This window comes from Janthinobacterium sp. GW460-12-1-14-LB5 (assembly GCF_059423585.1).
Window position 1 is genome coordinate 1 of sequence record NZ_JBWKYD010000011.1, and the last position, 56,887, is coordinate 56,887.

Consider the following 56,887-nt stretch of genomic DNA (forward strand, 5'->3'; position numbering starts at 1 on the left):
AATCGGCACATTGCTTTTATTGGTGGGGCCGGGATGGGAGGGAGTAGATTAACATAGGCTGAGCTGGGTCAAGGTGGGGTGCATCGGCAAGGGGTAGCGTGGACAGCAGCGGCATCGGCCCCAGACTGTAGAGGACGTGGCATGAACAGCATGCACAAGCTGAGCGATACGCGGGTGCGGCATGACGCGCTCACGCAACAGGCGCGCCAGCGCAAGATCGATGCGTGGCTGCAGGTCGCAGCCAGTCTCAGCGAGCAGATCACCGTCGAATTGCAGACTGCCACGGAGCAGCTACAGGGCGAAGGAATGGCCGACTTGCAGCGCGTGACGGCACTGGCACAACGCCTGGCAAACAATAGCAAAGCCATGCGCGATACCCTCGGGACACTGTTTGACAGCGGTGAAAAAAGCGAGGAGCATGCAGTGACAAGCACGGAGGATTGCGCCATGGACGAGCAAGTCAACACACTGGGAAAAGACATGGCCGGCGTGAAACTGGACGTTGCTGATTTGAAGGTTGATGTGGCTGGCATCAAGGTGGATGTGGCTGGTCTGAAAACGGATGTGGCTGGCCTGAAAACGGATGTGGCTGGCCTCAAAGTGGATGTGGCAGACCTGAAAACGGATGTCGCTGGTCTCAAGGTGGATGTGGCAGACCTGAAAACGGATGTCGCCGGCCTGAAAACGGATGTCACTGTCCTCAAGACGGATGTCAGCAGCTTGAAACTGGACTTGGCGGTGGTGCGCTCCAATTACGCGACCAGGTCCGATGTGGCTGAGGCGAAGTCGACTGTCATCCTGTCTTGCGTGGGGACGATGATTGCGCTGTCGAGTGTGGCGTTTGCGGTGGCGCGGCTGGTGCACTAGCTTGAGTTCGTGGCGGCGCTGGCAATTAGAGCTTGAATGGAGGAAAAAACGCCTTGCGCTGCGCGCTTTGGGCGGTTTTTCTACCTGCGTTGATGTGTCGCAAGCTTTTTGGCGTTCCCAATAAAAAAAGCTCCCTTGCGGGAGCTTTCTTATTTATTCTGGCGGAGAGGGTGGGATTCGAACCCACGGTACGATTTAACGTACGCTTGATTTCGAGTCAAGTACATTCGACCACTCTGCCACCTCTCCGTTTACTGCGGTCTATTCGTTCAAACTGGCGTGCCTGTTTGAACGAGGCGCTATTTTAGCATGGGTGTTGTTGGGTTGGGTAGGGGTTTATTGGTGATTTGCAACTGATGACTGGCAAACCAAAACCTATCTGGGCGATTCGGAGAGCCCCGCGCAAGTATGCGCGGGGCTTCGAATCCCACGCGTACGCCCCGCAGGGGGCGTACTCCTTTCCGCCGCCACAAATAAAAAAAGCTCCCTTGCGGGAGCTTTCTCTATTTGTTCTGGCGGAGAGGGTGGGATTCGAACCCACGGTACGATTTAACGTACGCTTGATTTCGAGTCAAGTACATTCGACCACTCTGCCACCTCTCCATTTGCTGCGGTCTTTTCCCGCATTGCTGCGAGAAGGCAAGATTATAGCAGCCCGCGACAAAAAGAAAAGGACTATTTTAAGCCTTCAGATGCGTCAGGCCGCCCATGTACGGGCGCAGCACTGGCGGGATCTCGACGCTGCCGTCTGCCTGCTGGTAGTTTTCCAGCACCGCTACCAGGGTGCGGCCCACTGCCAGGCCGGAGCCGTTCAGGGTGTGCGCCAGTTCCGGCTTGCCGGCGGCGTTGCGGAAGCGCGCCTGCATGCGGCGGGCCTGGAAGGCTTCGCAGTTCGACAGGGACGAGATTTCGCGGTAGGTGTTTTGCGCCGGCAGCCACACTTCCAGGTCGAAGGTCTTGGTGGCGCCGAAACCCATGTCGCCCGTGCACAGCGACATCACGCGGTATGGCAGGCCCAGGCGTTGCAAAATCGCTTCCGCATGGCCGACCATTTCATCGAGCACCTGGTACGAGGTGTCCGGGTGCACCACTTGCACCATTTCCACCTTGTCGAACTGGTGCTGGCGGATCATGCCGCGCGTGTCGCGGCCGTAGCTGCCCGCTTCCGAACGGAAGCATGGCGTGTGGGCCGTCATTTTCAGGGGCAGTTGATCGAGCGCCAGGATTTCATCGCGCGCGATATTGGTCAGCGACACTTCCGACGTCGGGATCAGGTAGAAGGTCTCGCCCTCGCCTTCCGCGCCGCCTTTTTTCACCGAGAACAGGTCGGCTTCGAATTTCGGCAACTGGCCCGTGCCGCGCAGGGAATCGGCGTTGACCATGTACGGCGTATAGCATTCCGTGTAGCCATGCTCGTCCACATGCGTGTTGAGCATGAATTGCGCCAGTGCGCGGTGCAGGCGGGCGATGCCGCCCTTCATGACGGAGAAGCGCGAACCGGTCAGCTTGGTGGCCACTTCGAAATCGAGGCCCAGCGGGCCGCCCACGTCGACGTGATCCTTGACTTCAAAGTCAAAAGTGCGTGGCGTGCCGACCTTGCGCACTTCCACGTTGCCCGACTCGTCCGTGCCCAGGGGCGACGATTCATGCGGCAAGTTCGGCACGGCCATGATGAAATCGCTCAGCTTGGCTTGCACTACGCTCAGGGCCGCCTCATCGGCTTTCAGCTCATCGCCCAGGCCTGCCACTTGCGCCATCACGGCCGAGGTGTCTTCCCCCTTGCCTTTCAACATGCCGATTTGCTTGGACAACGCATTGCGCTTGCCCTGCAGTTCCTCGGTGCGCGTCTGGATCGCCTTGCGTTCGGCTTCGAGGGCGGTAAAACCTGCCACGTCGAGCTGGAATTTGCGCGTCGCCAGGCGTTCTGCGACGGTGGCGATGTCTTTACGGAGAAGTTGGATATCTATCATGGGTGGATGGCGGTGCCGATGTATCGAAAGCACTCATTGTACCAAGACCCAGTTCACTTCGATGAGTTTTGCGCAAGGTCAACCATCGTCATGGCAGCCTGGCCGGGCACTCGCGCCCGCTTTACATTTTCTGCATAGCTTATTGCTTAAATGAACGCGGCTTTTTCGGCAGCGGTCAGGCGACGGGCGCTGACGGTCACGACAGGCATCGTGCTATCGGCGGCCTTGGCAATCAGGGTCGACGTGGCGCTCACTTCCACCGTGTGTGCGCCTGCGGAGGCGAAGCTGGCGCCGATGGCGATGATGGCGGCGGCGACAAAGGTGATTTCCATGTTTTTCAGTGCGTTCATGATGTGACTCCCGGTTAGTTTGTGTGTTTGACTGCTGCTGGTATGGTGGTACTTTAGCCAACGGCGGCAAACAAGGCCACCGGCTTGCGACCAGCGGCGAAAAACAGGGAGCGAACGGTGAAAATGCGGGACTGAAACGCAAAGAATAGTTACAAGGCCTCATGCACCAGGCGGCCCAGGCGGCCGATGGCCTGCTCGATGCGCGGCGTCCAGGCATTGCCGCAATTGAGGCGCAGGTAATTGCCGAACTTGCCCGAGGCCGAGAACAGCTGGCCCGGCATATAGGCCACGCCGCTGGCGATGGCGTGGCCGTGCAGGGCCAGCGCATCGACTTGCGGCGGCATCTGCACCCACAGCACGAAACCGCCCTGCGGCTCGGACAGCATGCAGTCCGCCGGAAAGCCGGCCGCCACGGCGTCGGACATGCGGGCGATGCGCTGCACCAGCGTGCGTCGCATCTTGCGCAACTGCTGGTCGTAGCTGCTGCCCTCCAGAAAATCGGCCAGCACGGCCTGGAAGAAATGGCTGGTGGCGCCGCTCGACACGGTTTTCAGCAGGGCCACTTCCTGCGCGAAACGCCCGGCCAGCACGTAACCGACGCGCGACGCAGGCGTGATGGCCTTGGAAAACGAGGAACACAGCAAGACGTTGCCGCTCGTATCGTAAGCCTTCACGGGCCACGGGCGCTGCGGCGCAAAGCACAGGTCGCCATATACATCGTCTTCCACCAGCGGAATATTAAATTCCGACAGCAAGCCCGCCAAACGCTTCTTGTTGGCCTCCGGCATGACGCAACCCAAAGGATTATTCGCGTTCGGCACGAACAAACACGCTTGCACGAGGCCGGCTCGCAGGGCCAGTTCCAGCGCATCGAGCGACGGCCCCGTCTTCGGGTCGGTGGGGATTTCCAGCGCCTTCATGCCCAGGCTTTCGATCATCTGCAGCAGCACGAAATACGTGGCCGACTCGATGGCGATGGTGTCGCCCGGCCTGGCGACGGCGCGCAGGCACAGGCTGATCGCTTCCGTGCAGGAATTCGTCACGACGATCTCGTGCGGGTCCAGCTTGCCCCAATCCAGCGCGCGGCGCGTGACCTGGCGCAGGAAGTTGCTTTCGCTGACGTCGTAGCAGCTGACCTTGCTCAACAAAGCCGGTTCGCGCCGCGCCACCGCGCTGATGGTGCGCTGCATGCGCTTGATGGGCAAAATCTCGTCGGGCGGCCAGGCCGTGCCCAGCTGCACGATATCGGGCGCCTCGTTTTCCTTCAGCACGCGCATCAACAGATTGTTGATGCCGACAAAGGCCGGCTCCTTCAAGTGCTGGGCGTCGGCGCTGCAGGGCCTGCGGGGCGCGCGGTGGCGCACGAAATAGCCGGACTGGGGCCGCGCATCAACCTGCCCCCGGTCTTCCATCAGGCGCAAGGCTTGCATCACGGTACTGACGGAAATGCGCTTTTGCTGCGCCAGGTGGCGGATCGACGGCAAGCGGTCGCCAGGCGCGAACACGCGCGCGTCGATCAAGGCGCCCAGCTCGTTGGCCAGGTGCTCGTACAGATTCAAATGCGCGCTCATGTTCATCCCTTCAGTATGCGGCTGCCGCGCGCGGCACGCACAGATACAGTTGCCCGTTTTTTTGACAAGCACAGTGTACGATGAAGCGCACTGTATGCATGACAATTTCGTTTTCCTGCATCTGTCATGGTTCACCGCAAGCGCCTAAGCTGTTCCTGTCAGCACACCAACAGGAGCGATGCGATGCATACCGACCACGAATTACGCAGCGAACGGCCTTTGCGTCTGGAAAAAGCGCATGCCAGGGTCATCGAATGCCTGTCCGGCACGGCCTGGATCACGGCCTACGCCCAGTTCGAGGATTGCGTGCTGCGCAGCGGCGAACGCTACACGATCCCGAATGACGGCCTGGTGCTGGTCGAAGCCGTCGGTAGCGGACGCATCCGCGTGCATGGGACGGCCGCACCGCGCCCCGCCCTGCTGCGCTGGCTGAACCTGGCACTGCCTCACACCTTGAATATTAGGAATACATGACTCAAACACCACCACTGCGCGTCCTCGTCACGGGCGCCGCCGGCGTTATCGGCACCGTTTTCTGGAAGCGCCGGCACGGGGAATTCTCCCTGCGCCTGGCCGACCTGCACACAGGCAAGCTGGCCGAAGCGCCCTGCCCGTCCATGCAGCTCGACGTCAGCGATTACGCCGCCTGCCTGGCCGCCTGCACCGATATCGACGTGGTGCTGCACCTGGCCGGCGTGCCGCACGCCAGCGCCGATTTCGATGCGCAATTGCTGCAGCCGAACATCATCGGCACGCACAACATCTTCCGCGCGGCACAGGCGCAGGGAGTGAAAAGAGTCGTATTCGCCAGCAGCGCGCAAGCCATCGAGGGCTACCCGCTGGACGTGCAAGTGCATGAGCACATGCCGGCGCGCCCGGCCAACATGTATGGCGCCAGCAAGGCCTTCGGTGAAGGCGTGGCCTCCGCATTCGCCCACCAGCATGGCATGACGGCGATCGCCGTGCGCATCGCCAACGTGGCGCAGTTTAAGAAAGGTCAACAACACAGCGCACGCGACATCGCCGCCTTCATCAGCGAGCGCGACGTGGTGCAGTTGCTGGCCTGCTGCATCGCGGCGGACGTGCCGGCCGGCTACCACGTCGTGCATGGCGTGTCGGACAACCGCTACAAGCGGCTATCCATCGACGCGACGCGCCGGCTGGTCGGCTACGCGCCTCAGGATGACGGTTTTACATTGCTGGGACTGTAATTCAGCCCTTGCCGGCCGGTTTTCCTGCTTTCCTGTCAAGCTCGCGCAGCCACGCCAGCTTGTCGGCAATCTTGCTTTCCAGGCCGCGCGGCACGGGCTGGTACCAGCCCGGTTCGGCCATGCCGTCCGGGAAATAGGTTTCGCCAGCCGCGTAGGCATCGGGCTCGTCATGCGCATAGCGGTAGGCATGGCCATAGCCGAGTTCCTTCATCAGCTTCGTCGGCGCATTGCGCAAGTGCACGGGCACTTCCTTCGATTTATCCTTCTTGACGAAGGCCATGGCCGTATTGAAGGCGTTGTAGCCGGCATTGCTCTTTGCCGCAATCGCCAGGTAGATCACGGCCTGACCCAGGGCCAGCTCGCCTTCGGGCGAACCGAGCCGTTCATACGTTTCCGCCGCATCATTGACCATCGTCAAGGCGCGGGGGTCAGCCAGGCCGATGTCTTCCCAGGCCATGCGCACAATGCGCCGCGACAGGTAGCGCGGGTCGGCGCCGCCGTCGATCATGCGGCAAAACCAGTACAGGGCGGCGTCCGGGTTGGAACCGCGCACGGACTTGTGCAGCGCGGAAATCTGGTCATAGAAATTGTCGCCGCCCTTGTCGAAGCGGCGCGAATTTAATGTGAGCGCATTGTCGACAAAGGCCGCGTCGATGGTCGTCGTGCCCGTCGAGCTGGCGGCCGTCTCGGCCTGCTCCAGCAAGTTCAAAAAGCGGCGCGCATCGCCATCCGCATAGCCGATCAGGGTGTCGGCCGCCGCTTCGTCGAACGTCAGGTGCGTCAAGGCCGTGGACTGCGCCTTGGCCAGCAGCTGCTTCATCTCGTCTTCGTTGAGCGATTTCAATACATACACTTGCGCGCGCGACAGCAGCGCCGAGTTCACTTCGAAGCTGGGGTTTTCCGTCGTGGCGCCAATGAAGGTCACCAGGCCCGACTCGACGAAGGGCAGCAAGGCGTCCTGTTGCGATTTATTAAACCGGTGGATCTCGTCGACGAACAATAAAGTGTGCTTGCCGAACTGGTCCAGGCTGTGGCGGGCCTGGTCCATGGCTGCGCGGATATCTTTCACGCCCGCAAACACGGCTGACAGGGCGATGAATTCGCTGTCGAACGCGTTCGCCATCAGGCGCGCCAGGGTGGTCTTGCCCACGCCGGGCGGCCCCCATAAAATCATCGAATGGGCCTTGCCCGCCTCGAAGGCCAGGCGCAGCGGCTTGCCCACGCCCAGCAGATGCGTCTGGCCGATGACTTCGTTAAGGGTAGCAGGCCGCAAGGCTTCGGCCAGCGGCTGGCGCGGTGCGGTGGAAAAAAGATCCGCCATAATGAGGTACCTAGTAAGAATGCAAAAGCCCCGCATTGCTGCGAGGCCGGCTCATACGCAAGGCGCGACAGTCTTAATTATTAATGACGTCGGCGCCCTTGGGCATGACAAATTTAAAGTGATTGGCAGATAAGGCCGGGTTTTTCTGGAAATTCTTGAACGCCAGCACCGAGGTCTGCCCGAACGAATCGCGCAACTCCATCGCTTCCGGCACGCCGTTGCGCAAGCCGATGGTGATTTCGTCAAACGTCGTGTCCTTGGCCTTCGGCGTGGCTTTCAGCCATTCCAGGCCATCGCGCGTGCCTGCTTCGGCCAACGTAAAATTCTTTTCCAGGTCGTTGCTGCCGAACAAGATGGCGGCCGGCGAGGAACCGAGCGCGTCGCCCAGTTTCTTGACCGTCACCTGGCTCAAGTCCTTGTCGTAGATATACAGCTTGTCGCCATCGGCCTGCAGCAACTGCTCGTACGGTTTCAGATAGGTCCAGATGAACTTGCCGGGACGGGCAAACTCGAACGTGCCACTGGCTGGCGTGGAAACTTTGGCCTTGCCGCTGGCGTCCGCCTTCTTGACCTGGCGCTGCACGAACTCGCCCTTGGCCGACTTGGTGCCGGCCGCAAAGCTCTTGAACTGCTCGAGGGCACTGGCCGAGGCGCTGGCCGCGAACAGCAGGCTGCAGGCAACGCTGGCCGCGCCGATGATCATTTTTGCTGCGAAAGTATTGCTTTTCATTTATTACCCTTGTTCGGCACTGGCCGCCGGCACCAGGATTTCCCGGTTGCCATTGGATTGCATGGTTGACACTACCCCGCTCTGCTCCATCTGCTCGAGCAGGCGGGCGGCGCGGTTGTAGCCGATGCGCAAATGACGCTGCACCAGCGAAATCGAGGCGCGGCGGTTTTTCAGCACCACCGCCACCGCCTGGTCGTACAGGGCATCGGCCTCGCCGCCGCCCTCGCCCGGCGCGCCGCCTTCGGCGCCATCGCCTTCCAGGGTGCCGCCTTCGAGGATGCCCTCGATGTAATTCGGTTCGCCCTGCAGCTTCAGATGGCTGACGACGCGGTGAACTTCTTCATCCGACACAAACGCGCCGTGCACGCGCATCGGCAAGCCGGTGCCGGGCGGCATGTACAGCATGTCGCCCATGCCCAGCAGGGTTTCCGCGCCCATCTGGTCGAGAATGGTGCGCGAGTCGATCTTTGACGACACCTGGAAGGCGATACGCGTCGGGATGTTGGCTTTAATCAAGCCCGTGATCACGTCTACAGATGGGCGCTGCGTGGCCAGAATCAAGTGCAGACCGGCGGCGCGGGCCTTTTGCGCGATACGCGCGATCAATTCCTCGACTTTTTTACCCACCACCATCATCAGATCAGCCAGCTCGTCAATGATAATGACGATGGTCGGCAGTTTTTCCAGCGGCTCGGGCGAGTCCGGTGTCAGGCTGAACGGATTCGGGATATGTTCTTCGCGCTTTTTCGCGTCGGCAATCTTCGCGTTGTAGCCGGCCAGGTTACGCACGCCCATCTTGCTCATCAGCTTGTAGCGGCGTTCCATCTCGTTCACGGCCCAGTTCAGCGCGTGACCCGCCTGGCGCATGTCGGTGACGACGGGCGCCAGCAAGTGCGGGATGCCTTCGTAGACGGACATTTCCAGCATCTTCGGATCGATCAGGATCAATCGCACGTCGAGCGGGTCGGACTTGTACAGCAGCGACAAAATCGTCGCATTGATGCCCACGGATTTACCGGAACCGGTGGTGCCGGCCACCAGCAAGTGGGGCATCTTGGCCAGGTCGGCCACGACGGGCTTGCCGGCGATATCCTTGCCCAGCGCAATCGTCAGGCTGGACACGCCATCGTTGTAGACCTTGGAGCCGAGGATTTCCGTCAGGCGCACGATCTGGCGCTTGGTATTCGGCAATTCCAGGGCCATATAGTTCTTGCCGGGAATGGTTTCCACGACGCGGATCGAGGTGAGCGACAGCGAACGGGCCAGGTCGCGCGCCAGGCCCACGATCTGGCTGCCCTTCACGCCCGTGGCCGGCTCGATTTCATAGCGCGTCACGACAGGGCCGGGGTAAGCGGCCACTACCTTGGCATCCACGCCAAAGTCCGACAATTTCTTTTCGATCAGGCGGCTCGTAAACTCCAGGGTTTCCACGGACACCGTTTCCACCACGGGCGGCGCTTCATCGAGCAAGGACAGCGGCGGCAGCTTGCCATCGCCCAAGTTCTCGAACAAGTGCGCCTGGCGCTCCTTTTCCACGCGCTCGGATTTCACCACGGTCACGACTTGCGGCTCGATCTTGACGGGCGGCGCGGCCACGTGCTTTTCCACGTGCTTGGCCCGTTCGATGACCACCACTTCGTCGCGGCGCACGGCAGCCACTTCACCCTGGCGGCGGTCTTCGCGGTCCTGGTAGCGCAGCACGAACCAATTAAACGCGTCTTCGATAGCGCCGCCGATGCGTTCTGCCACTTGCAACCAAGAAACGTGGAAGAACAGGCTGAAACCGAGGCCGAACAGCAGCAACAGTAATAAAGTAGCGCCCGTGAAGCCGAAAGCCACGTGGGCCGAATGCCCCACCAGCTGGCCCAGCACGCCGCCGGGGTCGCGCGGCAGCTGCACGTGCAGGCTTTTCGCCATGCGCAGGTATTCGAGGCCCATGCTGCCGATCAGCATGATGGAAAAGCCGACGATGCGGATCAGCATCTCGACATGGTGCTCGCGCTCCACGTCCTCTTCTTCCAGCAGGAAGCGCTTACTCAGGCGGCGATAGCCATTCCACACGGTGCGCAGCAGCCAGACGCACCACCACCAGGCGGAAAAACCGAAGATATACAGCAGCAGATCGGAAAAGGTCGCACCGAGCTTGCCGCCCAGGTTGGCCACCTTGTCGACGGACGTGGCATGCGACCAGCCCGGGTCGAGCTTGTTGAAGCTGGCCAGTATCAGCACGAAATACAGGGCAAACGCGGCCAGCGCGAACCAGCGCGCCTCGGACAGCAGCCGTACCAGCCGGTTGGGCAAGGGCCGGCGTTCGACCGGTTTTCGGGTGTAGCTATTTTGATTGGCCTGGGCTGGTTTAGTCATTCTGGGAAGCGCTGCAAGGTGAAAAATGTTTCTGAAAGGGAATTTCCCATAATAAGGAAGTATTCTAAGCCATATATGCCCCGGACGGCCCCACGATTCGTCGCTACAGGCGGCTTGGTCTATAATCGAGGATTGCTTGCGCAAGCGCAATACGGCCTTGTTCTTCGCGCGTATGCCCCCAATTCGGATAGACCCCACTCATAGAGAAGCTTCCCATGACCACTACCAAACACGCCCGCGTTTTGATCCTCGGCTCCGGCCCAGCCGGCTACAGCGCCGCCGTCTACGCCGCCCGCGCCAACCTGAACCCGATGCTGGTCACCGGCGTGGAACAAGGCGGCCAGCTGATGACCACCACCGACGTGGAAAACTGGCCCGGCGACCCCATGGGCGTGCAAGGCCCGGACCTGATGCAGCGCTTGCTGCAGCACGCCGAGCGTTTCAATACGGAAATCGTGTTTGACCACATCCACACCACCTTCCTCAATGAAAAGCCGATCCGCCTGAAGGGCGACAGCCACGAATACACGTGCGACACGCTGATCATCGCCACGGGCGCATCCGCACAGTACCTGGGCTTGCCGTCGGAAGCGGAATTCATGGGCAAGGGCGTGTCCGCCTGCGCCACCTGCGATGGCTTCTTCTACCGCAACCAGGAAGTGGCAGTCGTCGGCGGCGGCAATACGGCCGTCGAAGAAGCGCTGTACCTGTCGAACATCGCCAATAAAGTCACGCTGATCCACCGCCGCGACAAGTTCCGCGCGGAAGCGATCCTGATCGACCGCCTGAATGCCAAGGTTGCCGAAGGCAAGATCGTGTTGAAATATAACCACACTCTGGACGAAGTGACGGGCAACGAAGGCGGCGTGACGGGCCTGAACATCAAGTCGACCATCGACGGCAAGGTCGAAGCATTGAGCGTACACGGCGTCTTCATCGCCATCGGCCACAAGCCGAACACGGGCATCTTCGAAGGCCAACTGGACATGCACAACGGCTACATCAAGACGAAAACCGGCCTGGAAGGCATGGCCACCGCCACCAGCGCACCGGGCGTGTTTGCCGCCGGCGACGTGCAAGACCATATCTACCGCCAGGCCATCACCAGCGCCGGCACGGGTTGCATGGCAGCACTGGACGCCCAGCGCTACCTGGAAGGCCAGGAGTAAGCGTCGCATGGCGTCGATGAAAGACTTTGCCGACCTGAAAGCGGTCAGCAAGCAGCTCAAGGAGCAGGCGGACGCGCGCGCGCAAGCTGAAGCGGAGCGCGCCAAGCAGGTCAAGGTGCAGGCCGTGGAAAGCAATCTGTTCAAGGCCAGCATCGGCGGCGTCAAGCGCCTGCCCGAGTCGGACCGCTACGTGCCCAGCCTGCCCAAGGCGGGCACGGCCAGCGTCCAGCAGCCGGCGCGCAAATTGTCTCCGGAAGAGGACGATGCGGCCGTGCTGCGCGAGTCGCTGTCGGACTTGTTCGAAGTCGACCATTATCTGGAAAACGATCCGGCCCTGAACTACGCCCGCCCCGGCGTGGGGCCGGACGTGGTCAAGAAGATGCGCAAGGGCCACTGGCCCATCCAGGATGAGCTGGACTTGCACGGCTTGCGCCGGGACGACGCGCGCGACGGCATCGGCGCCTTTCTGAACCAGGCGACGCGGCGCAAGCTGCGCTGCGTGCGCGTTATCCACGGCAAGGGTTTCGGCTCGAAAGGCCAGGAACCGGTGTTGAAATCGATGGTGCACAGCTGGCTCGTACAAAAGGATGAAGTCGTCGCCTTTTGCCAGGCGCGCCGCTCGGAAGGGGGCGATGGCGCCCTCGTCGTGCTGCTCTCGGCAGCGCTGCAGCCCATCCGCTAGCCCTAGCAGCAAGAAATTACAATTCAGTAACAAGTTACACCCCGCACACGGCCCCGTTTGTCACCATTCGGGGCCGTGTCATGTTAACCTGTGACAATTATTTCCTGCTTAGCGTCTCGTGCACGCGCTCCACCCATGATGCCACCCCAACTGCCGCCTGGCTCGCTGATCAAGATCATTGAGGTCATCGCCATCCTGGTGGGCGCGTTTTCCGGCTTCATCGAAGCGCGCCGCAAGCGCATGGACCTGGTCGGCGTATTCGTCGTGGCCTTCATCACGGCATTCGGCGGGGGGACGTTACGCGACATCCTGCTCGACAAGCGCCCTTTGTTCTGGGTTTCGCACCAGGAATACGCGATCCTGATCTTCGTACTGGCCCTGACGGCCGCGCCCCTGATCCAGCATTTGCGCCAGATCGTCTCGGAACGCCTGATCGTCATCGCCGACGCCATCGGCCTGGGCATGTTCGCCATCGCCGGCGTGGCCGAAGCCATGCGCGCCGGCATGCCGATCTTTATTGCCTCGATGATGGGGGTGATTACGGGGATTTTCGGCGGCGTGATGCGCGACATCGTCTGCAACGAAGTGCCGATGGTGTTTCGTGACGGAAAACCCTACGCCATCTGCGCGTTTTTCGGCTGCTGGGCTTATTTATTGCAGATGCACTTCGGCGCCGAGCACGACTTCGCGCTGTGGACCAGCGCCAGCGGCATCACGATATTGCGCCTGATCTGCTGGAAATTCGACATGCGCCTGGGACGCTGAAGGTCAGCAGCCCAGGCTGAAACACTTACACTGCGTCAGGACCGGTCTCGCCGGTGCGGATGCGGATGACTTGCTCCACGTCGCGCACGAAGATCTTGCCGTCGCCGATCTTGCCCGTGCGGGCTGCCTTGATGATGGCGTCGACCACCAGTTCCGACACGCTGTCGTCCACTACCACTTCGACTTTGACTTTTGGCAAGAAGTCGACCACGTACTCGGCGCCACGGTACAGCTCGGTATGACCCTTCTGGCGGCCAAAGCCCTTCACTTCCGTCACGGTCAAGCCCGTCACGTTCACATCGGCCAGGGCCTCGCGTACTTCGTCGAGCTTGAATGGTTTGATGATGGCGGTAATCTGTTTCATGGCTTTCTCCTTATTGATAATCGTCAGTTCTTCATTAGCTGGCTTAACGGGACCCCGCAAAACCGTAGCGAGCAAGTTCAATACCGGGTTGAGTAGCGGAGCCGTACTTGAGTACGGTGAGCAACGGATGCCCGGTAGTGAGCTGCGCAGTAGGTTTGGCGGGGTTCCCCACGTTATTCGTAAAACTTCGACGTAATGGGATAGCGCCAGTCGCGGCCAAAGCCACGGTGCGTGACGCGGATGCCCACCGGCGACTGGCGACGCTTGTATTCATTGATCTTGATCAGGCGCGTGATTTTCGCCACGTCGGCCGGCGGGTAGCCAGCCTCGATAATGTCGGCGATCGGCCGGTTTTCTTCCATGTACATCTGCATGATGCCGTCGAGTATTTCATACGGCGGCAAGGAATCCTGGTCCAGCTGGTCGGCGCGCAGCTCGGCCGATGGCCCGCGCGTCAAAATACGCTCGGGAATCACGCTTGAGATGCTGTTGCGGTATGCACACAGACGGTACACGAGCGTCTTGGCGATATCCTTGATCACGGCAAAGCCGCCCGCCATGTCGCCGTACAGGGTGCAATAGCCGACGGCCATCTCGCTCTTGTTGCCCGTCGTCAACACAATGCTGCCATGCTTGTTCGACAAGGCCATCAGCAAAGTGCCGCGGATGCGCGCCTGGATATTCTCTTCCGTCGCGTCTTCCGCCAGTCCCGCGAACTCCTCGGCCAGGGTGGCGCGGAAGGCGTCGAAAGTTTGCTTGATCGGAATTTCATCGTAGCGCACATCGAGGCGTTTTACCATGTCGCGCGAGTCGATCCACGAGATATCGGCCGTAAATTGCGACGGCATCATGACGGCGCGCACCTTGTCGGCGCCCAGCGCATCGACGGCGATGGCCAGGGTCAGCGCGGAATCGACGCCGCCCGACATGCCGATCAGCACGCCCGGGAAACCGTTCTTGACTATATAGTCACGCACGCCCAGCACCAGCGCCTGGTACACCTGCGCCTCGGTGGTCAGCGGCGTGGCCAGCGGCTGCGGCACGGGCGTGGCGCCGTCGAACTCGACGAGCTGCAAGTCTTCCTCGAAATGGCGCAGCTGGGCGCAGATCGTGCCGGCCGCATCCATGACAAACGAGTCGCCGTCGAAAATCAGCTCATCCTGGCCGCCGACCAGGTTGGCGTACACGAGGGCCATGCCTTGCGCGCTGACGTTCTTGCGCATGGTTTCATAGCGCAAATGCTGCTTATTCATGTGATAAGGCGAGCCGTTCGGCACCAGCAGCACTTGCGCGCCGGCCGCGCGGGCGCGCATCGGCGCGTGCTCGAACCACGTGTCTTCGCAGATATTGATGCCGAAGCGCACGCCCTTCACGCCAAACACGAAAGCCTGGTCCGACGACGTAAAGTAGCGTTTTTCATCGAACACGGTGGTATTCGGCAAGTCGTGCTTGCGGTAGGTGCCCAGCACTTCGCCATTGACCAGCACGGAAGCGGCATTGTGGCGCACGCCCTTCTCGTCCTGCAGGGGCAAGCCCACCACCACGTGCATATCCTTGAACTGGGCCAGGTCGCGGGCCAGCGCCGCAAACGCTTCCTGCGTTTTTGCGTAGAATGCATTGCGCAGCAACAGGTCCTCGGGTGGATAGCCAACCAGCGACAGTTCCGGCGTGAGCACGATATCGGCGCCCGCCTCGAACGCGCGGCGGGAAAGGTCGAAGATCTTGGCACGGTTGCCGGCCAGATCGCCGACCGTACTATTCATTTGAGCAATTGCGACTTTGACTGTCATGATGATGATGGATATTTTTCGTTCTATTAAACAAGACAGGGGCGCGCAGGCCGACGGTGGCGCCCCGAGAGTGATGAATGCACACTACAACAATGAATTATCGCACGGCTATCGTCACTACCCTGGCTGAAATTGGCGAAGCGGCCTGGTCAGAACTGCTGGCGCGCCAGGCGGACGCCAAGGCGGAGGCCACCCCCTTCCTCTCCTATGCCTTTTTGCATGCGCTGCACGAGTCCGGCTGCGCCAGCGCGGACACGGGCTGGCAACCGAATTACCTGGCGCTGTGGCAAGGAGACACGCTGGCCGCCGCCCTGCCCCTGTACCTCAAAACGCACTCGTACGGCGAATACGTGTTCGACTGGGCCTGGGCCGATGCCTATCAGCAACATGGCCTCGAATACTACCCGAAACTGCTGTCCGCTATCCCCTTTACGCCCGTCAGCGGCACGCGCCTGCTGGCCCGCGATGGCGAAGCGCGCGCCGCCCTGCTGGCCTTCCTGCAGGCCCAGCAGCAGGCCAGCGAGGTGTCGTCCTGCCATATCCTGTTCCCGCCGGAAAGCGAGGCGCGCCAGTTGGCCGAGGCCGGCTACCTGCTGCGCAGCGGCGTGCAGTTTCACTGGCTCAATCCCGGCTACGCGGATTTCGAGCAATTTCTTGCCACCCTGGAGCACAAGAAGCGCAAGAATATCCGCGCCGAGCGGCGCAAGGTGCGGGAAGCGGGCGTGACCATGCGCCAGGTGCGCGGCATGGACGCCACGGACGCGGACTGGAAACTGTTCCACCGCTGCTACAGCAATACCTATGCGGAACACCGCTCCTCGCCCTATCTGTCGCTGGACTTCTTCCGGCGCATAGGCGCGGCCATGCCGCAGAATATTTTATTGGTGATCGCCGAGCGCGAAGGCCGGGCCATTGCCGCCTCGCTGGTGATCCACACGGCCGACACACTGTATGGCCGCTACTGGGGCGCGCTCGAGCACGTACCGTGCCTGCATTTCGAGACGGCGTATTACCAGCCGCTGGAATTTTGCATCGCCAACGGCATCGCCACCTTCGAGGGCGGCGCCCAGGGCGAGCACAAGATGGCGCGCGGCTTCCTGCCGCAAAAGACCTGGTCCGCCCACTGGCTGGCGCACCCGGCCTTTGCCGACGCCGTGCAGCGCTTCCTCGAACGGGAACGGGGCGGCATCGATGCCTATCTCGATGAATTGAACGAGCACAGCCCGTTTCGCGCATAAAAAAACGCTCCCGGCCATCGCTGGCGGGGAGCGTTTTTTAACGGGTGACGTTAGGCTTTTGCAGCATCTGCCTTGTAGGCGGCGACGCCGCCCAGGATTTCTTCCTTGGCCACTTCAGGGCCATACCAGCCGTCGATCTTGACCCATTTGCCTTTTTCCAGATCTTTGTAGTGCTCGAAGAAATGCTGGATCTGGCGCAAGCGCAGTTCGTTCAGATCTTCCGGCTTTTGCCAGTGGCTGTAGATCGACAGGACCTTGTCGACTGGCACGGCCAGCACTTTTGCGTCTTCGCCCGACTCGTCGGTCATTTTCAGCACGCCGATAGGACGGCAGCGCACGACCACGCCCGGGATCAGCGGGAACGGGGTGATGACCAGCACGTCGACCGGGTCGCCATCCGGCGACAGGGTGTTCGGCACGTAGCCGTAGTTGCACGGGTAATGCATGGCGGTACCCATGAAGCGATCGACGAAGATCGCGCCGCTTTCCTTGTCGACTTCGTACTTGATCGGATCGGCATTCATCGGGATTTCGATGACGACGTTGAAATCGTTCGGCAGGTCGCGGCCGGAAGAGACGTTATTCAAACTCATGGGGTTCCTCATTAGCGGATGGTGTTTTAACCGCGCAATTATAGCGAAGTACAGGCAGCTTGTGCGATGCAGCAGCGGCCCGCCGGCGTTTTGCGCGTCCTGCCAGCAACAGTGGCATGCATGGCCCGCTGGCCCCCGCAGCCTGCCAGCGAAAGAATAAACAGGCGGCCCAAAATAATAAGTAAAAACACGTAAGTAATACTACGCTCACGCCTGAATTAATATCTGGAATATCTGCGTATTTTCATTTCAATATCACCATGCGGCAAACATGGTTATTATAATCGGCATTGCATTTATTGCAGCAACTTATAACAACAATTTCATTATCATGCATCCGGCGATGCCTGCACATAATGACGCGGGCGTTTCAACATGCTTCGCCAAACGCCCATCCAGCCCCGCAATCTGCTCTTCCAGCATAATATTTGCTCTTATTTGAAGAGTTTATCTGATTCAAATGGCGACCCCGCCAAAAAATGGCACTACCGGAAGACAATCATCAATTCTGATAAACTGTCACATTCTGGTGATTCCAAACTTTGTATATTCTGCAATCGACGCCTTCCCTGAATTCAATATGGCGCATCACGCGCCACCGATAAATCCTTGCAAAAAGGAATATGATGATTCCCTCTTTCCGGCCCGGTCCTTTATTAAAGGTCACTGGCGTTATTTTCATTCTGTTCGGCCTCGCCCTGCTGGGCGGCGGCATCTGGCTGGCCACGCTCGGCGGCTCTTGGTACTACTTGCTGGCCGGCATAGGCATGCTGATCGCAGGCGCGCTCGTCTTCCAAGGCAAGCGCAGTGCGCAACCATTCATGGCGCTGCTGCTGCTCGCCACTCTGATCTGGTCCGTGATCGAAGTGAAATTTGACTGGTGGCAATTGCTGCCGCGCCTCGACATCTGGTTTGCCGCCGCCGTCTGGCTGCTGCTGCCCTTCGTCAGCCGCCGCCTGGCGCCACCCGCCGCGGCGAAACAGCCGCAATTGGGAAGGACAGCCCTGTCCGCCGCCGTGGCGCTGACCGTCATCGCCGGCGTCATCGCCCTGTTCCAGGACTACCATGACCTGCATGGCGACGTGCCGGCCGACAGCATGGCCGCCACGGCCAACGGCGATTTCGCGCCCGGCGTCGAGCACAATGACTGGTCCGCGTATGGCCGCTCCGGCTATGGCGACCGCTACGCGCCGGCCGCGCAGATCACGCCGGCCAATATTTCCGGCCTGAAAGAAGCCTGGACTTACCACACGGGCGACTTCAAGGGTCCGAACGACCCGGGCGAGATCGCCAATGAAGTGACGCCGCTGAAGGTCAATGACATGCTGTATTTGTGCACGCCGCACAATATCGTCATCGCCCTGAACCCGGACACGGGCAAGGAAATCTGGCGCCACGATCCGAAGATCGACCGCGACGCGGCCAGCTACCAGCACATGATCTGCCGCGGCGTCGCCTACTGGGACGTCAACGCGGGGCGCGCCAAAAACAATCCGGCACCCGAAGCGGCCGGCATGGAATGCCCGCGCCGCATCCTGGCGCCGACCATGGACGGCACCATGATCGCCGTCAATGCCGATACGGGCGAATCGTGCAAGAGCTTTGGCAACAACGGCGTCGTCAACCTGTATAAAAACATGGCCATGATCAAACGCGGTTTCCTGATGCCAACTTCCCCGCCAGCCGTGGCGCAAAACGTGGCCGTGATCGCCGCCAGCGTGACGGACAACCATTCGACGGAAGAGCCGTCGGGCGTGATCCGCGGCTACGATCCCGTCACGGGCAAGCTGATGTGGAACTGGGACCCGGCCACGCCGGAAGATACGGCGCCTTTCCCTGAAGGCAAGAACTACACCAACAACTCGCCCAACTCGTGGGGCGTGGCCAGCATCGATGAAAAGCTGGGCATGGTCTACATTCCAATGGGCAATGAAACTCCCGATACCTGGGGCGGCAACCGCAACAAGAATGGCGAGAAATTCAACAGCGCCATCGTCGCGCTGGACCTGGCGACGGGGAAAGTGCGCTGGGTCTACCAGACCGTGCACCACGATATCTGGGACATGGACATCGGCGGCCAGCCGAGCCTGGTCGACATCGACACGCCTAAGGGTAAAGTGCCGTCCGTTGTCGCCACAACCAAGCGGGGCGACATCTACGTGATCGACCGCCGCGACGGCAGCCTGGTCGTGCCGGCGCCGGAAAAACCCGTGCCAACGAGCAATCCTGCCGCCGGCGACACCCTGTCGCCCACGCAGCCATTCTCGGCCCTGACCTTCTTGCCTGAACGCAATATCAGCGAAGCGGACATGTGGGGCACGACGCCGTTCGACCAGCTCGCTTGCCGCATCATCTTCAAGGAACGCCGCTATGAAGGCCCGTTCACGCCGCAAACGGCCGGCAAGGGCGCCGTCATCTCGCCGGGCCCGCTCGGCATCTTCGAATGGGGCGGCGCGGCCATCGACCCCGTGCGTCAGTTGCTGATCGTCAACCCTGACTACATGGGCTTCCTGGAAAAACTCGTGCCGCGCGCGGAAACGACGGCCAAGGGCGGCACGGGCGGTGAAATGGGCTTGCAGCCGCAGACGGGCGTCCCGTTCGCCGTGGAAATCAAGGCCTTTTTGTCGCCGCTGGGCTTCCCGTGCCAGGCACCGCCGTGGGGCTATGTGGCCGCCGTCGACCTGCGCACTATGAAGAAAGTGTGGATGCACAAGAACGGCACCACGCGCGACAGCGGTCCCGTGCCGATTCCCTTGCCACTGGGCGTGCCCAGCCTGGGCGGCATGGTCACCACGGGTGGCGGCGTGACCTTCCTCAGCAGCACGCTCGACTACTACATCCGCGGCTACGACGTCAGCAACGGTAAAGTCATCTGGAAAGCCCGTTTGCCAGCCGGCGGCCAGGCTACGCCGATGAGCTATGTGTCGAACAAGTCGGGGCGCCAGTTCGTCGTCGTCATGGCAGGCGGCCACGGTTCGCTGGGCACCAAGATGAGCGACACCCTGGTGGCGTATGCCTTGCCGGAAGGCACTGCGGTACCGAAGAAGTAATTAGCAACGCACTCCGCCCTGGAGTGCGCGCATAAAAAAAGCCGTTCAGTCTGCACTGAACGGCTTTTTTACGTCTGGAGAAACAGATTACAGGATGGTGGCCAGCGCGCATTGACGGTAATGCGCGGCGGCCTGTTCCGTCTGCTGCAAGGCATCGTGCATCTGCGCCAGCTTCAGATGGGCGTCGCGCACCATCTGCGGCTCGTTCGCGTCCGACAAAGCCTGCTCCAGGTGGCGCTGGGCCTTGCCCCACAGTTTTTGCTTGAGGCACAGGGTGCCCAGGGTCAGCGCCAGTTCCGCGTCCAGCGGGCGCTGTTTCATCCATTGCTCGCAATGCTCGATCTGCAGCAGCAGGGCCGGCGTGCCGGCGGGCGCCGCCGCTTCGCGGTAGGCGCGCACGACGCGCTCGTCCCAGTCGGCGGCCAGCGACTCTTCGCACACGAGGCGCGCTTCGTCGTGCAAGCCGCGCGCATTCAGGGCCGTGGCGGCGCGGCAGGCGATATACGGCTTGACGCGGTCGGCGCTCGGCACGCTGGACCACACGCGCATCAGCGATTCGGCGTCATGCGATGGGTCGGACAGCAAATGGTCGTAGGCCAGCTCGCGCAGGCGCGACGACAGGGCCGGATGCAGGGCGCGGTGCTTGTCGAGCGAACGCACGAGGCGCAGCACTTCCGGCCAGTTCTTCGCCTGCTGCTCGGCCTTCAGCGACCATTGCAGCGCGTGGATATGGCGCGTGCCGCTGGCGTTGAGTTCGCGCACGGCGGCCAGGGCCGCTTCCGGCTGGTGGTCGTCGACCAGCAATTCCGTCACCGTCATCAAACGGGCCGTTTTCAGGCTGGCATCGCCTTCGACGCGGGACAGCCAGCTGTCGCGGCGCTCGGACTGGCGCATGCGGTGCGCGGCGCGCGCGCCGATCAGCGCGGCCAGACCGGCGTTTTCTTCCAGCTCGGCGGCGCGCAGGGCAGCTTTTTCCGCATGGCCGAAACGGCCTTCGAACAGGGCCTTCAAGGCTTCGCGCAAGCCCTTGTTGCCATCGCGCTCACGCTTGCGCTGGCGGTAGGCCGCCACTTGCGCCGGCATGCGCACGGTGGCGCGCACGGCGCGCACCAGCAGGTACAGCAGCACGAACAGCACGACCTGCAGCAGCAGGAAGAAGTTCAGCGACAAGTCGATGCGGTACGGCGGATAGAACAGCACCACGTTGCCGGGGTTGAAACGGGCCGTCACGGCGATACCGATCGCCGCGGCCATCAGGGCGAGTAACCAGAGAAATAGACGCATGGGCTCAGGACTTCGCTTTGTAGTTGCGCACAGCCGTCAGGCTGTCGGACAAGGTTGGCATTTCGATGGCCAGATTGCTGCCCTGCACCTGGCGCAACAGGGCTTGCGCCGTCTGCGTGCCCTTGGCGCGGGTGTCGAAATACTTGGCCAGCGCATCCTGCGCGGCGATCAAGTCGTTGCGGAACGCCGTTTCATTGCGCGACAACAAGGCCATGCGGGCATTCAGCAAGCGCAGCTTGACGTTTTCCCGCAAGAAATACGATTGCGTCGGCGACAGCATCAGCGCTTCCGGCGTATCGACGCGGCGGATGCGGATCAACTGGCGCACATCGGCCCACATGTCGCCGCTCCAGCTATTCCAGCCGTCGCGCACGGTTTGCAGCAGCGGTTCCGGCGCCGGCGGTCCCACCAGCTTGCCGCCGGCATCGCGCACGGCCTTGGCCTTGGCCTTGCCTGGTTTTTCCGGCGCGGCCGGCGAGGCCGGCGTTTCGTCGGACAGCATCGGCAGCGAGTCGATCTGGGCGATCACGGCGTCGAGGCGCAGGGCCACGCCCGTCGAATCGACACTGGGCAGGGCCTTGAGTTTTTCCATGTCGCGCCCGATGGCGCGGCGGATGGTGATGAATTGCGGCTTGTCGGAACGCGACAGGCTGCGGTCCGCGTTTTGCAGGGCGATCAGCGCACCGGGCACGTTGCCGGCCAGCTGCAGCTGCTGGCTGGCCGTCGACAGCACTTGCTCGATTTCCGTCAGCGCCCACTCGTCGCGGTTCTTCGACAAGTCGTTGTACAGTTGTTCCAGCGCAAGCTGCTGGCTCTGGGTTTCGCTCTGGCGGTTTTCCAGTGCGCCCACCTTGATTTGCAGCTCTTTCGTGCCTTCTTGCACGTTGCGCGCCAGCACGCCCGTTTCGGCATTGCTGACATCGCCCTTTTGCAGGCGCTTGGCCACCTCTTCGCGCAGGTTGCGGATCTGCTTGCTGGTCGACCAGCTTTGCGCCGCCAGCAGCACGGCCAGCACGATGACGGCGATGCTCATGGGCTTTTGCAGCTGCTCCAGCAGGGTCGGCGCGCGGCCGGCAGGTTGGTCGGCCGCCTGCGGCGCCGTCTTCACGGCGCTGCCAGGCGTTGCATTCGGTTCGGAGAGTGTAGGCATTTCGTTCATGGTCGTGATTGTAACGCGGCGAGCACGCCTGCGTCGCCTGAACCTGTCAGGGTGACGCGGGCAAAACCCAGGGCCGCCGCCGTTTGTGCAATGCGGGCGTGCGGCACGATCAGATGCTGCTGTTGCATTTTCACAACAGCCGTCTTTTCATCGCCCATTTCGCCCAGCAGCGCCAGCAAACCGCGCAGCGCTTCCGAGCTGGTGATGATCCAGTCATTATTATGCTGCAACAGATTTTCCAGGGTCGCCCGCAAGGCCGGCGTCAGCCTGGGCACCTGGCGGCGGTAGGCTGTGACGAACTCGACTTCGGCGCCGGCCGCGCGCAAGCCGTCGGCCAGGTAATCGCGCCCGCCATCGCCGCGCACGATCAGCACGCGCTTGCCGCGCAGGGCCGGCAAGTCCAGCGCCAGCAACAAGTGTTCGGAATCGCTGCGCGCCGCGTCGAGCGGACTGGTGATACTGGCGTTGGCATCCGTGACGCCGTGCGCCGCCAAGGCCATCTTGCTGCCCTCGCCCACCACGGCCAGCGGCACGCCTGGCGGCCAGGCGGGCAAGTGCGCAAAGACGCAGTCGATGGCGTTGGGCGAGACGAAGGCCACCAGGTCGTAAGCGGCCAGGCGCGCCAGCACGGCTTGCAGCTGCGCGCATTCCTGTTCACCGTCCAGCGCATGGATTTCCAGCAGCGGCAGCAGGGTCACGGGCCAGCCCAGCGCCGCGATCCTGGCGGCCAGCGGCCCCGCTTGCGCCGCGGGCCGCGTGATCACCACGCTGTCAGGCATGCGGCGCCAGGCCTTCATGGTTGTCGGGGGTAACGGCGCATGAGGCAAGGATGCCGGCGGCGTCCTGGCCGCGCAGCAGTTCGGCCACCTGTTCGCCCAGCAGTTCCGGCGCGCCGGCAGGGCCACTGACGTCGGCGCTGGCCATGCGCGCGCCGTCCGGCGTGGCGACCATGGCGCGCAAGCGCATCTGTTCGCCATCGACGGTGGCAAACGCGGCCAGCGGAATCTGGCAGCTGCCGCCGAAGATCTTCGAGACCTTGCGCTCGGCCGTGACGGCTTGCGCCGTATCAATATGGTTCAGCGGCGCCAGCAGGCGCACCAGGTCGGCGCCGTCCGCGCGGCCGCTGCGGATCTCGATGGCCATGGCGCCCTGGCCTGCGGCCGGCAAGCTGTCTTCCGGCGCCAGCACGGCGCGGATGCGCGATGCCAGGCCCAGGCGTTTCAAGCCGGCGGCGGCCAGGATGATGGCGGCGTAGTCGCCACGGTCGAGCTTGCCCAAGCGCGTGTCGAGGTTGCCGCGCAGGGGCAGGATCGTCAGGTGCGGATAGCGCGCGGCGATCAGCGACTGGCGGCGCAGGCTGCTGGTGCCGACGACGGCGCCGTGCGGCAGCTCGGCCAGGCTGGCGTAATCGTTGGACACGAACGCGTCGCGCGGGTCTTCACGTTCGAGGATGGCGGCCAGGCTGTAGCCCTCTGGCAACTCCATCGGCACGTCTTTCAGCGAATGCACGGCCAGGTCGGCGCGGCCCTCTTCCATCGCCACTTCCAACTCCTTGACGAACAGGCCCTTGCCGCCTACCTTGGACAGGGCGCGGTCCAGAATCTGGTCGCCGCGTGTGGTCATGCCGAGAATTTCAACGCTACACTGCGGATACAGGGCGGCCAGGCGCGCACGCACGTGTTCAGCTTGCCACATGGCAAGACGGCTCTCACGCGTGGCGATCACCAGGCGGGAAGGAATATTTTGGGTCAATTCAGATGCTTTCAAAACAAGTTCTTTCGCTGTGGCTGTCATTGTCGTTGCCAATTCGCCCGTCCGATATCAATTTGTATCGGAATGGCGCCCGGCGTCGCTATAATCGTTATCCCTTAGCCTAGAAGGCCAAGTCAGGCTAGCGTCCATGTTGAAGACCACAAATTTTATCATGCGCCCCCTCCCCTCTGCGGCCAAACGCCCGGTGCGATCCACATTCCCTTGCTTTTACACTTACTTTGGTTCTTTATTATGCTCAATGACGCAGTAGCACCAGAAATAGTCCCGGCGGCCGGCTCCGACAAGGATGCGCCGCTGAAAGAAGATATCCGCCTGCTGGGCCGCCTGCTGGGCGACGTGCTGCGCGAACAGGAAGGCGATGCCGTCTTCCATGTGGTGGAAACCATACGCCAGACGTCCGTGCGCTTCCGCCGCGAAGCGGACGCGGGCGCCGCGCTGGAACTCGACGCCATGCTCAAGGAACTGAGCCGCGAACAGACGATTTCCGTCGTGCGCGCCTTTTCCTACTTTTCGCACCTGGCCAACATTGCGGAAGACCAGCACCACATCCGCCGCCGCCGCGCCCATTTGCTAGCCGGTTCGCCGGCGCAAAAGGGCAGCGTCAGCTTCGCGCTGAGAAAACTGCGCCTGGCCGGCGTGCCCCGCAAGACCGTCGACACCTTCTTCCAGGACGCCCTGATCGCCCCCGTGCTGACGGCCCACCCGACGGAAGTGCAGCGCAAGAGCATCCTCGACGCCGAGCACGACATCGCCCGCCTGCTGGCCGAGCGCGACCTGCCGCAGACGCCGAAAGAGCGGCAAGCCAATATGCAGCTGCTGCGCTCGCGCGTGGCCACCCTGTGGCAGACGCGCATGCTGCGCTACTCGAAGCTGACAGTGGCCGACGAAATCGAAAACGCCCTGTCCTACTACCGCATCACCTTCCTGCGCGAACTGCCGGGCCTGTATGACGACATCGAGGACGATATCGCCGCCGAATACCCGAACGGCGACGGCACGATCGAACCGATCAATGCCGCCTACGTGCAGATGGGCAGCTGGATCGGCGGCGACCGCGACGGCAATCCGAACGTCAACGCGGGCACCATGCAGCATGCGCTGGCGCGCCACGCCACCACCATCCTCGATTTTTACCTCGACGAAGTGCACGCGCTGGGCGCGGAATTGTCCGTCTCGACCCTGATGGTGGGCGTCAGCGCGGAACTGCAGGCGCTGGCCGACCAGTCGCCGGATGCCTCGCCGCACCGCAGCGACGAACCGTACCGCCGCGCCCTGATCGGCATCTATGCGCGCCTGGCCGCCACGGCCCGCGCGCTGGGCGCCACCAACATCCTGCGCAAGGAAGTGGGCGCGGCCGCCCCCTATCCGGACGCGGCCGCCTTTGTGGCCGACCTGCGCACCATCATCGCCTCGCTCGAAGCGCACCACGGCGCGGCCCTCGTGCGCCCGCGCCTGGCCACCCTGGCGCGGGCGGCCGACATCTTCGGCTTCCACCTGGCGTCGCTCGACATGCGCCAGACGTCCGACGTGCACGAACGCGTGCTGGCCGACCTGTTCGCGCAAAGCGGCGTGGCCGCCGACTACGCGGCCCTGTCCGAGGAAGACAAGCAGGCGCTGCTGCTGAACGAACTGGCGCAGCCGCGCCTGCTGTACTCGCCCTACATCAGCTACGCCACGGAAACGGATTCCGAACTGGCGATCCTGCGCGCGGCGCGCGACATCCGCCAGCGCTACGGCGCGCGGGCCATCCGCAACTACATCATTTCGCACACGGAAACCGTGTCCGACTTGCTGGAGGTGTTGCTGCTGCAAAAGGAAACGGGCTTGCTGCGCACCGACTGGAAGGCGGGAGGCGAAGGCGACAGCAGCTGCGAGCTGATGGTCATCCCCCTGTTCGAGACGATCCCCGACCTGCAGCGCGCAGCTGGCATCATGAGCCAGCTCATGGCCTTGCCATTGGTCAAACAATTGATCGCCAAGCAGGGACAGTTGCAGGAAGTCATGCTTGGCTATTCCGATTCGAACAAGGATGGCGGCTTCCTCACCTCGAACTGGGAACTGTACAAGGCGGAACTGGCGCTGGTGGCCGACTTCCGGAAGGCCGGCGTCAAGCTGCGCCTGTTCCACGGCCGCGGCGGCACCGTGGGCCGTGGCGGCGGACCCAGCTACGAAGCCATCCTGGCCCAGCCGCCGGGCACCGTCAACGGCCAGATCCGCCTGACGGAACAGGGCGAAATCATCGCCTCGAAGTTTTCCAACGCGGAAATCGGCCGGCGCAACCTGGAATTGCTGGTGGCCGCCACCCTGGAAGCGAGCCTGGCGCCGCAGGAAGCCAATCCGGCCCGCAACGGCCAGCTGGCGCAATTCGAAGCCGTGATGGCGCAGCTGTCGGACCGCGCCTATCACGCCTACCGCCACCTCGTGTATGAAACGCCGGGCTTTACGGAATATTTCTTTTCAGCAACACCGATCGCGGAAATCGCCGAGCTGAACCTCGGCTCGCGTCCCGCCTCGCGCAAGGCCAACCAGCGCATCGAAGACTTGCGCGCCATTCCCTGGGGCTTTTCCTGGGGCCAGTGCCGCTTGCTGCTGCCCGGCTGGTTCGGCTTCGGCAGCGCCATCGACGCCTGGATCAACGAGGCCGACGGCGCCGCGAAAGATGCAAAAATCGCCACCCTGCGCGCCATGTACGCAGAATGGCCCTTCTTTGCCACCCTGCTGTCGAACATGGACATGGTGCTGGCCAAGACGGACCTGGCGATCGCTTCGCGCTATGCGGAACTGGTGGCGGACCAGGACTTGCGCGAACGCATCTACAAGCGCATCACGGACGAGCATGGCACCACCCTGCGCTGCCTGGAGCTGATCACCGGCAACACCGAGCGCCTGGCGGGCAATCCGCTGCTGGCCCGCTCGATCCAGAACCGCTTCGCCTACCTCGATCCGCTGAACCACTTGCAAGTGGAATTGATCAAGCGCAACCGCGCCCTGTCGGCGGAAAGCCGCATCGATGAAAGGGTGCACCGCGGCATCCAGTTGTCGATCAACGGCGTGGCCGCCGGCCTGCGCAACACGGGCTGATCGCGCCGCATCGCCATCGGCACACAGGGGCCGGCGCCGCAAGGGCCGGCCCTTTTGCTTGCCTGATGGAAAAATATTCTCAATAAAGCAACATTTGGTATTACACTAGCGTCGGATACTTTTCCACTCCGGCGCCAGGCGCACGGCAGCGGCCAACCATGACGCCAGGGGCGCGGATGAGCAAATGGTCGATTGAAACCTTGAGTACGGCATGCGCCGCCCTCATCCTGATCATGCTGGGCTGGCTGGCGGGCGCAGCCTGGCAGGAACTCGACTTCTGGGAACATCTCTGGCTGTCGCTGCTGCTGGCGGTATCCGCCGGCACGGCCATGTGGCTGATGCGCAAGCTGCGCGCCCATCTCGCCAGCACGCGCCTGCAGCTCGACGCCAGTGCCATGCGCTACCGCGACCTGAGCGAGGCGGCGCAGGATGGCATGTGGCAAACGGATGCAAAAGGCACGATATTGCATGTCAACCAGCACCTGTGCGACATGCTGGGCATCCCGGCGGAAAAGCTGCTGGGCCACAAGATGCGCGACTTCTATGACGAAGCGACCTTGCTGCGCCTGTGCCCGCTGATGCGCGCGCAGGAACACAGCTGCATGGGTGAACTGCAGTACTGGCACAGCGACGGCTCGGAACGCTGGGCGATGATCACCGGCCGCTGCCTGTACGACCAGCAGGGCAAGCTGACTGGCGCGCTCGTGCTGGCCAGCGATATCACGGAACACAAGCGGGCCGAACACGCGCTGAGCGTCGCCCATGCGGAGCTGGAAAGCCGCGTGGCCCTGCGCACGGCCCAGTTGCTCGATGTCAATCTCCAGCTGTCCGCCGAAATCGCCATGCGCGCGCAAACGGAAGCGGCCCTGGCGCGCAGCGAAGAGCGGCTGCAGGACATCATTTCCATGATGCCCCTGTCGCTGTTCCTGAAAGATGCCGATTCGCACATGCTGCTGATGAACCAGGCCTGCGAGCAGCAATGGGGCGTACGGTTCCAGGATATCGCCGAGGGACGCGACGTGCAGCACTTTCCCCCGGACCAGACGCAGGGATTCCACGCGGCGGACCAGGAAGCGTTTGCCAGCCGCCAGGTGGTGATCCGCGAAGAATTGGTATGGAATGCGCAGCTGCAGGAAAACCGCCTGCTGCAGACGCATAAAAAACCCATCTTCGACGCGCAAGGCCAGCCGCAGATGATCATCGCCATGGGCATCGACATCACGGAAAGCAAGCGCAACGAGGAGAACCTGCAGCGTACCCTGGCCCAGCTGCGCGAACTGACCGACCACCAGCAGACCATCAAGGAAGAGGAAAGGCGCCGCATCGCGCTCGACATCCACGACGACCTGGGGCAGAACCTGATGGTGCTGCGCATCGATGTCTCGCTGCTGCATGCGCGCACGGCCGGCAGCCATCCGCGCCTGCACAGCCATGCGCAACGCGTGCTCGACACTATCGACGCCACCATCCGCTCCGTGCGCACCATCATCAACGACTTGCACCCCAGCACCCTGGAGCTGGGACTCGGTCCGGCGGCCGAATGGCTGATACGCCAGATGCAGAGCCGCGGCGCCATCCGCTACCAGCTCTCGCTCGACAGCGAGGCGCCCGACCTGGGCCTGGACCAGCGCCAGACGTCGGCCATCTTCCGCGTGCTGCAGGAGTCGTTGTCGAACATCGTGCGCCATGCCCAGGCCAGCGAAGTGGAAGTGGCGCTGGCACAGGAGCAGGATGCCATCGTCGTGCGCATCAGCGACAACGGCATCGGCATGCAGCCGGGCGACGACGGCAAGCGGGCCGCCTTCGGCCTGAAAAGCATCCGCGAGCGCGTGCATGCGCTGGGCGGCGAGCTGCGCATCGACAGCCAGTCGGGCCAGGGCACGGCCCTGGCGATCCGTCTGCCACAGGCACGCCCCAGCCACACCGAGGACAGGAAAGCCGAAAAGCTACCAAAAACAGTAGCAAATTAGGCATGCATTGACGACACACGAACGTATCGTAGGGTTTTTCTTTGAGGAAACTATCATGCCGCCACGGTTCTCCTGCTTTCCCGCCAATCCGCTGCCGCGCCTGGCGCTGCTGCTGTTGCTGTCCATAACGCCCCTTGCCGGCGCCAGCATCCATGCCGAACATGGCTTCGGCGAGAAAGGCGGCGACGGCAGCATCGCGTCCGACCTGAACCCGGCGGGCTTGGTCGCCGGCATCATCACGGAAGAGGAAGGCCGGCGCCGTGCCGTGGTCTACCAACATGGCCGCATCCGTGAACTGGGCACGCTCGGCGGCAATGAGGGTTTCACCAAGGCCATCAATGCCCACGGCGTGGTGGTCGGCTCCGCGCAGACGGCCAGCGGTACCTGGCACGCATTCCGCTACGAGGAAACGCTCGGCATGCGCGACCTGGGCACCCTGGGCGGCAACAGCAGCTATGCCACCGCCATCACGCGCGACGGCCGTGTGGCCGGCTATGCCGATACGAGCGGCGGCGACTTCCATGCGTTCGTCACGCAGGCCGACCACAGCCTGCAAGACCTGGGCACGCTGGGCGGCGCCAGCAGCTATGCCAGCGGCCTGAATGTGCATGGCGTGGTGGTGGGCACGGCACAGCGCAGCGACGGCTACCGCCGCGCGTTCGTCTACCGCCCCGGCGAGGGCATGCGGGAAATCGGCACGCTGCCAGGCGGACGCATCAGTTCCGCCACCGCCATCAATGATGCGGGCCTGGTCGTGGGCGCGTCGGAAACGGAAAAACGCCGCTGGCATGCGTTCGCCTGGGATGGCAAGCGCATGCTCGACCTGGGCGCCATGATAGGCCAGGGCGACAGCTACGCTACCGCCGTCAATGCGGCCGGCCACATCGTTGGCAGCGTCGAGATCAATGGCTATGAGCCGATGACCTTTGTCTACAAGGAAGGCGTGATGACGGTGCGCCGCCGCGATGACGGCTTGTACCTGACCAACAAGATCACGGATGCCGGCCTGGTGGTGGGCGCCATCTACACCGGCCATAAATTCCAGGCTTTTGCCGTCTCGTCGCGCGCGGCGCCGCCACCACAGCGCGGCAATCCGCTGGACTGGCTGCTGATCACCTTCGTCATCGGCGCCAGCGGCGTGGTGCTGTACAAGCTGCAGCGCAACTACCGCACGGGCGTGCCGGGGCATCGCACGCGTTTGCTGTAAGACAGCGACAGACGTAAAAAAAGAGGCTTGCGCCTCTTTTCTATTACCTGCTGCTTAGTTTTGCGTCAGGAAAGTCTTCAATTTATCCGAACGCGAAGGCTGGCGCAGCTTGCTCATGGCTTTCGCTTCGATCTGGCGGATGCGCTCGCGCGTCACGTCGAACTGCTTGCCCACTTCTTCCAGGGTGTGGTCGTTCGACATTTCCACGCCGTAACGCATGCGCAGCACTTTCGCTTCGCGCGGCGTCAGGGAATCGAGCACTTCCTTGATCACGTTGCGCATCGAGGCGTGCAGCGCGGCGTCCAGCGGCGCCAACGTCGTGTTGTCTTCGATGAAGTCGCCCAGTTGCGAATCGCCATCTTCGCCCATCGGCGTTTCCATGGAAATCGGCTCTTTTGCGATCTTCATGATCTCGCGCACCTTGTTTTCCGGCATTTCCATCTTGACGGCCAAAGTCGCCAGGTCCGGCTCGCTGCCCGTTTCCTGCATGATCTGGCGCGAGATGCGGTTCATCTTGTTGATCGTTTCAATCATGTGCACCGGCACGCGGATGGTGCGCGCCATGTCGGCGATCGAACGCGTGATGGCCTGGCGGATCCACCAGGTGGCGTAGGTCGAGAACTTGTAGCCGCGGCGGTATTCGAATTTATCGACGGCCTTCAGCAAGCCGATGTTGCCTTCCTGGATCAGGTCGAGGAATTGCAAGCCGCGGTTGATGTATTTCTTGGCGATCGAAATGACCAGGCGCAAGTTGGCGACCGTCATTTCGCGTTTCGCGTGGCGCGCGCGCTTTTCGCCGGCCGCCATCTGCTTGTTGATCTTGCGCAAGTCCGCCAGCGGCAGGGCCACGCGCGCTTGCAGGTCGATCATCTTCTTTTGCAGTTCCTTGACGGCAGGCACGTTGCGGCTGAGGATGGCGCTGTACGGATACTTGCAATCGACTTCACGGTCGACCCATTCCAGGTCGCATTCATTGCCCGGGAACACCTTGATGAAGTGGGCGCGCGGCATGCCGCATTTGTTCACGCACAGTTCCAGCACGGCGCGCTCGATGTGGCGCACCTCTTCCATCTGGCCGCGCAGGGTGTCGCACAGCTTTTCCACGACCTTGGCCGTGAAGCGGATGCCCAGCAATTCCTGCGAAATGGCTTCCTGCGCCTTGATGTAGGCTTTCGAGTTGTAGCCCTCGGGCGCCTTGCGCATCTTGTCGTACTGCGTGGAAATGACGTTGAATTTCTCCAACGCATTCTTTTTCAGCTGGGCCAATTGTTCGCTGGAGAAACCGGCCGCGCCGCCATTGGCGTCGCCGTCTTCTTCCTCGGCTTCCTCTTCCTCTTCGTCCTCGTCGCTGGCAGCGGCGGGCGCGGCGGCAGCGGCAGGCGCCGGGGCATTGCTTTCGTTCAAGTCGACAAAGCCGTCGACCACTTCATCGACCTTGATTTCATCGCGCGCGATCTTTTGCGACAGCGCAACGATTTCGCCGATGGTGGTGGGGCAGGCGGAAATCGCCTGGATCATGTCCTTCAGGCCGCCTTCGATGCGCTTGGCGATCTCGATCTCGCCTTCGCGCGTCAGCAGCGCCACGGCGCCCATTTCACGCATGTACATGCGCACGGGGTCGGTGGTGCGGCCGAAGTCGGAGTCGACCGTCGACAGGGCGGTGGCGGCAGCCGCTTCCACTTCATCGTCGCTGGTGACGGTGGCGACGTTGTCGGTCAGCAACAGGCTTTCCGCGTCAGGGGCGCGCTCGTAGACGGCGATGCCCATGTCGTTGAAGGTGGCGATGATGCCTTCGATGGCTTCCGGATCGATGATGTTTTCCGGCAATTGGTCATTGATCTCGGCATAGGTGAGGAAACCGCGTTCCTTGCCCATGTTGATCAAGCCCGTGATCTGCTTGCGGCGGCGTTCCAGGTCCGCTGCCGACGCTTCCGGATCGCCCAGCGCATCGGCCAGGCCGCCCTTGGCCTTGCGGTCGCGCGCTTTCGACACGGCCTTCAGTTCGGCCCGCTCGACGGCGTTGAGTGCTGCCACTTCATCGTTTTCCGGCGTGAATTCGCTTGGTTTACGGCCACGGCGGCCTGGCACCTTGACGGTTGGCAAGAAGTAATTCGAGGTATCGATGGCGGCCAGGGCATCGGCGTCCGTGGTCTTGCTGACCACTTGCGCGCCGGTGATGATGGTCACGGGCGCCGCTTCAGGCTTGGCGCGCACGACTTTCGAACGGGCTGCTGTCACCACTTTGTTCGTGGCGGCGCTTTCGCTGACCTTGCGCGGCGCGGCCGGGGCCTTGGCGCCAGGGGCGATCTTTACGCTCGGCGTCTTGACCGGTGCAGCGTCGGCCGCTTCCGCGACTTCGGCAACGGCGTCGACAGCCGCCACGGGCGCTTCGACAACCGGCTCGGCCGGCGGCACGGCGGCCAGGCGCGAGCGGCTTTTCTTCACCACGGTGACGACGGTGGGCGCCGTGGTGACGGTGGCTTCCGGATTCGCTTGCGCATTATCGATGAAGTAAGATAAAGTCGTTTTTGGTACGGCAAGCGGCGCCGCGGCTGGGCGTGGCGCCTTGGCAGACAACGTTAAAGTTTTTGGCGTATTCTTCATGAGATATCTCTTAATGCGAGACCAGATGGTGTCGGCGCGAAGTGAATGATTCCACCTAAGCCTGCGAAACCGGACTCGATGGAGCGTATTGTTGCGGCTGCCGTGTTAACGGCAGCGGCGCCTGTCTATCGGGACGTTCAAAGCCCGCGCATCCAGCGGCGGCGGGGCCGAAGCCGGGTCAGATAAATAAGCGATGTACATTGCGGAATGAAAAAAAGCCCGTACCAGAACGGGCTTGAATCTATTGTTGTTCAGTGAAGACACAGCGGAGAGCAAGATTATGCACGAAGGCCAGTTATCTGGATAATTGATAAGCAAAATATCTGATATCAAAAATATTAATAATGATGGCCCTGCACCGCACTGCTCCTATCCCCTGCACACCTGAGCCAGACCGTCGAATACGGGGTCCAGTCATCAGCGCAAGCCGACATTATACACATTTCCCGCATTTCGCGCTGCGTCCGCTGTAGCACGGACCCGCCTATCTGTGCGCAAGTTGCCAAAAAAGACAATGCACTTGCCTGTGGCGCGTGCTATGCTCCCCTTTTATAGCCCAACCAATGATGTCGATGACCAGCTCCACGCCAGACCAGCAAGCCACCACTCCTGACACGCCAGTCGATGCAGCCCCAGCGGCCGCAGCGGCGACCACGCCGGCGCCTGCCGGCCTGACCGCGCGCGCCCTGCTGAAGCAGTTCCAGGAGCAATTCCCGCCATTCCGCGATTGCCTGCCCTTGTCCATCGGCATCGACAAGCAGATCCTGGCGCGCTTGCCGGACCTGGACCGCAAGCTGATGCGCACGGCGCTGGGCATCCACACGGGTTCGCTGCGCTACCTGCGCGTGATGGAAAAAGCCAAGGTACGCTACGACCTCGACGGCACGGCCGGCGCGGAAGTGACGCAAACCCACCGCGACCACGCCACGCAAGTGTTGCAGCAGCGCTTCAAGAAGGAAGCCGAGCGCAAAAAAGCCGAGCGCGACGCGGCCGCCGCCGAAGAAGCGAACCGCTTGCGCCTGGAAAAACTGAATCAGCTGACCGCGAAATTCTCGCGCAAAGGCTGATCCAGCTTCATGGACACAGCTGCCGCACCGCCACTGCCCCCCTATCAAGGCATCGCACTCGACCACGTCAAGCTGGTACGCACCAGCGACGATGCGCAAGCGGCCATGGCCGCCCTGCTGGCAGCGGATGCCATCGGCTTCGATACGGAATCGAAGCCGACGTTCGTCAAGGGCGAGTCTTCCACGGGACCGCATCTGATCCAGCTGGCCACCGACGACATCGCCTACCTGTTCCAGGTGGGCGCCACGCCGCCCCTGGCCGAACTCAAAGCCATCCTTGAATCGACCACCACCCTGAAGGTGGGCTTCGGCCTGTCCGACGACGTCAAGCGCCTGCGAAACAAGCTGGGTATTGCTCCAGCGCAAGTGCTCGACCTGTCCGTCGCCCTGCGCGGCGGCCAGCGCAACGACCTGGGCGCGAAGACGGCTGTGGCCAAGTTCTTCGGCCTGCACCTGCAGAAATCGAAAAAGATCTCCACCACCAACTGGGCCACCTCGCGCCTGACGGAAAAGCAGATCCTGTACGCGGCCGACGATGCGCAAGTGGCCCTGCGCGTGTACCGCCGCTGGATCGCCGACGGCGGCAAGGTGGCGCCGCAAAAAGCCCCGCGGGCCAGCACGCCGCCTGTCCCGCCGCCGGTCGCCGCCTGAGCCGGTGCGCCTTCCCGCAGCATGAGCAAGAGCAAGTCCATCGGTACCACGCCCGACGCGATCGCCGCCGCCGAACAGGCGCTGGGGCGAGCGCTGCCCGCTTCCTACGTGCAATGGTTATTGGTGAACAATGGCCGCGCGCTGGGCGCCTTGAGCGTATTTCCCGTCTACGACACGGCCAATGCGCGCAAGACGTGGGAATCGATCGATCGCCATTACCGCACAGACTGGCAAGAGTGGCTGCAGAATGTGGATGGCGGCGCTGCCGCCGCCCTGCTGCCCTTTGCCCAGTTCGGCACGGGCGACTACTATTGTTTTGATTATGCGCAAACGGGACCGGCCGGTGAACCGGTGGTCGTGCTGTGGTCGCACGAAACAGGCGCCACCACGGCGGTGGCGCCCGACTTTGCGTCATTCCTGATACTGCCCGGCCGCCCGGGCTGAACCCGGCGGCCGAGTCAACCTTATTTGACGAGGCGCAAGGTCAGGGGATAACGGTAAGTGATGCCATTGCTGGCCTTGACGGCCGCGACGATCGAGCACACCAGGTTGGCCAGCGCCACGATCCAGAACAGGAACAGGCCGATCAGCACGAACGACAGGATGAAGCAGGCGAAGTACCAGATGATCAGGGTGATCTGGAAATTCAGCGCTTCGCGGGCGTTCTCGGCCGAAAATTTATCCGCATCATCCTTCTTGATCAAATAAATGATCAGCGGCGCTACCCAGCTGGTGAACAGGCCGCCAACATGGGACAGAATGGCCATCGTCGTATCTGGCGTACGACCCACTTCCGGCTGCGTGTTATCCATTATCATTCCCATCATTAGTTATAGATACATCAATATAACAGTAATATTTCTTTTTGAAATGAAACACTTGCTGCCGCAAGGGACTTTTTTTATGTACCGCTATGCGGCCGCCAGCGCCAGCCGCCCCAGGGTGGCGATGGCCTCTTCCAGTTGCGGGCTCCACGGGTGTCCGTAATTAAGGCGGATGCAGTGGCGAAACGCGCGCGTGGCGGAAAAGATGGGGCCGGGCGCGATGCTGATGCCGGCCGCCAGCGCGCTGCGGTGCAAGGCCAGCGCATCGATACCGGCAGGCATTTCCACCCAGACGAAATAGCCGCCCTGCGGCCGCGTCACCCGCGTCCCAGGCGGAAAATGCACGGCGATGGCTTGCAGCATGGTGTTTTGCTGCGCCGCCAGGGTCAGCCGCAGCTGGCGCAAATGGCGGTCATAGCCGCCGTGCGCCAGGTAATCGGCCAGCGCCATCTGCAGCGGTATCGGCGCCGACAGGCTGGTCGTCAGTTTCAAACGCTCCACCTGGCGCGCGTAGCGGCCCGCCACGGCCCAGCCCAGGCGAAAACCGGGCGCCAGCGTCTTCGAGAACGAGCTGCAATGCATGACGAGACCGGCGCTGTCGTAACTTTTCGTCAGGCCGGGGCGCTGTTTGCCAAAGTACAGCTCGCCATATACATCGTCCTCGATCAGCGGCACGCCATGGCGCGCCAGCAACTCCACCAGCGCGCGCTTCTTTTCCGGCGGCATCAGGCTGCCCAGCGGGTTCTGGAAGTTCGTCATCAGCCAGCACGCCTTGGGCCGGTGGCGCAGCAGCAATTCCTCAAGTGCCGCCAGATCGACGCCGTCGCGGGGGCTGGTGGCAATTTCCACCGCCTTGAGTTCCAGCCGCTCCAGCGCCTGCAGGCAGGCATAAAAGCTGGGCGACTCGATCAGCACCGTGTCGCCGGGCCGCGTGACGGCCTGCAGGCACAGGTTCAGCGCTTCCAGTGCGCCATTCGTGATGACGATGTCGTCGCTGGAAACGAGCACCCCGTCGAGCTGGTAGCGCAAGGCGATCTGGCGGCGCAGTTCGGCATTGCCCAGCGATAAATCCGTGACCGTGCTCCACGGGTCGAGGCGGCGCATGCTGGCCGACACGGCCCGCGCCAGCTTTTCCATCGGGAACAGATGCGGGCTGGGAAACGCCGAGCCGAAAGGCACGATATCGCGCGCGCCGACGGCGCCCAGCACTTCGAACACGAGGTCGCTGACATCGACCGTGGTGCTGGCGTCGAGCGGACGGGAACTGTCCGGCTCGGGGGCCAGCGCGGCGCGCTGCGGCGCCACGTAGTAGCCGGAGCGGGGCCGCGAGACGATCATGCCGCGCGCTTCGAGTAAATAATAGGCCTGGAACACCGTCGACGGGCTCACGCCCCTGCGCGCATGCTGCTGGCGCACGGAAGGCAACTTATCACCAGGCAACAACAGCTGCGTGCTGATCATGGCGGCGACTTCTTCCGCCAATTCCTCATATCGTTTCAAGCCTGCTCCTCAAACTGATCCGTAGTTTTATTGCACAACTGATCCTGTCACAGTGACAGCACCCGTTATATGCTAGGGTAACAACATCCGGGCAGCAACACCGGCACGCCATCCCGACCGACGAGACAGCTTATTTCCCATGCCATTTCCCATGCCATTTTCCATGCGACTTTCCATGCTACTGCATTTCCCCCTCGTGCCGGTGCTGACCCTGGCCGTCGCACTGCCCGGCATGGCGCTGGCCGCGCCCGCCGCCATTTCCGCGGGCCACGACAGCCTGGAACAGCGCATCAAGGCGTGCACGGCCTGTCATGCGCCCAAGGAACGCCACGACGCCTTCTTTCCCCGCATCGCGGGCAAGCCGGCCGGCTACCTGTACAACCAGCTGCTGAACTTTCGCGAGGGACGGCGCCAGTATCCGATGATGAACTATATGGTGGAACACTTGCCTGACGATTACCTGCGCGAAATTGCCGACTATTTTGCGGTACAACACCCTGCCCCGCCGCCGGCCCAGCCCAGCAGCGCCGGCACGACGGCCCTAGCGCGGGGCAAGCAGCTGGTGCTGCATGGCGATGCCGGCAAAAAAATTCCCGCCTGTATCGCCTGCCACGGCCAGCAGCTGGCCGGCGTGGCGCCCGCCATCCCCGGCTTGCTGGGCTTGCCGCGCGACTATATCAATGCCCAGCTGGGCGCCTGGAAGAACGGCATCCGCCGCGCCCACGCGCCCGACTGCATGGCGCAGGTGGCGCAGCGCCTGTCGGACGCGGACGTGGGCGCCGTCTCGGCCTGGCTGGGCACGCAGGTGGCCAGCGCCGATGCGCGCCCCGCCAGCGGCATTGCCGTGCCCTTGCCCCTGCATTGCGGCGGCGTGCCGGGTTCCAGCGCGCAGGTGGCGCCATGAAAAAATGGATGATCGCCGCCGCCATCGCGGCCCTCGGCGTGGCCGGCGCCAGATTCCTGCTGTGGCCGGCGGACGACATGGGACCGCCCGCCGCCGCCAGCACCCTAAGCCAGCAACAGCTGGTCGCGCGCGGCGCCTACCTGGCCAAGGCGGGCGACTGCATGGCTTGCCACACGACGCGCGGCGGCGTGCCCTACGCGGGAGGACGGGCCTTGCAAACGCCGTTCGGCAAGGTGCTTTCGCCCAACATCACGGCCGACAAGGAAACGGGCATCGGCAGCTGGACGGCCGACGATTTCTGGCGCGCCATCCATAACGGCAAGTCGAAAGACGGCCGCTTGCTGTATCCCGCCTTTCCGTACACCAATTACACCAAGGTGCAGCGCGAGGACAGCGATGCCCTGTATGCGTATTTCCAGAGCGTGCCGCCGCACAAACAGACGAACGCGCCGCACGCGCTGCGCTTTCCCTACAACCAGCAGATTGTGCTGGCCGCCTGGCGCGCCCTGTATTTCAAGCCGGGCGTGTACCAGCCGCTCACGGAAAAAAGCATGGAATGGAACCGCGGCGCCTACCTGGTGCAGGGCCTGGGCCACTGCAGCGCCTGCCATAGCAGCCGCACCACCCTGGGCGGCAGCGACGACGGCCTGTCGGGCGGCCTGATCCCCGTGCTGGGCTGGTATGCGCCCTCGCTGACGTCGGACGCGGAAGCGGGCCTGGGCGACTGGGACACGGCGCATATCGTGGAATTGCTGCAAACGGGCGTCTCGCCGCGCGCCACCGTCTTCGGCCCCATGGCCGAAGTGGTGCGGCAAAGCCTGCAGCACATGGGCACCGCCGACGTGCAGGCGATGGCCGTCTACCTGAAAAGCTTGCCCGGCCCCGCGCAAGCGGCGAAAAAGGTGCCGCGCGACACGTCGGAGCAAGCCCGGCAGCAACTGGCGCTGGGCGCGAAACTGTATGAGGCGCAATGCGCGAGCTGCCACCAGGCCGACGGCAAGGGCGTGCCGCCCGGCTACCCGCCCTTGGCCGGCAACCGCGCACTGACGACGGAGTCGGCCGTGAACGCCATCCGCCTCGTGCTCAACGGCGGCTTCGCGCCCGGCACCACCGGCAACCCGCGCCCCTACGGCATGCCGCCGTTCGGACCCGTCATGGATGACGCCGAAGTGGCCGCCGTGGTGACGTATCTGCGCGCGTCGTGGGGCAATGATGCGCCGGCGGTAAGCGCTTTAGAGGTGAATAAATACCGCAGCGTGCCGCTGGAGTAGCGCGCCTGAAAAACGTCCATGGCGGCGTTGCATCTCCTTGCCGTACTATTCGTACTGTCTGCGTCGATGCGCCTTGCCCTGAACGTTTTGCAGACACGCATATGAAGTAAAAAACCGGCTCGCGCCGGTTTTCAAGTCAGACAGCAGTTCTCAGCGGAACTTGCTCTTGTGCCCAGTCTTGAGGTCCAGCGCATAGCGCACGCCGTTGTCCGTCAGCATGACTTCATCGGGCGGTTCCTCGCCGGCCAGGGCGCCGTCGATCAGGGGCAAGCCTTCGCCCTTGCGCATCAGGTCGTCGCAGCGCTCGTACACATTGGCGCAACCGGTGGACGCCATCAGCGATTGCACGATGGCCACTTTCCACGCGTCGACGCCGCCGGCGTTGAATTCGCAGATCAAATAGCCTTGCACGCCGCCGAACAGCTGCACCACCAGGCCCGGCAAGCCCTCGTCTTCGCCCTTGATCAGGGTCAACAGCTGGTTTTCGCCCGCCTTCTTGATGGCCGGCAGTTTTTTCTCGATGGCGGCCTTCACGCGGCGCTTGATCAGCGCGTGGTCGACCGGTTCGTCTTCCTTGAAGCTCCAGATGCGCGCGCGGATCTGCGACTTCGAATTGTAGGCGGCGCGGGCGATGAATTGCTTCGACGAACTCTGCACGATGGCCGTCGAGCCGGGCTTCATTTTTTCCTGCGGCTTGCCTTCGACTTTTTCAATCGCGGACGCGTAAATCCACGATTGGCCCAGCAAGCTCTTTTCCTTGCCCTGTTTGATGGTGATGATCAGCATGTAATTCCAGTAGTGTGAGCGGCGCGTGCCGCTCGTCGTATGTCCAATACCCGCATGATACCTCATGCCATCCTGTCGCATCCTCCTGCATTCCATGCCGCTGCCGGTGCAGTCTGTCGCAGCGCGGTACGCAGGCGCGGCCGGCTGGCATACCATGCACTTATACCAATTCAACACAGGGAGCAAGAATGACACAGCCACTTTTCCACCGCCGCCATGCCACCGCCCTGCTGCTGGCCGCCTGCGCGCTGGCCATCCCGGCCGCGCCGGCGCTGGCGTCGCCGCTCGACTGGATTTCCGGCAACAGCATCCAGGGCAGCGGCAAGCTGCAAAAGCAGACGCGCGAAGTAGGCAATTTCCATGCCGTGGCGCTGAACGTGCCGGGCACGGTCGAATTGCGCATTGGCAACACGGACAGCGTCACCATCGAGGCTGACGACAATATCCTGCCGCTGATCGACACGGCGGTGGAAAACGGCACCCTGCGCATCCGCCCCGCCAAGCGCAACGCCAACTTCCGCCAGAGCAGCCTGACCATCGTCATCCAGGCGCGCCAGGTGGAACGCATCAGCGTGGGCGGCTCGGGCAACATCACGGCAACGGGCTTGCGCGCGGAAAAGCTGCGCTTCGACGTGGGCGGCTCCGGCTCCATCGATGCGCGCGAGCTCGACAGCCGCCAGGTTTCCATCGCCATCGGCGGCAGCGGCAACTTCAAGGCCAGCGGCAAGACGGAGCAGCTGACGGCCTCGATCGGCGGCTCGGGCAATATCCAGGCGGGCCGCCTGGCCGCGCGCGAAGTGCAGGTGAGCATCGGCGGCTCGGGCGAGGCGCAAGTGTGGGCCAAGGATGACTTGACCATCAGCATCGGCGGCTCGGGCGAAGTGAGCTACTACGGCGATCCGCGCATCAGCCGCAGCATGCAGCGCTCAAGCAGCATCAAGCGCCTGGGTGCTGCGCCGAATTAAGCCGTCAGGCCGGCCAGCACGGCGGCCAGCTCGCGCGTGGCCGCCTCGCCCAGCGGCTGCAGCGGCGCACGCGGCGTACCCACATCAAAGCCCCGCAGCGCCAGCCCCGCCTTGACGGTGGGCGGCAAGCCCCCTTTCATCAGGCATTGCAGCAATGGCAGTTGCTGGAAGAACAATTCGCGCGCCCGCGCCAGGTCGCCAGCCTGCACGGCCGCATACAGGGCCAGCGGCAAGCCCGCATGCAGGTTGGGCGCGGCCGTGCACCAGCCGCGGGCGCCGGCCGCCAGCGCGGCGAAGGCCAGGGTGTTGCTGCCGTTGTAGAACGGCAACTCTCCCCCGCTCAGCTGCGCCAGCCGGTGCATGCGCTGGATGTCGCCCGTGCTTTCCTTGACCATCGTCACATTCGGCACCTCGCGCCAGATGCGCACGATCAGCTCGGGCGACATATCGATGCCGCTGGTGGCCGGATTGTTGTACAGCATGACCGGGATGCCCACGGCAGCGCCGATGCGCGCCACGTGGCGCACGATCTCTTCCTCGCTCAGTTTCCAGTACGACACGGGCAAGACCATCACCGCGTCGGCGCCCTGCTTTTCCGCAAAGCGGGCGCGGCGCATGGCGCCCGCCGTGGTCAGGTCGGAAATGCCCACCACCGTGGGCACGCGCCTGGCGACGGCGGCCAGCGACGTGGCGGCGACGGCATCCCACTCCGCGTCCTGCAGGTAGGCGCTCTCGCCCGTGCTGCCCAGCGGGGCGATGCTGTGCACGCCGTCGGCAATCAGGCGCTCGATCAGTTGTTGCAGGCGCGGCAGGTTGACGTCGCCGCCATCGGCCGTGAACGGGGTGACAGGATAGGCAATGATGCCGTGAAATAAGGTTTGCATGATGTCGTGTTCTCCGGTGAGTGTCGTTATGCCAGGCAATCGGCGTGCTGGCGCAGGGCGCGCCGCGCGTAATAGGCGAAGGTCACCGTGTCGCGCCGGGCCGTGGAAATCCAGTCGTGCGCCTCGCGCGCCAGGGCCGGCGGCAAGGGCAGGATGGTGCCCGCCGCCATGGCCAGCAGTTGCAGGCGGGCTGCCCGTTCCATCAGCAAGGCCAGCATGCACGCCTCTTCCACCGTGCGGCCCACCACCAGCTGGCCGTGATGGGCCAGCAGGATGGCGCGCTTGTCGCCCAGGGCGCCGGCGATGATCTCGCCCTCTTCATTTCCTACCGGCACGCCCGGCCACGAGGGCAGGAAGGCGCAATCGTCGAACAGGGGGCAGGTATCCATGTGCGACACCTGCAGCGGCTGTTCCAGCATCGACAGCGCCGCCACGTGCGTGGGATGCGTGTGGATGATGCAGGCCACGTCCGGGCGCTGGCGGTAGATCCAGCTGTGAAAGCGGTTGGCCGGGTTGGGAATGCCCTCGCCGTGCACCACGCGCAGGTCATGGTCGACCTCGATCAGATTGCTGGCCGTGATTTCGTCGAAGCCCAGGCCCAGCTGTTGCGTGTAGAACGTGCCGTCCTGGCCGCCACGGCAGCTGATCTGCCCTGCCAGGCCGGAATCATGCCCGCCATCGAACAGGATGCGGCAGGACAGCGCCAGGGTTTGCCGCGCCGACCACGGGCTGTTCGGCGTGACGCTGGCCAGGCGCCGCTCGGCGATGGCCACCAGTTCGTCTTTCGACAAGGCCAGGCTGGCGCCCGGGGCGGCGACTTCATATGGAGTATTTTGCTGCATCGTTGATCCTTCACTCATGCTGACTACGCTTCCCGGCATGCACGGCAGCAGCCGTGCAACCCAATCCAAGGAAACTGAGTGTATTTTAGGACACTTTGTGTCATGAGGTACAATAGTTTTTTTAAATCGACCGATGCAACCATGGCTATGCGTCTGAAACTGCTGAGAAAACACAAGGGCTGGACCCTGGAACAGCTGGCGGAAAAAAGCGGCTTGACGAAGAGTTACCTGTCCAAGGTGGAGCGGGGCCTGAGCGTGCCCTCGATCGCCGTGGCGCTGAAACTGTCGCACGCGATGCAGGTGGACGTGGAGCAGCTGTTCAGCGACAGCCACCGGCAGGCGGCCGTGACCATCACGCGCGCCGGCGATCCGGGCAGCGCGGGCGCGACGCCGCCGCTGCCGCATTTCGCCAGCATCGCCGCCGGCGTGGCACCGAAGAAAATGCTGCCCTTCATGGTGTATCCGGCGCCCGATTTCGCCGCCTCCGCCTTCAAGGAACATGCGGGCGAGGAATTCCTGTTCGTGCACCAGGGCACGATTGAAATCGAATTCCCGCAGGAAACCGTGCAATTGCACACGGGCGACTCCGTGTATTTCAACGCCCTGATTCCGCACCGCACGCGCAGCATCGGCGCGCAGCAGGCGCAGCTGCTGGTGATCGTCAGCAACGACGAAGACGCGGCCCCGTAAAGCGGCGGCACAATGCAAAAAGCCCGGAGCGATCCGGGCTTTTTGCGTTTCAGACAGTCAACTTCAGCGTGCCGGCTTCACCGGTTCGCGGTCGATCAGCACCGTGTTGACGCTGTCGGTCAGCCAGATCTGGCCATCCTGAATCGTGCATTGCAGCTGCATGCTGCGTTGCGCCAGCTTGCTCATCTCTTGCGCCGCGTCAGACGGCAGGTTGATCACGGTCAGGTTCTTCGCCCGTTCCAGCTTGTTCGCGATCTGCTTCCACCAGATGTGGCTGGTTGCGCCATAGCTGTAGACGATCACCTGCTCCGAACGCCCGCACGCCTTCAGGATGCGTTTTTCGTCGGGCTGGCCCACTTCGATCCACAGCTCGATGGCGCCCGTCAAGTCCTTCTGCCACAGGTCGGGTTCTTCCGTGTCGAACAGGCCCTTGGTAAAGGTCAGCGCCTCGTTGGCGTGGATGGCGAACGCCAGCAGGCGCACCATCATGCGCTCGTCCGTTTCGGACGGGTGGCGCGCCAGGGTCAGCGCGTGATCCTGGTAGTAATTGCGGTCCATGTCGGCGATCTGCAGATCGGCTTTGAAAATTGTTGCTTTGAGGGCCATCGTGTTTCTGTCTCGGTAAAGTGAATTGTGAAGTCGGTATCAGCGGAAAACCACCGTCTTGTCGCCATTTTTCAGGATACGGTGCTCGACGAACCATTTCACGGCGCGCGCCAGCACCACGCACTCGACGTCGCGGCCGATGGCCGTCAGGGTTTCCGCATCCATCGCATGGTCGACGCGCTCGACGTCCTGCTCGATGATCGGGCCTTCGTCCAGGTCGCCCGTGACGAAATGGGCCGTCGCGCCGATCAGCTTGACGCCGCGGTGATGCGCCTGCGCATACGGCTTGGCGCCCTTGAAGCTGGGCAGGAAGGAATGGTGGATATTGATGGCGCGGCCGTCGAGCGCCTGGCACAGGCCCGGCGACAGGATCTGCATGTAGCGCGCCAGCACCACGAGGTCGATCTTGTGCGTGTCCATCAGGTCGAGGATCTTCGCTTCCTGCGCCAGCTTGGCCGCTTCCGGCGCGCCGGCCGCCAGCGGCAGGTGGTGGAAGGGAATATTGTAGCTGGCCGCCAGCTGGTAGAACTCCATGTGGTTCGAGACGATGGCGGGAATTTCCACGTTCAGCAAGCCGCTCTTGTAGCGGAACAGCAAATCGTTGAGGCAATGGCCGATCTTCGACACCATCAGCATCACGCGCGGCTTGACGCGCGCATCGTGCAGCTGGCCGTGGAAGGGGCCGTTGACCTGCATGGCTTGCGACAGGGCGGCGAAGTCGCTGCGCAACTGGGCGTCGCTGACGGCGCCGTCTTCCAGCGCGAAATGCACGCGCATGAAGAACAGCTGGGATTCCTGGTCGCCGAACTGGGCGGAATCGAGGATGTTGCAGCCGCGTTCGGCCAGGAAGCCGGAGACGCGGTGCACGATGCCGCGCTGGTCCAGGCAGGACAGGGTCAGGATGTATTCGGGATGCGTCATGGTCGCGGAAATAGGTAAAAAAGTAAGGCGATGCTCGGCTCAGCCACGCGCGCCGGCCATCGGCTGCGCTGCCGCGAGCCGGCTATTGTCGCACGGCCGGGCCTGTAAACCTGCATTTTCCACACAAGCGGCATGGCGGCGGCGCCGGCAAACCGATTGACGTTCATTTGATCTGGCACAAAGTCATCGCGTTTTTCTGGCGGCCAGCGGCCATTCTCGCGCCAAACCCCCATCTGCCATGGAACCTGGCACGCCATCCGGCGTCTATCCCTTTGCTTGTTTCACCATACGTCGCATCCGGTGCACCGGGTGTTTTCCGAATCAGCTTTTCATTGAGGTAGAACATGTTCACAAACAGTCTTTCCCCCAGTCTCAGCCCCGCCCTGAAGTCCCACCTGGAGGCCCAGTGCAATTTCGCCACGGAACTATCGCGCAAGCTGTTCGATACGGCGCAGCAACTGAGCGAACTCCATCTGCGGCTGGCGCAAGATCTGCTGCAGGAATGGAGCAACGCCAGCCAGCAGCTGCTGTCCGCGCGCGACACGGGCGAATTCATGTCGCTGGCGGCCGCGCAGCTGCAGCCCGGCAGCAACAAGCTGCAGCAGTACCAGCATCAGCTCGGCAACCTCATGGCCAACGCCAATGTCGAGATGAACCGCACGGCGGAAAACCACCTGCCCGAAGCGAGCCGCACGGCCGTGGCCTTCGCTGACGAAGTGGTGCGCAAGACGGCGGAAGAAACGGAAAAAGCCACGCAGCGCCAGCGTGAAATGATCGAAAAAATGCATGCCGCGGGCCGCAGCGACGGTGTGGCCCGCAGCCGCGATACCAGCCGGCAATCCGATCAGGCACATTGAACACCACCACTCGACAGCAAGGAGAGCGACATGGCTAGCAATCAAGGTAATGAACAGGGCAAAGGCGCTGGCAGCAGCCAGAAAGCCGGCGAAGCGGGCAGCACCAAAGGCACGAGCAAGCGCGGCTTCGCCGCCATGAACGAGGAGCAGCAGCGCGAAATCGCCAGCAAGGGCGGCCAGGCAGCCCATCAAAAGGGCACGGCGCATGAATTCGACTCGGAAGAGGCACGCCGGGCCGGGCAGAAAGGGGGTGAAGCCGTCAGCCGCAACCGCGAACACATGGCGGAAATCGGCCGCAAGGGCGGTGAAAGCCGGCAATCGGCCCAGCGCGCCAATGAAAGCCGCAGCAGCACGGCGGCACGCAGCGGCAGCACCGAGCAGCAATCGAAGACTGGCCGGCAGGGCAACAAGGACGAGGACGACAAGGGTTGACGGCTGGGCTGCCACCCGGCTTGACGACGGCACGGGGCGGCTGCAGCGGCCCCGTGCCGGGGCAGCCGCAGCACGCGGGGCGCGGCGGTATGGTACATTCTCGCCTTACCGACACCTCCGCGCCCCGCCCGCCCCCGCATGCAGCCATCCCTGAAATACCTGAGCGCCTATTCCGAACAAACGCAAACGCAAGTGCAGCAACTGATCGCGCAGGACAAGCTGGGAGAAGTGTTGTTAAAACGCTACCCGAACGCGCATGACGTGCGCAATGACAAGGCTTTATACCAGTACGTGCAGGATTTGAAGAATGAATTCCTGCGCAATGCCGAGCCCATCAACAAGGTGGCGTTCGACAGCAAGATCCATGTGATCCAGCATGCGCTGGGCTTGCATACCTCGATTTCGCGCGTGCAGGGTGGCAAACTCAAGGCCAAGCATGAAATCCGCGTGGCCACCATGTTCAAGGAAGTGCCGCTGGAATTCCTGCGCATGATCGCCGTGCACGAACTGGCACACGTGAAGGAAAAGCAACACGACAAGGCTTTCTACAAGCTGTGCACGTATATGGAACCGCAATACCACCAGTACGAATTCGACGTGCGGCTGTACCTGACCCAGCTCGACCTGTCGGGCCAGCGCCTGTGGTCGTGACGGCCAGTGCCGGACAGCATGACAAAGCCGCCAAATGGCGGCTTTTTTTTACGCGCGGACCGGCAAAGCCGGCGCCTTGGTCAGGCTCAGGCCGCGTTCTTGCGGCGGCGCAAAAAGGCCAGCAGGCCCAGTCCACCCAGCAACATGCCATACGTGGCAGGTTCCGGCACGGCGCTCACGCTGGCGGCGATGTTATCGACCTGGAAGGTGTGGAAGGCACCTTCCTTCCACGATGCCGACAGCAGGTTGTTGAAGCCAGTGAACGTGTAATCGCTGAACGTGTGGCTGCCATCGAGGCTGAAGGTCTGGGTCACCGTGCCGCCGCCCACCTGGTGGCCGACGAACGTGACATCGTAGGAGCCTGGCAAGCTCACGAAGTCAGCCAGGCTGATCGAGCTGAGCGAAAACGCCGCGCCATCGGTACGGCTCAAGGTTGTCGTCGTCAGCACCGTGGCGCCAAGGCCGGCCGAGCCCGCATAGGCGAAGTTGCTTTGATGGGCAGAACTCAACAGGCCCAGGAAGCTGCTGTCGAAATCGTAGCCCCCTTCGGAATAGGAGTTGAAGACGGAACCGAAGATGCCGGGCTGCTCCAGCGCATCGAAGCCGATGGTGGTGCTTTGTGCGTGGGCACCGCCAGCGGCGAGGATGGCGGCGACGGCGGTCGCGCGCAAGAAGGTCATTGGTTTCAAAATAGCATCCTTTCAAGATGATGAAGTGGCGAGATTGTGGCAACTTGCAATTCCTGGGCGTCGTCGCGGGAGCGCGGGAAGCGCTGCACCGGGCGTCCGACGACCTGTCTTTTGAACAACGCCAGTAGACCACATTCATATATAAAAAGCATCTTCATTTTCAAAAAAAACATGCATACAAAGAAACATTCTGGACATATTTTTATTAATTGAATTGTTGAGCTTGATCAATTTTTCCGTGTAGAAATAAAAAAAGCCATGCACTTTTCAGGGCATGGCCGTATCGCATCGCACCGACAATACTAGGGCGCGCACTCCTTCAGGCGCTGCACCAGCGCTGCGGGATCGGCATCGGCGTTCAGGAAAGCGGCGTGCTGCGGACGGATGAAACCCTGCTCCTTGCCGTTTTGCACGAAGGCGATCAAGCCATCATAAAAACGGTCGACATTGAGCAAGCCGATGGGCTTGGCGTGCAAGCCCAGCTGGGCCCAGGTCAGCATCTCGAACAGCTCTTCCAGGGTGCCGTAGCCGCCGGGCATGGCGATGAAGGCATCGGACAGGCTGGCCATCATCGCCTTGCGCTCGTGCATGTCCTTCACAATGAACTGGCGCGTCAAGCCCATGTGGCCCACTTCGCGCTCGACCAGCTGGGTCGGGATCACGCCCGTCACCTCGCCGCCCAGGCGCAGCACTTCGTCGGCGATCACGCCCATCAGGCCCACCTTGCCGCCGCCGTACACGAGCGAGATATTTTCCGCCACCAGCACGCGCGCCAGTTCGCGCGCCGCCACCGCATAGTCGGGCGAGACGCCCGCGTTGGCGCCGCAATACACACATAAAGCCTTGATCACAGTAATCCCTACCCTTTCAATTCATCGATCGCCGCCTCGACCTCGAGGCGCTCCTTGGCGTCCAGTGCCACGCACTGGGCCGCCTTTTCATACAGGGCCAGCGCTTCCGCCAGCTTTTTCTTTCCATCGAGCATATTCAACGCGCGCGCATATTCGCTGTGCGCCAGCGCCGAATACGGCGTCAGGGCCAGCGCCGTCTTGAAGTGCTGGTAGCCGTCTTCCTTGTTGGCGCCGTAGGTCAGGCTGCCGATCATGGCGCCGACCTTGTCGATAATTTCCGTATGATAAATCCCAAACGCGATATGCGCTTCCGCATGCATGGGCGCCACCGTCATCGTGCGGTCCAGGCTGTTGCGCACGCGCGCGCCCATGCCTTGCGCCAGGGCCTTGACGACGGAGGTGCCCAGCGCATAGCGGCCCAGGCTGTAGGCATGCCAGTAGTAGCCGGCCGGATTGTCCGGCTGCTCGCTCTGCTGGCGCTCGCAGCGCTCGGCCACTTCTTCGTACATGTCGAGTTTCTGGCTGTCGTCCACTTCCAGGTGCGTGGCATAGATGCAGGTCGCCTTGTGCGCCACCGCATAGCCGGGCACGCCGATGGCCAGGCCCAGCTTCACGGCGCGCTCGAAGTCGCCCGCATGGAAGGCCAGCCAGGCTTGCACCAGCGCCGGGTGCGTGGGAAACGGTTCCACATCGCCCGCATGCAGGCGCGCCCAGGCCGCTTCCAGGGTCTGCGGCGTGTAGACATATGCCTCGTCCGGATAGGGAAATTGTTTCCAAGCCATCGATCTCTCCTGTAAATGACGACGCGGCGCCAGCAGCCGCGTCAGTCGTTCTTGAGTTTGGTCACATACTCTTCCGACAGTTTGCGAAACAGCAAATGCGTTTCATTGCGCAAATACGGCCCGATCAGGGACAGCACCTGGTAGCAGCCGCGCGCCAGCGCATCGGACATCGATTGCTGCTCGCTGTACTTGCGCGGGTTGCGCACATACTCGTACGACAGCCAGTAGGTGGCAACGACCACCATATTCGTCGCCATGGCAGCCACTTCCATGTCCGACGCTTCGAGCGACTGTTCGCTGCGCAAGTCTTCGCACAGCTGCGTGGCCACCTTGATCTTGTGCGCCAGGATCAATTTGAAGTGCAATTCCAGCTTGCGGTTGCGCGAGAGCAAATCATTGAGGTCGCGGTAAAAAAAACGGTAGCGCCAGATCAGTTCGAACATCAGGTGCAGATACAGCCAGACATCCTCGATATTCGAGCGGCGCCCGTCAGGCACGGTCAGGATGCGTTCGATTTCCGCCTCGAACTGGACGAAGATCGAATTGACGATGTCGTCCTTGTTACGGAAGTGGTAATACAGGTTTCCCGGCGAAATGTTCATCTCTTCCGCGATCACGGTCGTCGTGATATTCGGCTCACCAAACTCGTTGAACAGGCGCAGCGACAACTCCAGGATGCGTTCGCGGGTACGGCGTGGTGCTTTTTGTAGCATGGCGGGCAATCTCTCTGTGTTCTGCCTCAAGCATACCACCTAAGATAGCCGTAATGAAACACTGCGCCCCACGGCGCCAGCGAAAACCGCAGGCAAAAAAAAGCCTGCGCGAGCAGGCTGGAGGGATGTTGCGCCAGCTCAGGCGGCCGGTACTTTTTTCTTCGCCGCCGGCCTGGCGGCGGGCTTGCCCACTGGCTTGCTTATTGGCTTGCTTATTGGCTTGGCTGCGGCGCGCGGCGCGGCCTTGGCTGCCGGCCTGGCCGGGGCCTTGACGACGGCCGCCTTCGGTGCCGCTTTCGGTGCCGCCTTCACGGCAGGCTTGGCCCCGGCCTTCGGCCTGGCCGCCGGCGCGGGCTTGGCGGACAGTGCCTCCACCTGCGTGCTCAAGGCATCGATCCTGGCGTGCAGCGCGGCGATGTCGTGCTGCATGGGCACGCCGATGGTGGCCAGGGCGCGCGCCACGCGCTCTTCGAACACTTGCTCCAGCTTGTCCCAGGAGCCGCTGGCCTGCTTGCCCACGCCATCGGCCAGCTTGCCGACGCTGTCGCTGACATCGGCCACCTTGTCTTCGGCACGCTTCTGGAATTCCGTGCCTTCCTTCACCAGCCTGGAAAACACGCGCCCGCCCTCTTCCTGCGCCTTGGCGAAGGCGCCCAGGCCCGCTTGCCAGATCTGCTGCGCGGACGAGCGCACGGCGTTCGCCAATTCCTTGTCTTCCGCCAGGTCCTTCAATTTCTTCACCATCGCCAGCTCCCGTCATGTGAAAGGCCATGCCACTCCATGGATGCTTTTTATTCTAGAGAGCAAAACTAGAGACGGGAGTCTAATTCGATAGCGAGCTGCGCCCCAAGGTGCGCCAGCGCACGCGGCAGCCGGTCGCTTGCACGCGGCCAGCGCCTATGCCGCCGCCTTCACCTGGCCATGCAGCAGCTTGTGCAGGCGGAAGCCTTCGCGGATATTCTCGCGCAGCACGGCGCCCTTCCACGGCTTGGTATAGAAGCGGTCGACGGCGCCGCGGTTGATGGCCGCCATGATGGGCGTCAGGTCGGCAAAGGCCGACAGCATGATGCGGAAGGTGTCGGGGCACAGGTGCTTGACCCGCTCCATGAACTCGGTGCCGCTCATGAGCGGCATGCACTGGTCGCACAGGATCACCTGCACCTTGTGGCGCGCCAGGATGTCGAAGCCTTCGGCGGCCGTCTGCGCCGTGAGGATGCGGTAGCCGTCCTGCGCCAGGAAATCGCTGAGCACGTCGAGCATGAAGACATCGTCGTCGACGATCAGCAAGGTTTGCTGCTCTTCGCTATCGGTATCCTGCGGCGCCTGCAGCAACTTGCCACCCATCAACATCTGCTCGAATTCCTCGTGCGGCACGGGGCGGCTGAAATAATAGCCCTGCATCTCGTCACAGCCGTGGCGCCGCAGATAGGCCAGTTGCGCATCGTTTTCCACGCCTTCGGCGATCACTTCCAGCTTCATGCTGTGCGCCATGCTGATGATGGCCAGCACGATGGCCGCGTCGTCCGGATTGCTGGTCACTTCGCGCACGAAGGCGATGTCGATCTTCAGCTTGTCGATGGGGAAACGTTTCAGGTAGGCCAGGCTGGAATAGCCGGTGCCGAAATCGTCAATGGAAATCTGGATGCCCAACGCCTTGAGATTGCGCAATACGGAGATGGTTTCCTCGGCATTCGACATCAGCGAGCTTTCCGTCAGCTCCAGCTCCAGCAGCTCGGGCGCGATGTCGTACTTGCGGATCGCCTTGAGCACCTCCTCTTCCAGGCCGCCGACGAAAAACTGGATGCCCGACACGTTGACGGACAGGTGCACGGGCCCGATGCTGCTGGCGCCCCACTCGCTGATCTTCCTGCAGGCTTCGTCGAGCACCCAGTTACCGACGCGCACGATGAGGCCCGTTTCTTCCAGCAGGGGGATGAACAGGGCCGGCGAGACCATGCCGTGGCCGGGACGGCGCCAGCGTATCAGGGCTTCGGCGCCGCTGATGCGCCCCGAAATGATATTCACCTTGGGCTGGAAGAACAGCACGAATTCCTCGTTGTCGATGGCGCGCCGCAGGGCATTTTCCATGTCCAGCCGCGCCATCGATTGCGCGTTCATTTCCGCCGTGAAGAAGCGGAAGGCGTCGCGGCCCGCTTCCTTGGCGCGGTACATGGCCGTGTCGGCATATTGAATCAGGGTGTCGGCATCGACGCCATCTTCGGGGAACACGGAAATGCCGATGCTGACCGTCACCGTCACCTCGTGGCCCTGCAGGTCGAAGGGCTTGCGCATCGCCTCGCGGATCTTGTCGACCACGCCCACGGCATGCTGGGCGCCTTCGGGCAGCACCAGGATGGTGGCGAATTCATCGCCGCCAAAGCGGCCGATGGTATCGCGCACGCGCAGGCAATCGACGAGGCGGCTGGAAAACTGGCGCAGCAGGTCGTCGCCGATGGTGTGGCCCAGGGTATCGTTCACATTCTTGAAGCGGTCGATGTCCATGAACAGCACGGCCACGGCCCACTGGTGCTCGGCTGCCTGGGCCAGCGAATGGGTCAGCGAGGCGAAGAACTGGCTGCGGTTCGGCAAGCCCGTCAAGGTATCGAAATGGGCCAGCTTCATCAGGCGCTGCTCGGCATCCTTGCGCTCGGTGATGTCGCGCGCCACGGCCACCAGAATCCAGCTCTGCCCCGAGCGCAGGGTGCGCCGCTGCACTTCCACCGACAGCGGCGAGCCATCCTTGCGCTGCAGCTGCAATTCCGTCATCGGGCCGCCCTGGTCGCCGGCCAGCAGCTTGTTGTATAGCTCTTCCAGCTGGGCTTCGCCCTCGTGCGCGCGGCCCGGCCCCACGCGCAGGAAGTCCTCGCGTTCGAAACCGAGCATGCGGCAAGCCGTCTGGTTGACGTCGACGAAGCACATGCCGGCGCGGTCGACGAGGAAAATCGCGTCGGCCGTGGCGTCCATCGCCAGGCGGAAGCGGCGCAAGTCTTCATCGAGGCGGATGCGCGCCGCCATGTCCAGGGTCAGCTGCTCGTGGTGGCGCTTGATTTCGTCGTACAGCAGCAGGTTGTCGTAGGCGACGGCGATCTGCGCCGCCACCGTGGCGGCGACCCGCTCGTCGACTTCGGAAAACTCGTTCGCGCCCAGCTTGTCGACCAAGTACAGCCAGCCGTGGCTGCGCTCGCGCGAGGCGATGGCCACGCCCAGGAAGGAGTGCACGGGCGGGTGCGTGTCGGGCAGGCCCAGCGCGCCCGGGTCGCCCTTCAAGCCATTGACGCGGTAAGGCTGGCGCTGTTCCAGCAAGCGGTTCAGGATGCCCGTGCGCGGCGCGCTGGCGATGCGCTCGAGGTTTTTTTCGGCACCGCACGAGGAAAAATAGCTGAGCTTGTCGGCGCCCTCTTCCAGCACGCCGATGCAGGCGTACCTGGAGACGCAGATATTCTGCGCCACCTTGCAGCCCGCCTCGATCAGGGCGCGCGGATCGCGTTCGGTGCCCAGCTCGATGCCGAGTTCGATCAGGGCCGTCAGGCGCAGGCTCACCGCCTGCAGGCTCGACAGCGAGCGCGACAGGCGCTCCGTCATGACGCCCAGGTCTTCGGGAAGGGCGGCGTGGCCCTCGCGCTGGCTGGCCAGCTGCGAAATCTGCTGGCTGCTGGACTCGAGCTCGTCGAGATAGCCGCTGACCTGGTGCTCGATGCCGGCCAGCTTGCCCGTGGCGGGAAGCACCGCGCCGCCGCCCGCGCCCGGCGCCGCCGGCATCAAGCCCAGCGCCTCGTTGACGGTGCGCACGATGACTTCCGGGTCGGACGGCTTGGGCAGCACCCAGCGCACGCCGCACGCCTGCGCCAGCAGGATCGCTTCCTGCTCGCGGTAGGTGGCCGTATAAAAGATGATGGGCACGTCGGTCAGCGCGGGATCGGCATGCACGCGCGTGACGAATTCGTAGCCGTCCATGTTCGGCATGAGGATATCGGAAATGATCAGGTCCGGCCGCTCGGTGCGCAGTATTTCCAGCGCATCGGCGCCATTGGCCGCCTCCAGCAGGCGGTGGCCGCCGTAACCGAGCAATGCGGTCAGGAACTCGCGGTTCAGCACATGATCATCGACGATCAGGATGGTGGCTATGTCGTTTTTAACTGGCGTCGACGGCGCCCCGGGTAAAAAAGATTCCAGCTCCGCGACGAACAGGTCGGGCTCGATCGGCTTGCCGATATAGCCATTGAAGCCCGCTTCGAGCAGGCGCTCGCGGTCGCCCACCATGGCCAGCGCCGTCACGGCCAGGGCCGGGATCTTGCGCAGCAGCGGGTCTTTCTTCAGCTCCGCCACCACGCCATAGCCATCGAGCTTGGGCAAATGCACGTCGCAAATGATCAGGTCGGGCAATTCGCTGCGCGCCATGCGCACGCCCTCTTCACCGTCATAGGCGGCCAGCGGCGTGTACCCGAAGGCACGCAGCAAATACACCATCAATTCCATATTGGTGGCGTTATCTTCGATAATCAGGATACGTGCGGACAATTAGCGCCCCCAATAAAAACAGCATGGACTCATTTTCTGCCTGCGTTGATCTTTCCGCATGCGCGGGCTACATAACAATCCTACAACATCTTGCCATACATCCAGAAAAATATCTGGCCGCCGGATGCCTGCGGAAGGTCGGAAGCGGCCTCAAGAACGAATTTCCACCGACCGTCTTCCGACGTTAGCTTAATACACTACGCCAGTGGAAAACAGCATTATCTGCCCCTTGCGTTGTTAAACACGGGCAACAGCAGAGTCAAAAGAGACAGTCTTGCCATGCAGATAAAACACAACACGATTCAGGCGAAATGGGGGGCCGAAGGGGGCCGGGCGACTTCGTTCTTGATAGTGATTTCTGCCAGCACCAGGCGCAGCACGCGCGCGTCGCTGGCCAGCGCCACGTGGCCGATGCCGCCAAAGGCCAGATTGCGCGCGCAGGGCAAGTGGGCGGAAGTTTGCGGCGCGACAATATTATCGTGGTGCGAATACATCGACGTGATCAGGGCGCGCAGTTCCGGCGTCTCGCTGGCGGCCAGCTGCGCCAGCCAGCCGCTCGGTGCGCCACCGATACGGCTCATCTGCCGCGCATTCTTCCCCGCCGCCAGATTGGCCAGCGCCGTGCCGTGGTGCGGCGTGCCGATGGTGATGATGCGCGCCACGCGGGCCGCGCCGTAATGGCGCAGCCAGGCACGCGCCACCAGGCCGCCCATGCTGTGGGCGACAAGAATCACGCGGTCGCTGCCCGTGCGGGCGCACAGCGCCGCGATGGCTTGCTCGACCTGCGGCACGAAGTCCTCGATGTCGGCGCCTATCGGTTCCAGGTCGACGCCGTCGTGCGCGATGCCCGCCTGCGCCAGCTGGCGGCTCAGCTGCGCCCAGTAGCCGCGGTTGCACACATAGCCGTGCACCAGCAGCACGGGCAGACCCTGGCCGGTGACGGTGTCGGCCACGTGCAGGCGCGGATACAGCATGCCCCACGACGACGTCCACAGGGTGGCGCGCAATTCGCCCAGGAACAGGCGCGCGGCGCCCCCGGCACCCAGCTGGTGTTCCGCCGGCACGGGGCTGCCCAGGCGCCGGCTGTCCCAGAAATTGCGCGCCACGACGAGCGCGCGCACGGCCAGCAGCATGGCAGCTCCCAGCAGCAGGGCCGCGACGGGCGAGGCGACGCCCCAGGCCTGCATGGCCAGGTACGCCACGCCCAGCACGGCCAGCACCTGCAGCAGCATCAGCCATTTGAGGATGCGCGCGATCATGCGGAAGCTGGGGCGGGCACGGGTGCCGGCTTGCCCGTCAGCTCCCGCGCCAGGCCGCTGGCCAGGCGCGCGGCCAGCGCATACAAGGTCAGTTGCGGATTGGCGCCTATCGAGGTGGGCAACAGCGAGCCGTCGTGCACGGACAGGTTGCGCACGCCGTGGTAGCGGCCGTCGGCGCCCGTCACGCCCAGGCGCGCATCGTCCGACATGGCGCAGCCGCCCATCACGTGGGCCGAGACCACCCTGGTCAGCAGCGCCTTCATCGGCAAATCGCCGATGGCCTGTTTCGCCTGCGCCCAGCTCGTGTAGTGGCTGGCCAGCTCATGCACGGGATATACGCTCCGCGCGCCGGCCGCGAACTGGATTTCCGCCATCGACAGCAGCGCGCGCCGCGCGCCATCCCAGATGAAGGGCGTGAGCGGGTAGTCGAGCACGGGCGCGCCGAAGCTGTCGATGGACACGCTGCCGCCCGCCGCCTCATGGTGAAAGCCGTCGCGCAGCAGCGCCAGCAAGGCGTGCGCATGGGGAAAGTCGCGCATGGTGCGCGCATGTTCATCGCCGAAGCCGCCCATGGTGGTGGCCATCAGCAGCGGGTGCAAAGGCGGCGCTTCGAGCTTGTAGCCGATGGGACCGTCGATGGGCGCCGTGTGCAGGAAATGGTCGGAATAAATCGTCTGCGGCGCCCCCGCATAGGCGTCGACGCGTTGCGGGAACAGGCCCGCCGACACCACGGTCGGATGCAGGAAAGTGCGCCGGCCCAGCAAGCCGTGCGGGTCGGGCGCCTGCGAGCGCAGCAGCAGCGCCGGCGAGTTGATGGCGCCGCCGGCCAGCACAAAATGTTTCGCGCGCAGCGTCAGGCGCACGCCCGTCGGCGTCTGACCGGCAGCGTCCAGCGCCGTCACCTGCAGGCTGTCGATGCGCTCGCCCTTGAAGATGAAACGCTCGGCGCGCGCATGCACGAGCAAACCCGCGCCCAGCGCCAGCGCCGACGGAATCGTCGTCACCAGCATCGACTGCTTGGCGTTCGTCGGGCAGCCCATGCCGCAGTAGCCGAGGTTCCAGCAGCCGTTCACGTTGCGCCGGATGGCGGCCGTGGGGATGCCCAGCGCCG

At 62.9% G+C, this 56,887-nt stretch carries 50 protein-coding genes and 2 tRNA genes (1 of these 52 cut by a window edge); 21 read left to right on the forward strand and 31 right to left on the reverse strand.

Going from position 1 to position 56,887, the window contains the following annotated elements; all coding sequences use genetic code 11:
* Positions 1–141 precede the first annotated feature (141 nt).
* A complete protein-coding gene (locus tag AC07X6_RS12870; RefSeq protein WP_494791222.1) occupies positions 142–867 on the forward strand; it encodes a hypothetical protein in 726 nt (241 codons plus the stop codon).
* 159 nt (positions 868–1,026) lie between these two features.
* Here the strand turns inward: AC07X6_RS12870 and AC07X6_RS12875 are convergent.
* The 5 genes from AC07X6_RS12875 to AC07X6_RS12895 form a co-directional block, all read right to left on the reverse strand.
* Positions 1,027–1,116: transfer RNA gene (locus AC07X6_RS12875), tRNA-Ser, on the reverse strand.
* Between the two features lie 264 nt (positions 1,117–1,380).
* Positions 1,381–1,470 (reverse strand) — tRNA-Ser (locus AC07X6_RS12880).
* Between the two features lie 77 nt (positions 1,471–1,547).
* The gene (gene serS, locus AC07X6_RS12885; protein WP_230541676.1) at positions 1,548–2,837 is read right to left on the reverse strand and encodes a serine--tRNA ligase; all 1,290 of its coding nucleotides are present in this window, start codon (positions 2,835–2,837) and stop codon (positions 1,548–1,550) included.
* A 146-nt stretch (positions 2,838–2,983) separates the two neighbouring features.
* Positions 2,984–3,187 carry a hypothetical protein gene (locus AC07X6_RS12890; protein ID WP_494791223.1) on the reverse strand — a complete coding sequence of 68 codons (204 nt, stop codon included), beginning with the start codon at positions 3,185–3,187 and terminating at the stop codon, positions 2,984–2,986.
* Between the two features lie 149 nt (positions 3,188–3,336).
* Positions 3,337–4,758: an aminotransferase-like domain-containing protein gene (locus AC07X6_RS12895; RefSeq protein WP_494791224.1), complete on the reverse strand. Its 1,422-nt coding sequence runs from the start codon at positions 4,756–4,758 to the stop codon at positions 3,337–3,339.
* Positions 4,759–4,941: 183 nt separating this feature from the next.
* Between AC07X6_RS12895 and AC07X6_RS12900 the strand changes: the two genes are divergently transcribed.
* Entirely contained in the window at positions 4,942–5,232 is a 291-nt protein-coding gene (locus AC07X6_RS12900) for a DUF2917 domain-containing protein (protein ID WP_230541679.1), read from the forward strand.
* Positions 5,229–5,969: an NAD-dependent epimerase/dehydratase family protein gene (locus AC07X6_RS12905; protein WP_494791225.1), complete on the forward strand. Its 741-nt coding sequence runs from the start codon at positions 5,229–5,231 to the stop codon at positions 5,967–5,969. Before AC07X6_RS12900 ends, AC07X6_RS12905 begins: the two co-directional genes overlap by 4 nt.
* A 1-nt stretch (position 5,970) precedes the next feature.
* On the opposite strand, the gene AC07X6_RS12910 is transcribed toward AC07X6_RS12905, so the two are convergent.
* From AC07X6_RS12910 to AC07X6_RS12920, 3 genes are all read right to left on the reverse strand, one after another.
* A complete protein-coding gene (locus AC07X6_RS12910) occupies positions 5,971–7,290 on the reverse strand; it encodes a replication-associated recombination protein A (protein WP_070225008.1) in 1,320 nt (439 codons plus the stop codon).
* 73 nt (positions 7,291–7,363) lie between these two features.
* Positions 7,364–8,020, reverse strand: coding sequence for an outer membrane lipoprotein chaperone LolA (lolA, locus tag AC07X6_RS12915; protein WP_494791226.1), 657 nt, complete (start codon positions 8,018–8,020; stop codon positions 7,364–7,366).
* 3 nt (positions 8,021–8,023) lie between these two features.
* Positions 8,024–10,384 carry a DNA translocase FtsK gene (locus AC07X6_RS12920; RefSeq protein WP_494791227.1) on the reverse strand — a complete coding sequence of 787 codons (2,361 nt, stop codon included), beginning with the start codon at positions 10,382–10,384 and terminating at the stop codon, positions 8,024–8,026.
* A gap of 215 nt (positions 10,385–10,599) precedes the next feature.
* Between AC07X6_RS12920 and trxB the strand changes: the two genes are divergently transcribed.
* The 3 genes from trxB to AC07X6_RS12935 all read left to right on the forward strand — a co-directional run bounded on the left by trxB (position 10,600) and on the right by AC07X6_RS12935 (position 13,000).
* Positions 10,600–11,553 carry a thioredoxin-disulfide reductase gene (gene trxB, locus AC07X6_RS12925; RefSeq protein ID WP_034758671.1) on the forward strand — a complete coding sequence of 318 codons (954 nt, stop codon included), beginning with the start codon at positions 10,600–10,602 and terminating at the stop codon, positions 11,551–11,553.
* A gap of 7 nt (positions 11,554–11,560) precedes the next feature.
* The gene (locus AC07X6_RS12930) at positions 11,561–12,235 is read left to right on the forward strand and encodes a Smr/MutS family protein (protein WP_230541683.1); all 675 of its coding nucleotides are present in this window, start codon (positions 11,561–11,563) and stop codon (positions 12,233–12,235) included.
* Between the two features lie 135 nt (positions 12,236–12,370).
* Positions 12,371–13,000, forward strand: a complete 630-nt coding sequence (locus tag AC07X6_RS12935; RefSeq protein ID WP_034786156.1) for a trimeric intracellular cation channel family protein — start codon at positions 12,371–12,373, stop codon at positions 12,998–13,000.
* A gap of 25 nt (positions 13,001–13,025) precedes the next feature.
* Here AC07X6_RS12935 and AC07X6_RS12940 read toward each other — a convergent pair whose 3' ends face one another.
* Both AC07X6_RS12940 and AC07X6_RS12945 read right to left on the reverse strand, forming a co-directional pair.
* Entirely contained in the window at positions 13,026–13,364 is a 339-nt protein-coding gene (locus AC07X6_RS12940) for a P-II family nitrogen regulator (RefSeq protein WP_034758685.1), read from the reverse strand.
* A gap of 173 nt (positions 13,365–13,537) precedes the next feature.
* Positions 13,538–15,154 carry an NAD+ synthase gene (locus AC07X6_RS12945; protein WP_494791228.1) on the reverse strand — a complete coding sequence of 539 codons (1,617 nt, stop codon included), beginning with the start codon at positions 15,152–15,154 and terminating at the stop codon, positions 13,538–13,540.
* Positions 15,155–15,246: 92 nt separating this feature from the next.
* Here AC07X6_RS12945 and AC07X6_RS12950 point away from each other — a divergent pair, with 92 nt between their 5' ends.
* Positions 15,247–16,392, forward strand: a complete 1,146-nt coding sequence (locus tag AC07X6_RS12950) for a GNAT family N-acetyltransferase (protein WP_230541839.1) — start codon at positions 15,247–15,249, stop codon at positions 16,390–16,392.
* Positions 16,393–16,442: 50 nt separating this feature from the next.
* Here the strand turns inward: AC07X6_RS12950 and ppa are convergent, their stop codons facing one another.
* Positions 16,443–16,985 carry an inorganic diphosphatase gene (ppa, locus tag AC07X6_RS12955; protein ID WP_086139428.1) on the reverse strand — a complete coding sequence of 181 codons (543 nt, stop codon included), beginning with the start codon at positions 16,983–16,985 and terminating at the stop codon, positions 16,443–16,445.
* Positions 16,986–17,608: 623 nt separating this feature from the next.
* On the opposite strand from ppa, the gene AC07X6_RS12960 reads away from it, so the two are divergent.
* Positions 17,609–20,035: a membrane-bound PQQ-dependent dehydrogenase, glucose/quinate/shikimate family gene (locus AC07X6_RS12960; RefSeq protein ID WP_494791229.1), complete on the forward strand. Its 2,427-nt coding sequence runs from the start codon at positions 17,609–17,611 to the stop codon at positions 20,033–20,035.
* A gap of 87 nt (positions 20,036–20,122) precedes the next feature.
* Here the strand turns inward: AC07X6_RS12960 and AC07X6_RS12965 are convergent, their stop codons facing one another.
* From AC07X6_RS12965 to hemC, 4 genes are read right to left on the reverse strand one after another with little or no spacing between them, the layout of a single operon-like run.
* Entirely contained in the window at positions 20,123–21,319 is a 1,197-nt protein-coding gene (locus AC07X6_RS12965; RefSeq protein WP_268994018.1) for a heme biosynthesis protein HemY, read from the reverse strand.
* A gap of 4 nt (positions 21,320–21,323) precedes the next feature.
* Complete coding sequence (locus AC07X6_RS12970) at positions 21,324–22,478, reverse strand: uroporphyrinogen-III C-methyltransferase (RefSeq protein ID WP_230541686.1); 1,155 nt, start codon at positions 22,476–22,478, stop codon at positions 21,324–21,326.
* The gene (locus AC07X6_RS12975; RefSeq protein ID WP_494791349.1) at positions 22,475–23,257 is read right to left on the reverse strand and encodes a uroporphyrinogen-III synthase; all 783 of its coding nucleotides are present in this window, start codon (positions 23,255–23,257) and stop codon (positions 22,475–22,477) included. The genes AC07X6_RS12970 and AC07X6_RS12975 overlap by 4 nt, the downstream gene beginning before the upstream one ends.
* Complete coding sequence (gene hemC / locus AC07X6_RS12980; RefSeq protein ID WP_474290359.1) at positions 23,250–24,272, reverse strand: hydroxymethylbilane synthase; 1,023 nt, start codon at positions 24,270–24,272, stop codon at positions 23,250–23,252. Before hemC ends, AC07X6_RS12975 begins: the two co-directional genes overlap by 8 nt.
* 210 nt (positions 24,273–24,482) lie before the next feature.
* Between hemC and ppc the strand changes: the two genes are divergently transcribed.
* The 3 genes from ppc to AC07X6_RS12995 all read left to right on the forward strand — a co-directional run bounded on the left by ppc (position 24,483) and on the right by AC07X6_RS12995 (position 30,509).
* Positions 24,483–27,332 (forward strand): phosphoenolpyruvate carboxylase, encoded by a 2,850-nt coding sequence (gene ppc, locus AC07X6_RS12985; RefSeq protein ID WP_494791230.1) that lies wholly within the window; start codon positions 24,483–24,485, stop codon positions 27,330–27,332.
* A gap of 176 nt (positions 27,333–27,508) precedes the next feature.
* Positions 27,509–29,302 (forward strand): PAS domain-containing sensor histidine kinase, encoded by a 1,794-nt coding sequence (locus AC07X6_RS12990; RefSeq protein ID WP_494791231.1) that lies wholly within the window; start codon positions 27,509–27,511, stop codon positions 29,300–29,302.
* A gap of 55 nt (positions 29,303–29,357) precedes the next feature.
* Complete coding sequence (locus AC07X6_RS12995; protein ID WP_494791232.1) at positions 29,358–30,509, forward strand: HAF repeat-containing protein; 1,152 nt, start codon at positions 29,358–29,360, stop codon at positions 30,507–30,509.
* Between the two features lie 54 nt (positions 30,510–30,563).
* On the opposite strand, the gene rpoD is transcribed toward AC07X6_RS12995, so the two are convergent.
* Entirely contained in the window at positions 30,564–33,113 is a 2,550-nt protein-coding gene (gene rpoD, locus AC07X6_RS13000) for an RNA polymerase sigma factor RpoD (protein ID WP_494791233.1), read from the reverse strand.
* Positions 33,114–33,685: 572 nt separating this feature from the next.
* On the opposite strand from rpoD, the gene AC07X6_RS13005 reads away from it, so the two are divergent.
* Genes AC07X6_RS13005 through AC07X6_RS13015 form a run of 3 tightly spaced genes read left to right on the forward strand, consistent with a single transcriptional unit; the run spans position 33,686 to position 35,275 of the window.
* Positions 33,686–34,180, forward strand: coding sequence for a ProQ/FINO family protein (locus tag AC07X6_RS13005; RefSeq protein WP_442908091.1), 495 nt, complete (start codon positions 33,686–33,688; stop codon positions 34,178–34,180).
* Positions 34,181–34,189: 9 nt separating this feature from the next.
* Complete coding sequence (locus AC07X6_RS13010) at positions 34,190–34,831, forward strand: 3'-5' exonuclease (protein ID WP_230541693.1); 642 nt, start codon at positions 34,190–34,192, stop codon at positions 34,829–34,831.
* Positions 34,832–34,852: 21 nt separating this feature from the next.
* Entirely contained in the window at positions 34,853–35,275 is a 423-nt protein-coding gene (locus AC07X6_RS13015; protein ID WP_494791234.1) for an SMI1/KNR4 family protein, read from the forward strand.
* Between the two features lie 20 nt (positions 35,276–35,295).
* On the opposite strand, the gene AC07X6_RS13020 is transcribed toward AC07X6_RS13015, so the two are convergent.
* Complete coding sequence (locus AC07X6_RS13020; protein WP_230541695.1) at positions 35,296–35,643, reverse strand: DUF4870 domain-containing protein; 348 nt, start codon at positions 35,641–35,643, stop codon at positions 35,296–35,298.
* Between the two features lie 99 nt (positions 35,644–35,742).
* Positions 35,743–37,155, reverse strand: a complete 1,413-nt coding sequence (locus AC07X6_RS13025; RefSeq protein WP_494791235.1) for an aminotransferase-like domain-containing protein — start codon at positions 37,153–37,155, stop codon at positions 35,743–35,745.
* 175 nt (positions 37,156–37,330) lie between these two features.
* Here AC07X6_RS13025 and AC07X6_RS13030 point away from each other — a divergent pair, with 175 nt between their 5' ends.
* Entirely contained in the window at positions 37,331–38,059 is a 729-nt protein-coding gene (locus AC07X6_RS13030) for a c-type cytochrome (protein ID WP_494791236.1), read from the forward strand.
* Positions 38,056–39,330, forward strand: a complete 1,275-nt coding sequence (locus AC07X6_RS13035; RefSeq protein ID WP_494791237.1) for a c-type cytochrome — start codon at positions 38,056–38,058, stop codon at positions 39,328–39,330. The genes AC07X6_RS13030 and AC07X6_RS13035 overlap by 4 nt, the downstream gene beginning before the upstream one ends.
* Before the next feature lie 150 nt (positions 39,331–39,480).
* Here AC07X6_RS13035 and AC07X6_RS13040 read toward each other — a convergent pair whose 3' ends face one another.
* Positions 39,481–40,116 carry a class I SAM-dependent rRNA methyltransferase gene (locus tag AC07X6_RS13040; protein WP_034758744.1) on the reverse strand — a complete coding sequence of 212 codons (636 nt, stop codon included), beginning with the start codon at positions 40,114–40,116 and terminating at the stop codon, positions 39,481–39,483.
* A gap of 188 nt (positions 40,117–40,304) precedes the next feature.
* Between AC07X6_RS13040 and AC07X6_RS13045 the strand changes: the two genes are divergently transcribed.
* Positions 40,305–41,081, forward strand: coding sequence for a head GIN domain-containing protein (locus AC07X6_RS13045; protein ID WP_494791238.1), 777 nt, complete (start codon positions 40,305–40,307; stop codon positions 41,079–41,081).
* Here AC07X6_RS13045 and AC07X6_RS13050 read toward each other — a convergent pair.
* Both AC07X6_RS13050 and AC07X6_RS13055 read right to left on the reverse strand, forming a co-directional pair.
* Positions 41,078–41,965, reverse strand: a complete 888-nt coding sequence (locus AC07X6_RS13050; protein WP_494791239.1) for a dihydrodipicolinate synthase family protein — start codon at positions 41,963–41,965, stop codon at positions 41,078–41,080. The two genes, AC07X6_RS13045 and AC07X6_RS13050, sit on opposite strands and share 4 nt — an antisense overlap.
* Before the next feature lie 26 nt (positions 41,966–41,991).
* Positions 41,992–42,807: an aldolase gene (locus AC07X6_RS13055; RefSeq protein ID WP_494791240.1), complete on the reverse strand. Its 816-nt coding sequence runs from the start codon at positions 42,805–42,807 to the stop codon at positions 41,992–41,994.
* A 141-nt stretch (positions 42,808–42,948) separates the two neighbouring features.
* On the opposite strand from AC07X6_RS13055, the gene AC07X6_RS13060 reads away from it, so the two are divergent.
* The gene (locus AC07X6_RS13060) at positions 42,949–43,497 is read left to right on the forward strand and encodes a helix-turn-helix domain-containing protein (protein ID WP_230541701.1); all 549 of its coding nucleotides are present in this window, start codon (positions 42,949–42,951) and stop codon (positions 43,495–43,497) included.
* Positions 43,498–43,560: 63 nt separating this feature from the next.
* Here the strand turns inward: AC07X6_RS13060 and AC07X6_RS13065 are convergent, their stop codons facing one another.
* Together AC07X6_RS13065 and purU are read right to left on the reverse strand one after the other, a co-directional pair.
* Complete coding sequence (locus AC07X6_RS13065; RefSeq protein ID WP_230541702.1) at positions 43,561–44,103, reverse strand: YaeQ family protein; 543 nt, start codon at positions 44,101–44,103, stop codon at positions 43,561–43,563.
* 39 nt (positions 44,104–44,142) lie between these two features.
* The gene (purU, locus tag AC07X6_RS13070) at positions 44,143–45,024 is read right to left on the reverse strand and encodes a formyltetrahydrofolate deformylase (protein WP_474290343.1); all 882 of its coding nucleotides are present in this window, start codon (positions 45,022–45,024) and stop codon (positions 44,143–44,145) included.
* Positions 45,025–45,368: 344 nt separating this feature from the next.
* On the opposite strand from purU, the gene AC07X6_RS13075 reads away from it, so the two are divergent.
* The 3 genes from AC07X6_RS13075 to AC07X6_RS13085 all read left to right on the forward strand — a co-directional run bounded on the left by AC07X6_RS13075 (position 45,369) and on the right by AC07X6_RS13085 (position 46,964).
* Positions 45,369–45,881 (forward strand): phasin family protein, encoded by a 513-nt coding sequence (locus AC07X6_RS13075; protein ID WP_230541705.1) that lies wholly within the window; start codon positions 45,369–45,371, stop codon positions 45,879–45,881.
* 30 nt (positions 45,882–45,911) lie between these two features.
* The gene (locus AC07X6_RS13080; protein WP_230541706.1) at positions 45,912–46,313 is read left to right on the forward strand and encodes a KGG domain-containing protein; all 402 of its coding nucleotides are present in this window, start codon (positions 45,912–45,914) and stop codon (positions 46,311–46,313) included.
* 138 nt (positions 46,314–46,451) lie between these two features.
* Positions 46,452–46,964 carry a YgjP-like metallopeptidase domain-containing protein gene (locus AC07X6_RS13085; protein ID WP_474290340.1) on the forward strand — a complete coding sequence of 171 codons (513 nt, stop codon included), beginning with the start codon at positions 46,452–46,454 and terminating at the stop codon, positions 46,962–46,964.
* Positions 46,965–47,050: 86 nt separating this feature from the next.
* On the opposite strand, the gene AC07X6_RS13090 is transcribed toward AC07X6_RS13085, so the two are convergent.
* The 8 genes from AC07X6_RS13090 to AC07X6_RS13125 form a co-directional block, all read right to left on the reverse strand.
* Positions 47,051–47,644: a PEP-CTERM sorting domain-containing protein gene (locus AC07X6_RS13090; protein ID WP_230541843.1), complete on the reverse strand. Its 594-nt coding sequence runs from the start codon at positions 47,642–47,644 to the stop codon at positions 47,051–47,053.
* 311 nt (positions 47,645–47,955) lie between these two features.
* Complete coding sequence (locus AC07X6_RS13095; RefSeq protein ID WP_046682536.1) at positions 47,956–48,501, reverse strand: LOG family protein; 546 nt, start codon at positions 48,499–48,501, stop codon at positions 47,956–47,958.
* An 11-nt stretch (positions 48,502–48,512) separates the two neighbouring features.
* Positions 48,513–49,286, reverse strand: a complete 774-nt coding sequence (locus AC07X6_RS13100; protein ID WP_230541708.1) for a tetratricopeptide repeat protein — start codon at positions 49,284–49,286, stop codon at positions 48,513–48,515.
* A 41-nt stretch (positions 49,287–49,327) separates the two neighbouring features.
* Complete coding sequence (locus AC07X6_RS13105) at positions 49,328–49,999, reverse strand: TetR/AcrR family transcriptional regulator (RefSeq protein ID WP_034758777.1); 672 nt, start codon at positions 49,997–49,999, stop codon at positions 49,328–49,330.
* A 138-nt stretch (positions 50,000–50,137) separates the two neighbouring features.
* The gene (locus AC07X6_RS13110) at positions 50,138–50,743 is read right to left on the reverse strand and encodes a phasin family protein (protein ID WP_494791241.1); all 606 of its coding nucleotides are present in this window, start codon (positions 50,741–50,743) and stop codon (positions 50,138–50,140) included.
* Between the two features lie 153 nt (positions 50,744–50,896).
* Positions 50,897–54,517, reverse strand: a complete 3,621-nt coding sequence (locus AC07X6_RS13115; protein ID WP_230541710.1) for an EAL domain-containing protein — start codon at positions 54,515–54,517, stop codon at positions 50,897–50,899.
* A 302-nt stretch (positions 54,518–54,819) separates the two neighbouring features.
* Complete coding sequence (locus AC07X6_RS13120) at positions 54,820–55,776, reverse strand: alpha/beta hydrolase (RefSeq protein WP_494791242.1); 957 nt, start codon at positions 55,774–55,776, stop codon at positions 54,820–54,822.
* Positions 55,773–56,887 carry the 3' portion of a GMC family oxidoreductase gene (locus tag AC07X6_RS13125; protein WP_494791243.1) on the reverse strand. The gene runs 520 nt beyond the window's last position, so 1,115 of the gene's 1,635 nt are visible here — the last part of the coding sequence; its start codon lies off the right edge, out of view — the gene reads right to left on this strand; the stop codon is at positions 55,773–55,775. The genes AC07X6_RS13120 and AC07X6_RS13125 overlap by 4 nt, the downstream gene beginning before the upstream one ends.

Bases quoted from the DNA above. Each gene is read 5' to 3' on its own strand.
- AC07X6_RS12900 (WP_230541679.1), top strand. From the start codon at position 4,942: ATGCATACCGACCACGAATTACGCAGCGAACGGCCTTTGCGTCTGGAA.
- AC07X6_RS13075 (WP_230541705.1), top strand. From the start codon at position 45,369: ATGTTCACAAACAGTCTTTCCCCCAGTCTCAGCCCCGCCCTGAAGTCC.
- AC07X6_RS13060 (WP_230541701.1), top strand. From the start codon at position 42,949: ATGGCTATGCGTCTGAAACTGCTGAGAAAACACAAGGGCTGGACCCTG.
- AC07X6_RS12970 (WP_230541686.1), bottom strand. From the start codon at position 22,478: ATGAACGAAATGCCTACACTCTCCGAACCGAATGCAACGCCTGGCAGC.
- ppc (WP_494791230.1), top strand. From the start codon at position 24,483: ATGCTCAATGACGCAGTAGCACCAGAAATAGTCCCGGCGGCCGGCTCC.
- AC07X6_RS13120 (WP_494791242.1), bottom strand. From the start codon at position 55,776: ATGATCGCGCGCATCCTCAAATGGCTGATGCTGCTGCAGGTGCTGGCC.
- AC07X6_RS12935 (WP_034786156.1), top strand. From the start codon at position 12,371: ATGATGCCACCCCAACTGCCGCCTGGCTCGCTGATCAAGATCATTGAG.
- AC07X6_RS13050 (WP_494791239.1), bottom strand. From the start codon at position 41,965: ATGCAAACCTTATTTCACGGCATCATTGCCTATCCTGTCACCCCGTTC.
- AC07X6_RS12960 (WP_494791229.1), top strand. From the start codon at position 17,609: ATGATGATTCCCTCTTTCCGGCCCGGTCCTTTATTAAAGGTCACTGGC.
- AC07X6_RS13055 (WP_494791240.1), bottom strand. From the start codon at position 42,807: ATGCAGCAAAATACTCCATATGAAGTCGCCGCCCCGGGCGCCAGCCTG.
- AC07X6_RS13010 (WP_230541693.1), top strand. From the start codon at position 34,190: ATGGACACAGCTGCCGCACCGCCACTGCCCCCCTATCAAGGCATCGCA.
- AC07X6_RS13005 (WP_442908091.1), top strand. From the start codon at position 33,686: ATGACCAGCTCCACGCCAGACCAGCAAGCCACCACTCCTGACACGCCA.
- AC07X6_RS12870 (WP_494791222.1), top strand. From the start codon at position 142: ATGAACAGCATGCACAAGCTGAGCGATACGCGGGTGCGGCATGACGCG.
- ppa (WP_086139428.1), bottom strand. From the start codon at position 16,985: ATGAGTTTGAATAACGTCTCTTCCGGCCGCGACCTGCCGAACGATTTC.
- AC07X6_RS13105 (WP_034758777.1), bottom strand. From the start codon at position 49,999: ATGCTACAAAAAGCACCACGCCGTACCCGCGAACGCATCCTGGAGTTG.
- AC07X6_RS12945 (WP_494791228.1), bottom strand. From the start codon at position 15,154: ATGACAGTCAAAGTCGCAATTGCTCAAATGAATAGTACGGTCGGCGAT.
- AC07X6_RS12950 (WP_230541839.1), top strand. From the start codon at position 15,247: ATGAATTATCGCACGGCTATCGTCACTACCCTGGCTGAAATTGGCGAA.
- AC07X6_RS13090 (WP_230541843.1), bottom strand. From the start codon at position 47,644: ATGACCTTCTTGCGCGCGACCGCCGTCGCCGCCATCCTCGCCGCTGGC.
- AC07X6_RS13030 (WP_494791236.1), top strand. From the start codon at position 37,331: ATGCTACTGCATTTCCCCCTCGTGCCGGTGCTGACCCTGGCCGTCGCA.
- AC07X6_RS13045 (WP_494791238.1), top strand. From the start codon at position 40,305: ATGACACAGCCACTTTTCCACCGCCGCCATGCCACCGCCCTGCTGCTG.
- AC07X6_RS12990 (WP_494791231.1), top strand. From the start codon at position 27,509: ATGAGCAAATGGTCGATTGAAACCTTGAGTACGGCATGCGCCGCCCTC.
- trxB (WP_034758671.1), top strand. From the start codon at position 10,600: ATGACCACTACCAAACACGCCCGCGTTTTGATCCTCGGCTCCGGCCCA.
- AC07X6_RS12975 (WP_494791349.1), bottom strand. From the start codon at position 23,257: ATGCCTGACAGCGTGGTGATCACGCGGCCCGCGGCGCAAGCGGGGCCG.
- serS (WP_230541676.1), bottom strand. From the start codon at position 2,837: ATGATAGATATCCAACTTCTCCGTAAAGACATCGCCACCGTCGCAGAA.
- AC07X6_RS12995 (WP_494791232.1), top strand. From the start codon at position 29,358: ATGCCGCCACGGTTCTCCTGCTTTCCCGCCAATCCGCTGCCGCGCCTG.
- AC07X6_RS13065 (WP_230541702.1), bottom strand. From the start codon at position 44,103: ATGGCCCTCAAAGCAACAATTTTCAAAGCCGATCTGCAGATCGCCGAC.
- AC07X6_RS12890 (WP_494791223.1), bottom strand. From the start codon at position 3,187: ATGAACGCACTGAAAAACATGGAAATCACCTTTGTCGCCGCCGCCATC.
- AC07X6_RS12905 (WP_494791225.1), top strand. From the start codon at position 5,229: ATGACTCAAACACCACCACTGCGCGTCCTCGTCACGGGCGCCGCCGGC.
- AC07X6_RS12920 (WP_494791227.1), bottom strand. From the start codon at position 10,384: ATGACTAAACCAGCCCAGGCCAATCAAAATAGCTACACCCGAAAACCG.
- hemC (WP_474290359.1), bottom strand. From the start codon at position 24,272: ATGACAGCCACAGCGAAAGAACTTGTTTTGAAAGCATCTGAATTGACC.
- AC07X6_RS13085 (WP_474290340.1), top strand. From the start codon at position 46,452: ATGCAGCCATCCCTGAAATACCTGAGCGCCTATTCCGAACAAACGCAA.
- AC07X6_RS13040 (WP_034758744.1), bottom strand. From the start codon at position 40,116: ATGCTGATCATCACCATCAAACAGGGCAAGGAAAAGAGCTTGCTGGGC.
- purU (WP_474290343.1), bottom strand. From the start codon at position 45,024: ATGACGCATCCCGAATACATCCTGACCCTGTCCTGCCTGGACCAGCGC.
- AC07X6_RS13100 (WP_230541708.1), bottom strand. From the start codon at position 49,286: ATGGCTTGGAAACAATTTCCCTATCCGGACGAGGCATATGTCTACACG.
- AC07X6_RS13080 (WP_230541706.1), top strand. From the start codon at position 45,912: ATGGCTAGCAATCAAGGTAATGAACAGGGCAAAGGCGCTGGCAGCAGC.
- rpoD (WP_494791233.1), bottom strand. From the start codon at position 33,113: ATGAAGAATACGCCAAAAACTTTAACGTTGTCTGCCAAGGCGCCACGC.
- AC07X6_RS13035 (WP_494791237.1), top strand. From the start codon at position 38,056: ATGAAAAAATGGATGATCGCCGCCGCCATCGCGGCCCTCGGCGTGGCC.
- AC07X6_RS12965 (WP_268994018.1), bottom strand. From the start codon at position 21,319: ATGCGTCTATTTCTCTGGTTACTCGCCCTGATGGCCGCGGCGATCGGT.
- AC07X6_RS13020 (WP_230541695.1), bottom strand. From the start codon at position 35,643: ATGGATAACACGCAGCCGGAAGTGGGTCGTACGCCAGATACGACGATG.
- AC07X6_RS12895 (WP_494791224.1), bottom strand. From the start codon at position 4,758: ATGAGCGCGCATTTGAATCTGTACGAGCACCTGGCCAACGAGCTGGGC.
- AC07X6_RS12940 (WP_034758685.1), bottom strand. From the start codon at position 13,364: ATGAAACAGATTACCGCCATCATCAAACCATTCAAGCTCGACGAAGTA.
- AC07X6_RS12910 (WP_070225008.1), bottom strand. From the start codon at position 7,290: ATGGCGGATCTTTTTTCCACCGCACCGCGCCAGCCGCTGGCCGAAGCC.
- AC07X6_RS13110 (WP_494791241.1), bottom strand. From the start codon at position 50,743: ATGGTGAAGAAATTGAAGGACCTGGCGGAAGACAAGGAATTGGCGAAC.
- AC07X6_RS12930 (WP_230541683.1), top strand. From the start codon at position 11,561: ATGGCGTCGATGAAAGACTTTGCCGACCTGAAAGCGGTCAGCAAGCAG.
- AC07X6_RS13015 (WP_494791234.1), top strand. From the start codon at position 34,853: ATGAGCAAGAGCAAGTCCATCGGTACCACGCCCGACGCGATCGCCGCC.
- lolA (WP_494791226.1), bottom strand. From the start codon at position 8,020: ATGAAAAGCAATACTTTCGCAGCAAAAATGATCATCGGCGCGGCCAGC.